Below are 55324 nucleotides of genomic sequence, written 5' to 3'. Positions count from 1 at the left end.
GACGTCACGATGCGCCACATCTCCAGCTTCGTCGGGTTGTCGAACTGGGCCGCGGCGAGGATGCCCTGGATGGTGTCCCGCGTACGGTCCGGGTTGAGCGGCGAGCCGAGCTTCACCTCGACCGTCGTGGCGGAGGAGGTGGCCGCCGCCCCGACCGTGACGCTGAACCGGCCCGGTCCGCCGGTGACGTCGCAGGGGTTGCCGTCGACGAGGGCCGGGCCCGTGGGCAGGTCCGCCAGGAACGTCACCGTCCAGGTGCGGGCGGCGGGGACGATGCCCTCGGGACCGTCCGTCGCGCCGATGCGCAGGGTGCCGGACCCGGCGTCCCACTCCAGACGCGTGGTGACGGTGCGCAGGTTCGTGCCGTCGCCCTGGCCTTCGTCCTCGATCAGGGTGAACGTGCCGCTCTCCGAAGGTGCGACGAGCAGTTCGAGGTGTTCGGGGTTGCGGGTGGCGTCCAGGTCGTCGGGCCCGGCCAACGGCAGGATGCCACCGCCGCGCAGCAGGGCCGGCATCCCGTCGAGGCCGCGGTGCAGCTCGATGTGGCGGTCGCCGTCGTACACCGTGCCGGTGAAGATGTCGGTCCAGGTCCCGGGCGGCAGCCACGCCGGTGTGGACGAAAGCAGTGTCACCTCGTCCCGGCGGGTGGTGAGGGGCGCCACGATCAGCTCGCTGCCGAAGGTGAACTGGTTGGGCACGTCGTACGCCTCGTGGCGCTCCGGCTCGACGTGGTACATCGGGCGCACCAGCGGTGTGCCGGTCGCCGCGACGTGGTTCATGGTGTGCAGGTACGGCACGAGCCGGTGCCTGAACCGGAGCGCGTCGCCCATCGCCTGCCGAGGCTCGGACGGGAACTGCCACGGCTCCTTGCGGATGAACGGGTTGTTCGCCGAGTGCAGGCGCAGGATGGGGGAGAAGACACCCAACTGCAGCCAACGCGTGGCCAGTTCGTCGTCGCGGACGCCGCGGGTGTGGCCGCCGATGTCGTGACTCCACCAGCCGTAGCCGATGTTGGCGGACGACGCGGTGAACTCAGGCTGGAAGGCGAGGGATTCCCAGGACACCACCGTGTCACCGGAGAAGCCGACACCGTAGCGCTGACTGCCGGGGCCGGCGTAGCGGGAGAACGCCATCGGCCGGCGGCCCTCGCGCCCCGAGTCGAGGAAGTGGAAGTGGTTCAGGAGCCACAGCGGGTCCACGTCGGGGATCCGAGACGTGCTGCCCTGCTGCCAGTCGACCCACCAGAAGTCGACACCCTGGTCCTCCAGCGGGTGGTGCAGGAGGCGGAAGTAGGCGTCGAGGAACGCCCGGTCGGTGAGGTCGAAGGGGATCGTCGCGTCGGAGGCGGGGTCCACACCGACCGCCCGCGCCACCTCCGGGTACGCGTCCTCGAACGGGCGGACCCCGTCGGCGGGGTGCAGGTTCAGGGTGGTCCGCAGGCCACGGCGGTGCAGCTCGCCGAGGAAGGCCTCCGGGTCGGGGATGAGCTTGCGCTCCCACGAATAGCCCGTCCAGCCGGTGCCGTACTGCGCCGGCACCGAGTCGACGCGGTGCCAGTCCATGTCGATGACGGCCACGGAGAACGGCAGCTTCTCCGCGTCGAAGCGGTCGAACAGTTCCAGGTACGAGTCGGTGGTGTACGCGTGGTAGCGGCTCCACCAGTTGCCCAGCGTCCAGCGCGGCAGCACGGGCGGCCGCCCCGACAGCGCGTACAGCGCCTGCACCGCCTCGCCGTAGTCGTGGCCGTACGCGAAGACGTACAGGTCGAGCCGTCCGGGCTCGCGCGATGCCACCCAGCCCTCGTCGTCGAAGAGGAACGACGTCGAGTCGTCGATGACGGCGATCCCGTCGCGGGCGGCGACACCGTCCTCCAGCGGGATGCGCCCGTCCGCGTCGTCTAGGGTGCGGGCCGTGCCGCCCAGGTTGTCCGGGCGCCGCTCCCCGAAGCGCCAGCGGCCACCGGCCGGGGACGTGACGACCAGACCGTTCGCGCTGAACTCCCGCCGGTCGTAGAGGAGATGGAGGCGGCTCGTGGACACCTCGAGGGCCTCGTCGCTCTCCCGGACCGTGAACTCGGGCGTGGTCCGGTCGCGGTGGAGCGCGAAGCTCGACGCGCGGTCCTCGAACCCGCCGTCCTCGGACCACTCCAGACGCAGCAGCCCCTCGGTGAGCACGGTGACACGCCAGTGGTCGCCGCGCAGGACCGACGCGTCCCGGGCGCGGGGGTGGGCCGGGATCCTGCTGAGTGCTGTCGTTGTCATTGCTTGACGGCCCCTTGGGTCAGTCCGCTGATCACCCAGCGCTGGGAGAACAGGTAGACGAGTACGGTCGGTGCCATCGCCATGAGGTACGAGGCGAAGGCGACGTTGTAGTTGGTGTCGAACTTGTTCTGGAAGATGTTCTGGAGGACCGGCAGCGTCTGCAGCGCCGGATCGGATGTGATCAGCGAGGGCAGCATGAAGTCGTTCCACGAGGCGAGGAACGCGAAGATGCCGACCGTCGCGTTCATCGGTCCGAGCAGCGGCAGGATGATGCGCCGGAAGATCTGCCACGTCGTGGCCCCGTCCATGCGTGCGCTCTCCTCCAGCTCCAGCGGGATCGACCGCAGATACGCGGTGTACAGCAGGACGCTGAACGACAGTTGGAAGACGATGTGCAGCAGGATGACGCCCACCGGGCTGTCGATGTCCAGCAGCGCGGTCAGCTTGATCTGTGGCAGCGCCACCACCGGGAACGGCAGGAACATCGCACCCAGCAGATAGAAGAACGACCAGCGGAAGATCCGCCGGTCCCAGTTGCGGGCGATGGCGTACGCGGCGAGCGAGCTGAGCGCCAGCGTGCCGAGGACCGAGGCCGCGGCCACCGCCACGGAGATCGAGAACGAGACGGGGAAGCGCGTGATGCGCCACGCCTCGGCGAAGTTGCCGAGGTCGATGGGCCAGGGCAGCGCGAAGGCATCGCCGTCGGCCGCCTGCGAGGAGGTCTTCAAGGACATCGCGACGGTGACGTACAGCGGTATCAGGACCGAGAGCGAGGCGACCACGAGCAGGAGGGTGGCCGGCCGGTTGGTGGCGTCCTTGCCGCGGCGGCGGGCGCGGGCGGCGGCCTGGCGCAGCGGTGGTGTGTGCCGTGTGGTGCGCTCGGACGGCGGGAGAGTGGTGGTCATGACAGCCGAAGCCCCCTTCCGCGGGTGGCCAGGAGTTGCAGCAGGGACACCGCGACCGTGAGCACGAAGAAGACGGTGGCGTTGGACATCTGGTAGGCGTAGTCGCCGCCCGAGTAGCCGCTGAAGATCTTCATGGCGACGCTGTTGGTCGCGGTGCCGGGCCCGCCGTCGGTGAGGCCCTTGATGATGTCGTAGGCGTTCAGATAGCCCTTGACGCCGAGGATGGTGTTGATGACCACGTACCCGGACACCAGGGGCAGCGTGATGGAGCGGAACCGGCGCCAGGCGGAGGCGCCGTCGATGGCGGCCGCCTCGTACAGCTCGCCGGGGATCGCCAGGAGGCCGGCGATGTAGATGAGCAGCGCGCCCGGCAAGGTCTGCCACGCTGAGACGAGCATGATGGAGACCCAGGCGAGGTCGGGATTGCCCAGGATGCTCTCCTCCAGCGGCCCGATCCCCAGCGAAGTGGCGATCGAGGGAAGGGTGTTGGCGAAGAGGTAGCCGAAGACGTACGCGGCGACGATCCCGGAGATCATCATCGGGATGACGAAGACGCCCCGCAACGCCGTCAGGAACCGGACCCGGCTCGTCAGCCCGATCGCCAGCGCCAGCGCGATGCTCTGCGCGAGCATCACGGTCACCAGGGCGAAGCCGAGGGTGAACTTGTACGACTCCCAGATGGCGGGGTCGGAGAAGAGCGCCACATAGTTCGTCAGGCCGGTGAACCGCCACTCGCCGAAGCCGACGTAGTCGGTGAAGCTGTAGAAGATGCCGACCAGGGCGGGCCCCAGGACAAGTCCCGTGAACAGTACGAGAGTCGGCAGCAGGAACCAGTAGTAGATGGGTTCGACCCGGCGCCGTCGTCGGACGGACGGCGTGACGGACGCTCCTCTTGGGAGGGGTGGAGGAACAGCCATGAGGTCTCCTACTTCGTGGAGGAGCGGATCGCCATCCGCCGCCAGTCGGCGTCGAGTTGCCGCAGCACCGCGTCGAAGTTCCCGGTCGCGATCGCGGTCTGGAGGTAGTTGCCCACGGGGATCGACGGCGGGATGAAGGTGCCCGCGCCGAGGTAGAAGGAGGCCGAGTCGACGTAGGGCTGCAGCCCGGACAGCCGCGGGTCCTTCGCCGCGGGCGCGTCCTTGGTGACTCCGTACGCGAGGTTGTCCCGGTTGTAGGCGTCGATGATCTCGGGCCGCATCAGGAAGTCGACCAACTCCTTCGCCTCGTCGGGGTGTTCGGCCCCGGTCGGGATCCAGAGCGCGAGGTCGATGTTCACGCGCGCCTTGCGGTCGGCGGCCCGCTCCGTGACGGGCAGCGGGAAGGTGCCGATGTCCAGGTGCGGATCGACCGCGGCGATCTGCGTCAGGGCCCAGGGGCCTTGCAGATACATGGCCGCGCGGCCCTTGCCGAAGGCGAGGTTCCCGTCCGGGTACGAGCGGGTGGCGGCGTCCCGGTTGTAGAACTTCGTGAGCGTACGGGCCCGGTCCATGGCCTCGGCGAAGTCCTTCTGGAACGAGACGGGCGAGGACGGGCCGATGTCCGTGCCCTGCTCCTGGAGCTTGTGGAAGAACGACGCGGTGTCGACGAGCCCGCCGGCGCAGTAGTCGAACAGGCCCTGCCAGACCGTCCACACCTCCTTGCTCGTCGCGTAGATCGGTGTGACCTTCGCGGCCTCCAACTCCTTGCACACGTCGACGAATTCGGACCACGTCGTCGGCACCGGAAGCCGGTACTTCGCGAAGATATCCTTGTTGTAGATGACTCCGGCGGCGGCCAGCGAGTACGGCAGCACGCTGGTCCGCCCCGGATACGTCGCGTACTGCTCGGCGAGCCGGGCGACACTGCCGGTGATGCGGCGGGCCGCGGGCCGGTCCGACACGTCGGAGAGCACGCCGCGCTCGATGTAGCGGGCCAGCTCCAGGTTGTTGTTGAAGCAGCCCACGTCGGCGGGCTGGGCGCGGACGAACTGCGGCGCGATGGCGTCCGTCGTGTCGTGCACCACGCGCACCCCGGGCCGGCTGCGCTCGAACTTCCCCAGCACCTTGTCGAAGTAGGTGAGGACCTCCCGCTTCTGCAGATAGAAGCGCATGGTGGTCCGCGACTGCCCGGCCGCGTCGCCCCCGCAGCCGGTGAGCCCGAGGGCGCCGAGCGCGGCTCCGGCCCCGGCCGCGGCGACGAAGCCGCGCCGGTTCGGACCGCGGGCACCCCGGATCGCGGCTCGCTCTGGTCCGATCGTCACCTCGTCGCCTCCTGGGAGTGGTGTCACGCGACCTCGGGGCGCGCGGGCCCCGAGGCGTGTGAGTTGAGTTACGAGCAGAGCGCGGCGAACTTACAGCGCTGTAAATTTGAGTGTCAACAGGTAGGGTTCGGCGCGCAGTCGGCGGAGCGTCCCACCAGGCGCGGAACCCGCGTCAGTCCACATCCACGCGGCGGACCCCGCGTCGGCCCACCAGGAGGCGAAGTGCCCAACGTCCGCCTGAGCGATGTCGCCCAGCACGCCGGCGTCTCGACGAAGACGGTCTCGAACGTCGTCCACGGTTATGTGCACGTACGCGAGAGCACGCGCGCCAAGGTCCAGCGCGCCATCGACGAGCTGGGCTACCGGCCCAACCTGCGCGGCCGCAACCTCGCCACCGGGCGCACCGGAATGATCGCGCTCGCCTTCCCCGACCTGCGCATCCCGTACTTCGCCGAGCTCGCCCACGTCCTGTCGCGGGCGGCGGGGGAGCGCGGATACCGGCTGCTGCTCGAGGAGTCGGGCGACGCCCCGGACGTCGAGCGCGCCATGCTGTCCGCGCAGGAGGCGGGCGTCGTCGACGGTGTGCTGCTTCAGCCGTCCTGGCTGAACTCCACGGAGATCGCCCAGCATCGCAGAGGGGTCCCGGTCGTGCTCCTGGGGGAGAGCGCCGCGCCGCTCACCCTCGACCATGTGCGGATCGACAACATTGGCGCGGCTGCGCAGGTCGTCGAGCATCTCGCCGCGCTCGGGCGCCGCCGCATCGCCTACCTGTGCGCCGAGGAGTCGGCGCCGAGCGAGACATCGCGCCAGCGCCTCATCGGCTACCAGCAGGGCCTGGAAGCCTGCGGACTCCCGGTCGACCCCGCCCTGATCGTCACCGGGCGGGTGGCCGACGCGCACTCCGCCGCGCAGACCCTCGGGGCCGCGCTCGACGACGGCATGGCGCCCGACGCCGTCTTCTGCCGCGACGACCTGGTCGCACTCGGCGCGCTGCGCGCACTCGGGGAGCGGGGGCTGCGGGTGCCGGAGGACGTCGCCGTCACCGGCTGGGACGACAGCACCCTCGCGTCGGCGGTGCGGCCGAGCCTGACCTGCGTACGGGCCGACGAGGCCGAACTGGCCCGGCGCGCGCTCGACTTGCTGATCGAGCGCATCGAGGGCTTCGACGGGCTCGGCAGGCACGAGTTCGTGCCGCACTCGCTGGTGGTCCGGGAGAGCGCGCCGGAGCCGACTGCCTGAACGGTGAGCGGGCCGGCGGCGGCCCGGCAGTTCTCCTGTTCTCATTTACAGCGATGTAAATCGATGCTGAGATGGCTGAGATGAGTGTCGAGGGCAGCCGGTTCGGCGGCGCGTGGACCGCGCCGCACCGTGCTCCTCGAACGCAGCCGTCACGAGGACCCAGGAGAGTGCATGGCCCAGGACCTTCCCCGCCCGGAGTACCCGCGCCCCGGCTTCGTCCGCACGGACTGGCTCAACCTCAACGGCCCGTGGCAGTTCGCCCGGGACCCCGGCGACAGCGGGCTCGAACGCGGCCTGGTCGAGGCCGAGTTGCCCGAGCGGATCACCGTCCCGTTCTGCCCGGAGTCGGAGCTGTCCGGCATCGGAGACACCGACTTCCACGCCGCCGTCTGGTACCGGCGCACCGTGCGGGTGCCCGCCGAGTGGGCCGGGCGCAGGGCCGTGCTGCACTTCGGAGCCGTGGACCACGACGCGACGGTCTGGGTGAACGGGCGGGAAGTGGCCCGGCACAGCGGCGGATTCACCTCGTTCAGCGCCGACCTGGGCGACGCGGTAAGGCCCGGCGAGGACGCCACGATCGTGGTCCGGGCCAGGGACGAGTCCAAGGGCCCGCAGGCACGCGGCAAGCAGTCCGACCGCTACGCCAACTACAGCTGTCTCTACACCCGTACGACGGGAATCTGGCAGACGGTGTGGATGGAACCGGTCGCCGACACCCACCTCGGCCGCCCCCGCATCACCCCCGACCTGGCCGCGGGCTGCTTCCACCTCGAACTCCCACTGTCCGGGAGCCGCGCGGGCCACCACGTCCGCGCCCGCCTCACCGACGCGCAGGGCACAGTGGCCGAGACCTCGGTCGCCGCACACCTCGACCTCGCGCCGCGCCTGGTGCTGGCCATCCCCGAGGAACGGCGCAGGAGTTGGTCGCCCGAGGACCCGCACCTGTACGAGATCCACCTCGACGTCGTCGACGCGTCCGGCGCGGTCGTCGACTCGGCGGTGTGCACGGCGGGCCTGCGCTCGGTCACCGTCGACGGCAAGCGGGTGCTGCTCAACGGCGAACCGGTCTTCCAGCGCCTCGTCCTCGACCAGGGCTACTACCCGGACGGCCTGATGACGGCCCCCGACGACGCGGCGCTCGTCCGTGACATCGAACTCTCCCTCGCCGCCGGCTTCAACGGGGCCCGCCTGCACCAGAAGGTGTTCGAGGAGCGCTTCCTGCACCACGCCGACCGCCTCGGCTACCTGGTGTGGGGCGAGTTCGGCGACTGGGGCGCGAGCACGGGCCCCGTGAGCGAGGACAACCAGCAGCCCACCAGCGGCTTCGTGGCGCAGTGGCTGGAGGCCGTCGAGCGCGACTACAACCACCCGTCGATCATCGGCTGGTGCCCGCTCAACGAGACACGCCAGCGGCTCTCCGACCGCCGCTCCGTCCTCGACGACGTCACCCGCGCCATGTTCCTCGCCACCAAGGCCGCCGACACCACCCGCCCCGTCCTCGACGCCTCCGGCTACGCGCACCGCGTTCCGGAGACGGACATCTACGACTCCCACTGCTACGAGCAGAACCCGGAGGTCTTCGGGAAGTTGATGAGCGGCCTCGCCAAGGACGAGCCGTTCATCAACCCGCAGGACGAGACACCGGACGCCACCTGGTCCGTCCCGTACCGCGGACAGCCGTACTTCTGCAGCGAGTTCGGCGGGATCTGGTGGAACTCGGACGAGGCGGAGGCCGCGGGCGAGGACCGCGACGTCTCGTGGGGATACGGCCAACGCCCGCGCGACGAGGAGGAGTTCCAGCACCGCTTCGCCGGCCTCACCGGCGTGCTCCTGGACGACCCGGACATGTTCGGCTACTGCTACACGCAGCTCACCGACGTCTTCCAGGAGCAGAACGGCATCTACCGCTTCGACCGCTCCGAGAAGCTGGACGTGGCGCGCGTCCGCGCGGCGCAGGTGCGGCCCGCCGCCATCGAGGGGGACGGGACGGGCTGAGCCGAAGGCGGGACCCGCACACCCGTGCGGGGCCCGCTCTGCTCACGGAGGGCTTCATCCGCCGCGCGACGGTGCCGGTGGCCTGGTCCGACGAGGCCGTCGCCCCGGCTGCCACCATGGCCCAGGACGGACACACTCTCCTGGAGGTCACCTCATGCCGGCAACACCCGTGCAGATCGCGGCCCTTGTCATCGACGCCGAGGATCCCGAGCGGCTGGCCGCCTTCTGGTCCGAGCTGCTCGGGCGGCCGATCGACCGCCGTACGGGACCGTACATCTGGCTGCGCCGGGAGGGCGGCCTGGTGTTCGGGTTCCAGCGGAACCCGAAGCCCACGCCCGGCAAGGACCGCATGCACGTCGACCTGACCTCGTCCGACCTCGCCGCCGAGCAGCAGCGGGTCGAGGCGCTCGGCGGGCGGCGGCTCGAGGAGTACGACGAGGGCGGGTTCCTGGTGATGGCGGACCCGGAGGGCAACGAGTTCTGCATCCTGCCCGAAGGGTCCGTGGACATGGACGACGACGGGCGCGCCCACTACCTGGAGTGATCCGGCTCGCTGGAGCGGTCGACCGGCTCGCGGGCGGCAGGGGCCGTTCCCTCCGGCGTCGTACTGTCCGGCAGCGCCCCCGCCGTCTCGTACCGCCGGGCCCCGAAGCGGTACACCACCACCAGCACCGCGAAGAACGGCAGGCCCGCCTTCCAGGAGTCCTCCAGGCCCTCGATGAACACGGTGGAGGCCAGGATCGCCGCGAGGGCGAGGGCCGCCGCGACGGTGGTGAAGGGGGCGCCGCGCAGCCGGGCCGGTGAGGCGGGCAGGCCGTGCCGGGTGCGGTGGCGGCGAAAGGCCAGGTGCGTGGCCAGGATGAGGATCCACACCACCAGCGCGCCGAACACCGAGATGCCGAAGAGCAGGATGTACGCCGTGTCCTCGGAGTGCACCGAGAGGAGCGCGGCCGCGCCCAGGCCGATGCCGGAGACGGCGAGCGCCCGGTGCGGGACGCCCCGCGTGCCGACCCGTGCGAAAAGCCGCGGCGCGTGCCGGTCCACCGCCAGGGAGTGGATCATGCGGGTGGCCAGATACGTGTTGGCGTTGGCGCTGGAGAGGGCCGCGGTGAGGACGACGAAGTTCATGATGCCGGCCGCCGCCGGGATGCCCGCGACGTCGAAGAGCTGCACGAAGGGGCTCGCCGTGACGTCGCCGCCCTTCGCGGTGCGCGTCCACGGCACGACGGTGACGACGATCGCCATGGCCAGGACGTAGAACAGCGCGAGGCGGACGACCATCCGCCGGGCGGCACGGGGGATGTCCCGCACCGGGTTCTCGGACTCGGCCGCGGTCACCGCGATGATCTCGGTGCCGATGTAGCTGAAGATCACGAAGACGAAGGCGGTGGCGAGGCCGCTCATGCCGTGCGGCAGCAGTCCGCCGTGACCGGAGAGGTTCGAGGTGCCGACCGCCGGGTGGCCCGGCAGCCCGAGGAATACGTACGCGCAGCCGAGCAGCACGAAGACACCGATAGCGGTGATCTTGATGGTGGAGAACCAGTACTCCAGGCGGCCGAACACCCCGACGCTCAGCGCGTTCGCCGCGAGGAGCAGCAGCGAGAACGCCACCACCGGGAGCCAGAGCGGGAGTTCGGGCCACCAGAAACGCACGTAGATGCCGGCCGCGATCACCTCGCCGCCGATCGCGATGACCTGGATCGTCCAGTACGTCCAGCGGATCACGAACCCCGCGAGCGGGCCCAGATAGTGCCGCGCGATGCTGCCGAAGGAACCGGCCGCCGGATGCACGGACGTCATCTCGGCGAGCGCCCAGCCGATCACCAGGGCGATCAGCGCGCAGACCACGTAGGCGATCACCGTGGCCGGGCCCGCGGCCGAGATGGCGAGACTCGAACCGAGGAACAGGCCGGTGCCGATGGCGCCGCCGAGCCCCATCATGCTGAGCTGACGACCGGTCAGGGACCGCTTCAGGCCGTGGTCTTGCGGTGGTACCGGGTCGGTGCGCGGGTCGTCGGGCATGTCACTCGCTCCGTGATGGGTGCGGTGTTCCTGGACGTGCTGCTACTTGGTGCGTATCTCGGCGGGCACAGCGATCAGCGCGTCTTGGCGCGTATCTCTCCGAGCGCGGCGATCAGAGCGTCGACGTCGGCGAGGGTGTTGTAGTAGTGGAACGAGACGCGGAGCAGGGTGCCGCGCGGACTGGTGACGATGCGGCGCTCGGCGAGCGCGCCGGCCAGCGCGTCCGGATCCGGGTCGGCGAACGCCACCTGAGGCCCGCGCAGTTCGGGGTCGGCGGGCGAGGCCAGTGTCTCGCCGGTCTCGGTGAGGCGCTGGTGGGCGTACGCGGTGAGTTCGCGGATGTGCGCCTCGACATCCTTGGCGTCGAGCTCCGCCAGAGTGCGCAGACCGGCCGCGGCGGCGTACGCGGAGGGGATCGATGGCGTGCCGGTCTCGAAGCGCCGCGCGGTGTCGGGGAAGTCGAGCGCACGGGGATCGAAACCGAAGGGATCGACCCGCCCGAACCACCCGGTGAGCTGCGGCGCCACCTCGTCCCGCACACCGCCCCGCACATACAGAAAGGCGATGCCGGGAACGCCCAGCAGATACTTCAGCGCGCCACACACCAAGTAGTCGCAGTCCAACTCCCGTACGTCGACGGGGAGTACGCCGAGCCCCTGATACGCGTCGATGAACACCCGCGCGCCCGCGGCCCTCGCCGCCCGGACGGTCTCGGCGACCGGCAGCCGGACGCCGTTGCGGTACGACACCAGGGGGATGGAGACGAGGTGGGTGGAGTCGTCGATGGCGTCCGCGTACCCGGCGGCGGGGACGATCCCGTCCTCGTCCGGTACGTGTCGCACCTGCGCGCCCCGCCCGGCCTGCGCCAGCCACACATGCGCGATGGACGGGAACTCCATGTCCGTCGTGACAAGCCCCGGACGGCGCGACCAGTCCAGAGTCGAAGCCACCTGGTACGCCCCTTCGGAGGCGCAGCTCACCACGGCGATCTCGTCCGTGGTGGCACCGATGTGCGCGGCGAACGCGGCGCGCGCGGCGTCGACCTGCACCATCCACTCGCCCCACGGCGCACCGTGGCTGCGCATGGACCACTGGAACTCCTGGAGCGCCGCCAGTACGTGCTCGGACGCCGCTCCCTGGCTGCAACTGGCCAGGTGGACCGTGTCCTTGAGGGAGGGGAACCGGGCGCGGAAGCGTTCGGGTGTGTCCAGGGTGTCGATCGGCACGGGGCGACTCGCATTCAATCCCGGTGAACGTGTTCAGTGCGGGTGATCGAATCAGCCCGGTGCGTGCCGCGTCAATGGGTGTGCGGGCACCGGCACTTGGGAGCCGGGGTCACCGGCTCGGCGGTGTCACGCTCACCAGGAACCGCGCGGTCTCGTCGCCCTCGTTGACGTAGCGGTGCGGGATGCGGGAGTCGAACGTGCAGCTGTCGCCGGGGCCCAACTCGTAGCGCCCGTCGCCCGCTTCGACGACCAGGCTGCCGCTCAGCAGCAGCACGCACTCCTCGGACGGATGGCTGTAGCGTGCGTCGGAGGACGCCCCGCCCGGCTCCAGCGTGCCCTCCAGGACCTCGAGCCGCGCCGACCCGGCCGACACCCGCGTGTACTCGATACCGCCCTGCGGCGAGCGCACCTGAATCCGCCGCTCGCGGCGCACCAGCGCGACCTCCTCCGCCTCGTCCTGCCGGAACAGGTCGAAGAGCGGGAGCCCGAGCGCGGCGGAGAGCCGGCGCAGCGTCTCCAGGCTGGGGTCGGTGAGCCCGCGCTCGACCTGGCTCACGAGCCCGGTCGACACCCCGGCCGCCGCCGCCAGCTCCCGCACGGTCATCTTGTGGGCCTTGCGCAGCTCGCGTATCCGATTGCCGATCACGGGGCGAGGTTAGACCACCATGGCCAGGGTGTGTCGTTCGGATCAGGCCGCAGTCCTCCGAGGGCGCCGGTCAATTGATGCGCCGCGCGGCCCCCGCCCACGCCTTGTCCCGCAGCACGTACTTCTGGATCTTCCCGGTCGACGTCTTGGGCAGATCGCCGAAGGTCACCGACTTCGGGGCCTTGAAGCGGGCGAGGCGGGTGCGGACGTGGTCGATGATCTCCGCGGCGGTCGCAGAGGCGCCGTCCCGGAGGGTGACGTACGCGGCCGGGACCTCGCCCCAGCGTTCGTCGGGGACCGCGATCACCGCCGCTTCCAGGACCGCGGAGTGGTCCATGATGGCCTGTTCGACCTCGACCGACGCGATGTTCTCGCCGCCCGAGACGATGACGTCCTTGGAGCGGTCCCGCAGCTCCACATAACCGTCGGCGTGCACGACGCCGAGGTCACCGGTGCGGAACCAGCCGTCCGGCGCGGCGGCCGCCGTCGCCTCCGGGTCGTCCAAGTAGCCGAGCATGACGTTGTTTCCGCGCAGCGCGATCTGGCCGGTGGTCGTGCCGTCGGCCGGGACGTCGGTGCCGTCGTCGGCGATGACACGGGCCGTGCACGAGATCATGTTGCCCACGCCCTGGCGGGCCTTGAGGCGGGCCTGCGCCGCGCCGTCCAGGGAGTCCCACTCGGGGCGCCAGTCGCACAACATCGCGGGTCCGTACGTCTCCGTGAGCCCGTACAGATGCGTGACGTCGAAGCCCAACTCGCCCATCCTGCGCAGGATCGCGGGCGACGGCGGGGCGCCGCCCGTCGCCATGCGGATGGTGCGGTTCTCGGGCAGCGGGGCCGCCTCCTGGGCGTAGGCGATCATCGAGAGGACCGTGGGTGCGCCGTTGAGGTGTGTCACACCCTCTTCGCGGATCAGCCGCCACACCTCGGCGGGATCGAGCTTCGGCAGACATACGTGTGTGGCTGCCGCCGCGGTCACCGCCCAGGGGAAGCACCAGCCGTTGCAGTGGAACATCGGCAGGGTCCACAGGTGCACGGCGGAGGGGGTGAGTCCCGTGTGGCCGACCATGGCCACGGCTTGCAGGTACGCGCCTCTGTGGTGGTACATCACGCCCTTGGGGCGGCCCGTCGTCCCCGATGTGTAGTTGACGGCGAGGAGGGAGCGCTCGTCGGCCGGGGTGCGGTGCAGCGGCTCGGCCCCGGCCAGCAGGGACTCGTACTCCGCGCCCGCTCTGATCCGGCGGGGCGGGGTGTCCAGGCGGGCCAGCGCGTCGTCCACCAGGACGTCGAACGACGGGTCGTGGATCAGCACGGCCGCCTTCGAATGGCTCAGGATGTACGCGACTTCGGCCGCCGCGAGCCGCGTGTTCACCGCCACGAGCGGCACACCTGCCCACGGCACGCCGTAGTGCGCCTCCAGGAGCACATGTGTGTTCGGCGCGAGCACCGCCACCGGGCGCCCGTCGGCGAGCGGCGCCAGGCCGCCCGCCAGGCGGGTGCACCGGTCGTGCAACTCCGCGTAGGTCCAACGCCGTTCACCGTCGACGACACCGATCCGGTCGCCGTGCGCCGCTGCGGCGCGGTCCAGGTACGCGGTGGGGGTGAGCGGCTCGTACGACAGCGCGTCGAGAGACGGGGCGGCGGCGGGATCCGGCATGGCGTCCTCCTTGACGGAGCATGGCGTCCTCCCCGGCGGGAGTCGCACCTTGCCCCGGCGGGAGTCGGGGCTTGCCTACCCCGTCCGATGCCCACCAAGTCGTGGCAACAGGGCCCGTCGCGCCTCGCCCGCGAGGTCAGGCGTCGGCGAGCTGTGTATCCAGCGCCGCGAGGAGCCAGTCGTGGGCCGTGCCCGGAGTCGGCTCCGGTGGGGCGCCGTCCGGGGTGGTCAGTTCCGACACCAGGTCCCAGTAGCGGTCGAGGCGCGGATCGGAGGCGAGCTGCCGGGAGAGGCCGCGGCGGAAGGCCAGTGTGTCGCGGGCCCCGGTCACACTCGCGTACGTCGTGACGAAGCAGTCGAGTGCCTCGCCCGGCGCGGGGGCCTCGCCCGCCCGCATCGGCTTCGCCGCCAGGTCGTAGGACTCGGCCAACCCGGCGTACAGCACGGCGGATTCGCGTGCGCCCGCGGTGCGGTGCGCGGCGGGCTGGGTGGGTTCCGTGTCCGGCGAGCACGGGCGTGACACCAGCGCGCACAGCCGGGCGAAGGCGAGCACCTGGCCCGGGGACGGGGAGTCGGGCGGTGCCGGAACGGTGGCCTCGAGAAAGGCCGTTCGCGAGGATGCCGGCATCCGTGGCGGCAGCCAGGCGCGCCAGAACCTGGCCAAGGGCGCCGTGCTCGGCGGCGTATCCAGGGAGCCGACGAGTCGCAGCCGGTCCGCCCGCTCCTGCGGCGGGCACTCCTGAACGAGGCGCAGCGCCGCCTCCTGCCAGCGCAACGCGCTGAGCCGGGAGCCGATCGTGCGCAACTGCCCCGCGACGGCGTCCTCCAGCGCCCCGTCCGCCCCCGCCCGCTCGTCGACGATGCGCCGCACTTCGGGGACGGGCAGGCCCAGTCCGCGCAGGGAGCGGATCGTCCGGAGCCGGTCCAGCGCGTCGGCGCCGTACCGGCGGTGCCCGCCCGTGCTGCGGGCGCGCTCCGGGAGCAGTCCGTTGTCGGAGTAGAAGCGGACGGTCTTGACGGTCGTGCCCGCGTGCTCGGCGAGCTCACCGATGCTCCACAGCCCGTCCCCGGATTCCGCGGGCGAGTCGGTCGACAGGTGCACTTGAACCTCCCTCAGGGGGAGTTCCTAACGTACCCGCCATCGCTGACAGCCACTGATGTAGGACGTGGAGGACGTGGAGATGACGGAGTTCGTGGTGGTACCGGGCCTGTTCACGGGCCCGGACGCGTGGCGGGACACGGCCGGGAAACTGGCGGCCGAGGGCGCGCAGGTCCAGGTGGTGGACCTCGGACCGGTCAGGGACCTTGAAGCGCACATCGCAAGGGTCGTCGCGGCCATCGACACCGTCGCGGAGGGGCAGGACATCGTCCTCGTCGGGCACGACTACGGCGCGTATCCGGCGGTGGGGGCGGCGGACCGGCGGGCCCATCGCGTCGCGCGGATCGTGTACCTGGACACGGGGCCGGTGCAGGACGGCTCCGTGTCCCTCGCGGCGGTCCCCGACCAGGAGTTGCGCGAGCGTCTCGCCGAGGACGGGGACAGCAAGGGGGAGCTGCCGGTTCCGACCCGGGAGGAGTGGCGGCGCTGGGGGAGCACCGCCGGGGTGTCCGACGAGGCCCTGGACCGGCTGACCGCGCACGCCTCGCCCCAGCCGCTCGGCACCCTGCTGCAACCGCTGCGTCTGTCCGGCGCGGCGAACGGCCTGCCGACCACGGGCGTGCTCTGTGCGGAGAGCGGCGCGACCATCGACACCGTCCGCATGCTGCTCCGCTTCGGCGACCCGACGATCAAGGCGCTCGTCCGCCCGGACGTGACCTTCTTCGAACTGCCAACCGGACACTGGCCGATGCTGTCCTGCCCGGACGAGCTCGCCGACGTGCTGCTGCGAGCTGCGGCCGACGAAGGCACCCGCCTCGAAGCCGTGGGCGAGGAGGAAGCGGGGGAGTCCGGATACCTCCGGCCGTTCCTCCTGGACGTACCGGAGATCCCGCGCGAACGGCGCGGCGCCAGCGACCTGTACGTCCTCGAAGGTGCGGACCCCGGGCAGCCGCGCCCCGCGATCGTGTTCGTGCACGGCGGACCCGTGCCGGAGGACGCACGACCGACACCGCGCGACTGGCCGACCCTGATCGGCTACGCCCGCTTCGCCGCATCACGAGGCGCGATCGGCGTCACGCTCGACCACCGGCTGCACGCGGTCACCGCGTACCCGACGGCGGCCGAGGACGTGGCCGCCGCGGTGGCCGAGGTGCGCGCGGATCCGCGGGTCGACGCCGACCGGATCGCGCTGTGGTTCTTCTCCGGCGGCGGCCCTCTCACGGCGCCGTGGCTGGCCGAGGCCCCGCCGTGGCTGCGCTGCCTGGCAGCGAACTATCCGATCATGGCGCCGCTGCCCAACTGGGGCGTCAACGACCCCCGGTTCCGGCCCGCGGACGTAGTGGCGCGCGGGGGAACGCCGCCCTTCGTCCTCATCCGGGTCGGCCGCGAGGCCCCCGCGGTCGCGACGACGGTGGCCGAGTTCGTCGGGGCGGCCGAGGCGGGCGGCGCCCCGGTCGAGGTCATCGACGTACCGGGGGCGCCGCACGCCTTCGAGGGCCTCGACCACAGCGACTGCGCGCGAGAGGCGGTGAGGGAGGCGATGGGCCGGGTGCTGGGACGGTTGGGCCTGAAGTGAGAGGTGGTACGAGCACGGCTCCGGCCCTCAGCCGCCGTACAACTCGCTCAGCAACGCGATGGCCGCGTGCGTACTGGGATGGGGATCCCGCTCGTCCCAGATCACCCGCACCGGCACCGGATCCGCGCCCGACACCGGGCGGAAGACGACACCCTCGCGCCGGTACTGGGCGACGGTGGCCTGCGGGGTGACGCCGACGCAGCGGCCGGTGGCGATGGCGGCGAGCCAGTCGTCGACGTCGGCCGTGTACTCGACGTCGCCGTGCGGGTCGCCGGGCCACAGGTCGGCGGTGGTCGTGCCGGTGCGCCGGTCCACGACGACGGTGCGCTCGCGGATGTCGGCGAGGGGGACGCGGCGGCGCCTGGCCCAGGGGTCGTCGGTGGCCATGACGACGTAGCGGGGCTCGTGGCCGACGACGGCGGACGCGTAGCGGCGGCGCAGATCGGTCTTGTGGCGTACGACGGCCAGGTCGCCGGCCTCCTCGGCGAGTCCGCCGGTGGGGCTGTTGTGCCGCACCAGGAGCAACTCGACGTCCGGGTACCGCTGGTGCCAGCGGCGCTGGAACTCGGTGGTGTGCCGCCCGAACGCTCCCCAGGCGTGCCCGATCCGCAGCCGCGTATGGCCCGTGGTGGCCTCCCGAACGAGGTTCTCGGCCTCGCTGAGCAGCTGCCGGGCGCGGTGGACGACCCGGACGCCGGTGGTGGTGGGGGTGACGGCGCGGCTCGTGCGGTGCAGGAGGCGCACGCCGAGCACGGTCTCCAGTGCGTGGAGGGTGCGGGACACGGAGGCCTGGGAGACGCCGAGTTGGATCGCGGCGTCGGTGAAGCTGCCCGTGTCGACGATCGCGAGCAGACAGCGCAGATGCCGCAGCTCGAGCCCGGCGAGCCCGCTTCCTTCATCCATACGCTCAGCGTATCCGAGCGCCACGCCATGCATTTTGCGTATGCCCCGCACGGGTCGAACCTCACACCATGGCGACCACAACCCACCCCTCCACTGCAGCTGCCGAACCCTCCCCGCACGCCGGCGGCGTCGCACTGATGCTCGGCAGCGGCCTGTCGAACCAGGTCGGAGCGTCCCTGGGAGCGCTGGCCTTCCCCGTGCTCGGCCCCGCGGGAGTCGTGGCCGTACGTCAATGGGTCGCCGCCGTGGTGCTGTTGACGGCGGGCCGCCCGCGCATACGGAGCTTCACCGCCGCCCAATGGCGCCTCGTCCTCGCCCTGGCCGCGGTCTTCGCCACGATGAACCTGACGCTGTACCTGGCCATCGACCGGATCGGCCTCGGCCTCGCGGTCACCCTCGAATTCCTCGGCCCGCTCACCGTCGCCCTCGCGGGAACGCGCCGCCGCCTGGACCTGCTCTGCGCCCTGGCGGCCGCATCGGCGGTCGTCGTGCTCACCCGCCCGCGGCCGAGCACGGACTACCTCGGCATCGGGCTCGCCCTCGTCGCCGCGGTGTGCTGGGGCTGCTACATCCTGCTCAACCGGGCCGTCGGCCACCGCCTGCCCGGCCTCCAGGGCTCAGCCGTGGCGGCCGGTGTCTCCGGCCTGCTCTACCTCCCGATCGGCCTCACGGTCCTGTACCTGCACCCGCCGACGGTCACGGCCCTCCTCTGCGCCCTGGCGGCGGGCATCCTGTCCTCAGCGGTGCCGTTCCTGTCCGACCTCCTGGCACTGCGCCGCGTCCCCGCCCGCTTCTTCGGCGTCTTCATGAGCGTCAACCCGGTCTTCGCAGCCCTCGTCGGCCTCCTCGTCCTCGACCAACACCTCGACCACCTGGCGTGGTTGGCGATCGCCGTCATCGTGGGGGCGAACGCGGTGGCGGTGGGCACTTCCACCACCCGTACGTAGGTTCCTCAGAGGTCGTCAGGTGGCAGGAGGAGGCCGCGCGCCGGATCACTCCTCCCACCCGGCCGTCGCGGCAGCCCGCTCCCGCCACTGCCGCGCGCCCCGGCCGCCCGCCTCCCACCGCTCGCAGAACCGGCGCAGTTCCTCGCACCTGGCCAGCATGGCCGCACGGCGCACCGGCCAGGGAGGTACCTCGTCGCCGTAGGAGCGGAAGAAGTGGCCGAGCGCGTCGCAGTGCGCGGGGTGGTGCGTCCGCACGATCCACTCGCACCAGGCGAGGTCCTCCACCGGAGCCCCGAAGTGGGCGAACTCCCAGTCGACGACGGCTGTGACCTCGAAGGTGCCGAGGTCGAGGAGCAGGTTGTTGGGGCCGAAGTCGCCGTGTACGAGGACCTCGGCTGCTCTGCGTACGCCCAATGCGGCTACGGGCGGCGTGAGTTGGTGGATCCGGTGGAGTAGCTTCCCGCAGCTTGTCAGGACCTCCGCGGCGTGGCCGGCGTCCAACAACTCCTGACCCGGCACACCGGCCAGGAACCCGAGTTTCAGGGTGGTCGCGGTCGCGTCGAGTACCGGCGGTACGGGCAACTGGTCCCGGAGGTGGGGGAGAAGCGTGCGTTCGCGGTGCAGTCTCGGTGTGGCGTCGGGGCCGTCGTAGGTCTTCTCCACGGTCGTGTCGTTGGTGAGGGTGCGGTTGGTGTAGCCGTGCTTCAGCGGGCGCATGTGGCGATCATCGGCCACGGCGTGGTGAACGTCAGGTGGCGTGCCGCAGCTCGTGCTCGAGCAGGGCGCGGAAGCTGCCCGGGGGACGGCCGGTGACGCGTTCGACGGTGTCCGTGGTGCGGTCTTCCGCCCCTTCGGCGATCGCACGGTCCATGGCGGCCAGCATCGCGGCGAAGTCTCCCGGGATCTGCGCCGCGAGGAGGTCGCGCATTTGCTCGTAGGGGAGTTGATGGTGTGTCACGGAGCGCCCGGTGATCTCGGTGAGGAGCGTCGCGATGTCGTCGTAGGTGAGGGACTCGGGGCCCGTGAGTACGAGATCGGTGTTGGGGGCGACGTCGTCGGTCAGGGCGCGGACGGCGACGGCCGCGATGTCCTCGGCGTCGATGAAGCCGACCCGGCCGCTCCCCGTCGCGGTCCGGATGACACCCTCCTCGCGGATGCTCACGGCGTGTGCGTGCGCGCCGGTGAAGTTCCGCATGAACCAGGAGGGGCGAAGCACCGCCCAGTCGTCGAAGAGCCTGGGGAGCTCCTGGTGGACCGCCCCTACCGCCGGTCCGCCCTCGGGGACGGCCGAGGAACTCAGCAGCACCGCGCGGTGGACGCCGGCGGCGCGGGCCCGTCGGAGGAACGGCAGCATGACGGCCGCTGGGTCGACGTCGCCCACGGGCGGTACGAGGTGGACACGGTCGACTCCGTCGAGGGCGGCGTCGTGGGTGGTGGGCTCGTACCAGTCGAAGGCGACCGGCTCCGTGCCGGGGACCGGGGTCGCGCGACGGCTGGCGGCCTTGACGCGGTGGCCGGCCGCCGTGAGCTGCGCGGCGACGCGGCTGCCCGTGGTGCCGGTGGCGCCGATGACCAGTGTGGTGCCGGTGAGCCGTGCGCTGTCGGTGGTGGTCATCGGGTGCTCCCGGCGAAGTCGGCGCCGTCCTGCTGGACGGCCAGGGGGTTCCAGTAGTCGCGGTAGGACGTGATGTGTCCGTCCTCGACCGTGACGACCGCGACGTAGGTCATGTCGAAGGGCCCGTCCGGCTCCACCAGGCGGCCGACGGCGCGCATTTCGACCACGATCGTCCGCGGGTCGGTGGTCTGGTGGATCCGCAGTTCCGGGAATTCGTGCAGGTCGATGTGGTCGGGATAGTGGCGCATGTACGACGCGACGGCCTCCCTGCCGTCCAGTCGCCGCGGCCAGCCCGGGGGTGCGAAGGGGAACTCCATCACGCCCTCCTCGGCCCACAGGCCGACCCAGTCGGCGATGTTCTTGTCCAGGAGCAGCTTCAGGCTGTGGCGGTACAGCTCCGCCGGAGCGGTGGGAGCGGACATGGGTGTCCTCCAGCGCGTAGGATCGGAATCCGGACCCGAGGTCCGGATTGAAAAGATAGCGGACCGTAGGTCCGTTTTGCAATGACGGTGGCGACGGTGACCACAGGACGAGAGGAATCGGATGCCCGAGCGCAAGCCCCGCAAGGACGCCGCCCGTAACCGGGAGGCCGTTCTCGCGGCCGCCGACGCGCTGTTCGCCCGTGGCACGAGTCCCGAGGACGTGACCATGGCCGACATCGCGGCCGAGGCCGGCGTCGGCAAGGGCACGCTCTTTCGGGCCTACGGCGACCGCTCCGGGCTGCTCCGCGCGCTGTACGAGGCACGGTTCGAACCGGTCACCGAGGCGGTCGAATCCGGCCCGTCACCCCTCGGCCCCGACACACCACCACGGGAGCGTGTCCCCGCCCTGCTCGACGCCGTGCTGTGCTTCAAGCTGGACAACCGGCGCCTCGCGATGGCCCTGGAGGCGAGCGGGAACGGCAGTCCGTACCAGGGGGCGCACTACGAGCGGTGGCACGGCCTGCTCCGATCCGTACTGGAGCAGATCCCCGGTCTGACCGACGGCGACTTCACCGCCCACGCCCTGCTGGCCGCCACCCGGGCCGACCTCGTCGAGCACCTGGCCGGACAGGAGGGCCTGCCGCGTGAACGGATGCGGGCCCAACTGGCGGACTTCGCGGCGCGTGTCATGGCCGGTGCCGCAAACGGATCCTGAGGCCGCGCCGCTGTCTCAGTGCAGCGCCTGCGCTCCTATGACGGACAGCAGTTGAAGCTTCTCGTGGCTCTCGCTGCCGGGGACGGCCGTGAAGACGAGGAGCAGATGTGACTGGGCAGGGTCGACGAGCGTCTGGCACGTCAGTTCCAGCGCGCCGACCTCGGGGTGGACGAAGTGCTTCACCTCGTGGGGGCGGATGCCGACCTCGTGGTCGTCCCACACCCGGCGGAACTCCTCGCTCTGCGCGAGCAGCAGGTCGGCGTAGTGGGCCGCGCGGGAACCGGGCCCCCGCAGCGTCGCCACGCCCCGCAGTCCCGAGACGAACATGCGGGTGAGGAAGGCGTGGTCCTCGGGGGCGTAGAGCCGGCGCGTGGCGGGATCGGTGAACCAGCGGTAGCCGATGCTGCGGGCGGGACCGGTGTGGACGGTCTGGTCGCCGGTCAGGGCGATGCCGAGCGGGGTCTGGCGCAGTGTCTCGCCGAGTTCGGTGACGATCTCCGCGGGGGTGTCGTGGAGGCGGTCGAGGATGCGCAGCAGGCCGGGGCCGATGTGCGCGCTGTCCGCACCGCGCGGGGGCGGGGTGTGTCCGGCGAGCCGGAACAGGTGGTCGCGTTCGTCGAGGGAGAGGTGGAGCCCCTGCGCGATGGAGGCGATCATCTGCTCGGACGGGTGGGGTCCGCGTTCACGCTCGAGCCGCGCGTAGTAGTCGGTCGACATGTGGCACAGCGCGGCCACTTCCTCCCGGCGCAGACCGGCCGTCCTGCGGCGTCGCCCGCGCGGGAGGCCCACGTCCTCGGGCTGCAGCGACTCCCGGCGGCGCCGGAGGAACTCCGCGAGGCCGGCCCTGTCGATCACCCGTGCCTCCATCGCCGTACGCATCGCCGTCCGCGCCTGTCCTGACGTCCCTTTCTACCGCCCGCGCGGCGCGGTAACCACGGATTGTCGATCCCCCCTTCACCGGTTGCCGTCGCCTCGGCGCCGGTCGAAGCTCTGGGCATGCCACGCAAACCCATCGACATCACCGTCCCCGACCTGTCCGGCAAGCGCGCCGTTGTCACCGGAGCGAGCGACGGCATCGGGCTCGGCCTCGCCACGAGGCTCGCCGCGGCCGGGGCCGAAGTGCTGCTGCCCGTACGCAATCCGCGCAAGGGCGAGGCCGCGCTCGCCAGGATCCGCGAGAAGGCGCCGCACGCGAACGTGTCGCTCGACGAACTCGACCTGTCCTCGCTCGACTCCGTCGCGGCCCTCGGCGAAACCCTGCGGGCACAGGACCGGCCGATCCACCTGCTCATCAACAACGCCGGCGTCATGACCCCACCCGACCGACAGACGACCGCCGACGGTTTCGAGCTGCAATTCGGCACCAACCACCTCGGCCACTTCGCCCTGGTCGCCCACCTGCTGCCGCTGCTGCGCGCCGGCCGCGCACGAGTGACGTCGCAGGTCAGCGTCGCGGCCAACCAAGGCGCCATCAACTGGGACGACCTCAACTGGGAACGCTCCTATGACGGCATGAAGGCCTACAGCCAGTCGAAGATCGCGTTCGGTCTCTTCGGCCTCGAACTCGACCGGCGCAGCCGCGCCCATGGCTGGGGCATCACCAGCAACCTCTCCCACCCCGGCGTCGCCCCGACGAACCTGCTCGCCGCGCGTCCCGAGGTCGGCCGCGCCAAGGACACCATGGGCGTACGCCTGATCCGGGCGCTGTCCGCCCGCGGCATCGTCGTCGGGACGGTCCACAGTGCGCAGCTCCCGGCCCTGTACGCCGCCACGTCCCCCGACGCCGAACGCGGCCGGTTCTACGGGCCGCGCGGAATCGGGCACATGGGCGGCCCGCCCGCGGAGCAGAAGCTCTACTCGCGCCTTCGTGGAACGGAGGAGGCGGAGCGTGTGTGGCAGGTCTCCCAAGACCTCACGAAGGTGACCTTTCCCCGCGGGGAGTAGACCTTTCCGTGCGGGGCCCGCTCAAGCCCGCAGCCGCCGACCGCGCGAGCCACAGGCGGGAAGGGGCAGCACGCCGGCGGGCGCGTACGTAAGCTGGCTCGCATGCGTACCCGACCGACTCTGACCTGGGAACCGTCCGGCGACCTGCCGCCCGCCACCACCGACCTGGCACCCGTCGTCGACGCCGTGCGCGCGGGTGGGGTCGTCGTGCTGAGCGGAGCCGGGCTCTCCACCGAGTCGGGCATCCCGGACTACCGCGGGGAGCACGGTTCGCTGCGGCAGCACACCCCCATGACGTACCAGGAATTCATCGGCGGCGAGCAGGCCCGGCAGCGGTACTGGGCGCGCAGTCAGCTGGGCTGGCGGGCCATGATCCGGGCCCGGCCCAACGCCGGACACCTCGCCGTGGCCGAGCTCGCCGAGGCGGGCCTGGTCACCGGCGTGATCACGCAGAACGTCGACGGACTGCAGCAGGCCGCAGGCGCCCCCGACGTCATCGAACTGCACGGCAGCCTGAGCCGGGTGCTCTGCCTGCACTGCCGCGCCTTCACCACCCGCGCGGAAGTCGACCGGCGACTGCGCGAGGCCAACCCGCGCTTCGAGGCCGAGGCTGAACGGCACCGCTCCGCGCGGGTCAATCCGGACGGCGACGTGGACCTGCCCGACGAGGCCGTGCGCGACTTCCGGGTCGTGCCGTGCGCGGCGTGCGGCGTCGGGGTGCTCAAGCCGGACGTCGTCTTCTTCGGCGAGAACGTGCCGCCCGAGCGGGTCACCGCCTGCCGGGAACTCGTCGCCGGAGCCACCTCGCTCCTCGTCCTTGGCTCCTCGCTGACCGTCATGTCCGGCCTCCGCTTCGTACGCCAGGCCGCGGACGCCGGAACCCCGGTCCTGATCGTCAACAACCAGCCCACCCGCGGCGACCGCTGGGGTGTGCGAGTGGAGCTGCCGTTGGGGGAGGCGTTGCGGGACGTGGTGGCCGGGGTGTGAGCCCGGAGGTCGCACCGCCGTCGGATGCCGGTCATGTCGGCTCCTTCACCAGCAGGGGGCGGACGAACCGTGCGACGACGTCGAGTGCCTGCGCCGACGCCGGCAGATCCGGGAAGACGCTCGGCCATGCGTGCGGCACGCCGGGAACGTACGAGGCGGACGTCGCCACCCCGGCCCGGGCGAGCGCCGCGGCGAACGCCACGGAGTCGTCGAGCAGCACCTCGTCCGTGCTCGCGCACAGCAACGTCGGAGGGAACGCGCGGAGGTCGCCGAGCAGCGGGGAGGCCAGCGGATCGTCCGCCGGATGCCCCTGAAGGTACTGGTCCGCGGCCTGCCTGGCCGCTTCGTGGGAGAACAGCTGGTCCGTGGTGGCCCGCGAGCGGTAACTCCCCGCCGTACAGCGCAGATCGAGCCACGCCGACAGCAGCACGAGCCCGCTCGGGACGGCCACGCCGGAGCGCGCGCACGCCACCACGAGCGCAGCCCCAAGACCACCGCCCGCCGAGTCGCCCAGCACCACGGGCGGGACGTCGCACTCGGACAGCAGCCGCTCGTACACCCGCGCCGCGTCGTGTGGCGCCGCGGGGAAGGGGTGTTCGGGCGCGAGCCGGTAGTCCGCGGCCACCACCCGGGCGCCCGTCGCTGCGGCGAGCCGCGCCGCGAACGCCGTGAACAGCGCAGCGGATCCCAGCCGGTAGCCGCCGCCGTGCAGGTACAGCACGGTGCCGCGCGGTCGGGGCGGCGCACACACCACGCAGGGCACGTCCCCGTACCGCACGTCGTCGATGCCCACACCGGGATGTGTCGGACGGGGCGGAGAGCCCATCGACGCGCGGCGCTCGGCGAGTTCGGACGGCGTCGCCAGGGTGGATCTCCTGATCGGCGGCAACTCCCAGGTGTACGAGGCGGGCGCGCCCGGCGGCGTACCGTCGCGCCTCACGAGCGCGGCCTCGGCCGCCCGGAGAGGGTCGGGCCGGCGAGGGACGGGAGTGGGGTCGGTGGACGTCACGGGCGGGGTCCCTTCATGGTGTGTATCGATGTCGTGGTGTGCGTCGATCGGCTCCGTGAAAAATTCTTCGTCGGGACGAAATCCCTTACAGGTGAGGTACGTTGACGGCTGCCCGCACCGATCTCCGGAGGAGGACGTGATGGCGCGACCGGCGCCCGCCGCCGCGAAGGCGCTGAAGATCATCGACCTGCTGGTGTCGCACCGCGGTGAACAGTTCACGATCTCCGACATCGCCCGGCGCACCGGGAGCAGCCTCGGCTCCGCCCACGCGGTCCTCGCCGTCCTGGAGGAGAGTGGCTATCTGACCCGGCACCCGGCCCGGCGGACCTACGGACTCGGCCCCGCCCTGGTGAGCGCGGGCATGGCCGCCCTTGAGCAGCATCCCGCGATCCGGGCCGCCACCGAGCGCATCGGACCGCTCGCCGCCGAGCTCGAGGCCGACGTGGTGGTGAGCGCGGGCACGCCCACCGAGATCGTGTCGGTCGCCGTGGGCGGGACGGGGTCGCGGTACGGGCCCGGATTCCGGGAGGGGGAGCGGGTGCCGCTCGTGCCGCCGCTCGGCCTCGTGTTCATGGCGTGGGCGCCTCCTGCGGAGGTGGAGTCGTGGCTGGCGCGCGCCCCGGAAGCGGTGGACCGCGACCGGGTCGAGCTCGCGCTCTCGGCGGTGCGGGGCCGAGGGTACGCGCTCGGCCTCGCGCCGTCGGTGGCCGGTGTGCCGGTGCCCGATGCGTCAGCGCCCGGCGAGGGGCGGGCCGATCGGGGGCGGCAGCGGGACCGCGACACCTGGACGTGGACGGCGTCGTTCGACAACGACTACGACCTGCCGGTGGTCGATCCCGAGCGGGAGTACGACCTCGGCATGGCGTCGGCGCCGGTGTTCGACGCCGACGGGCGGGTGCTCGTCGCGATCACGGCGTCCGGGTTCTCGCCAGGTCTCGGCGGTACGGAGGTCGTCCGCGTCGCCGAGGCCGTCAAGGCGTGCGCCACCGTCGTCACCAAGCAGACGCGTGGCCGGTTCCCCGCCTGATACGGCACGTTTCCCGCTTGTGGCAGCAGGCGGTCACGCGCCGCCGAAGAGGGCCTCGTAGTCGACCCGATGGCCCCGCCGCTCCAGCTCCGGGATGACCCGGGTGCCGAGCAGTTCGAGGCTGCGCATCACCTTCTCGTGCGGCAGCGTGCCGAACTGCGTGTAGCACAACAGCTGGTCGACACCGGCCTGTTCGTACCGCAGGATCTTCTCGAGGCACTCCTCGGGCGTCCCTACGATGATCATGTCCTGCTCGGTGTACTTCGCGAGGTCGATCTCGCCCCGCATGGTGGGCCGCAGCAGTGGGAACGCCTTCTCCTTCTCCTCCTCGGGCAGATGCGCCAGCTCCCATTCGAGGGTGAACTCGGCGAGGTTCTGGTACCACCACTTCACCGACTCCCACAGCCCGTAGCGTGCGGCCTCCTCGGGGTCGTCCGTGCAGTGCACGAGGGTGTAGGCGCCGACCCGGTCGTTGGTGGCCCGGGGCAGCGGCTCGACGCACTCGGCCTGGCCCGCGCGGTACACGGCGATCTGCTCGGCCATCTTCTCCACCGGCTGCATCAGCGCGAACGACAGTAGGCCGAGGCCCAACTTCCCGGCGTTGTGGGCGGATTGGGAGCTGGCGGCGGCGAGCCAGGCCGGCGGGTGCGGGTCCTGGAAGGGGCGCGGGGTGATGAAGCGCTCGGGGAAGTCGATCGTCTCGGACTTCCACTTCAGCTTCTCGTGCGTCCAGGCGGCGATGACGAACTCGAAGGCCTCCCGCCACATGTCCCGGGAGCGGTCGTCGGCCGGGACGTTGAACGCGAGCTGTTCGTTGGGAGTCGAGCGGCCGGAGCCCCACTCCACGCGGCCGCCGCTGAGCACGTCGACGGTGGCGACCTTCTCGGCGACGCGCACCGGATGCTGGAACCCGGAGGGGAGCAGGACCACGCCGAAGCCGAGCCGGATGTTCTCGGTGACCTGGGACAGCGCCCCGAGGATGGTCTCGTTGGACGGGGACGCGGACCGGCCCTTGCGGAAGTGGTGCTCGACCACCCACGCGGTCTGGAAGCCGAGCCGGTCGGCGAACTTGATCTCTTCGATCGCCTCGGCGTACGTCTGCTGCTCGGCCCGCTTCTGCCCGAGCGGGAACGGCTCGGCCGAGGGGCCGATCTTCGGCTGGAACTCGTAGAGCAGATCGAGCTTCATCGAATCACTCCCGGTGCCACCTGCGGATTTTCGCTATAGCGAAACTGTCTTCGCGGTCGCCACGAGTGTCAGACCGTACGCATCAACTGTCAATAAGCGACGCCCTGTTGGCACCGACAGCCGGCGAACGCATCACCCCAACACCCGCTCCAACTCACCCCGCCGCTCACACACCCACTCGCACGCCCCACGCACCTCGCCGACCACCCCGCTGTCACGCAGACGCATCATGACGGCATCACCGCTATCGGCCCCTGCCTGAATGCCGCGCCAACAGCGGTCCTGCCACCACAACACCGTCGCCACAAGTTCGCTCCGGTCGGCCAGCCCGTAGGCGTCGGCGATCAACCGCATGCGCCGGGCCGCGTCCTCGGTGTCGGTCACCGAAGGACCGAGGCCGAGGTACTGCCAGCAGACGTGGGCGACGTCGTGGATCCGCCTGCCCGGCGCCGCGAGATCCCAGTCGATGAACGCCACCGGCCTCAGCACGCCGTCGACCGGGCGGTAGACCGTGTTCTTGGGCGCCAGGTCGTTATGGCACACGACCTCCTCGGCGCCGGCCAACTCCGTACCGGCCGTGAGGTCGTGGAACGCGCGCACCAGCCGGGCCAGCGCGACCAGGCTCTCGTCCGAGGTGACGGCCGCCGGCTGTCGTGGCTCCCATGCGACGTGGCCGTCCAAGAAGTCGAGGACATCGCGGCCCTCGTCGTCGGAGCCGTGATGCCGGGGAGCGCCGTCCCAGCCCCGTACCTCGAACCATCGCAACAGGTCACGTGTGAACTCCGGGGACGCGGGGCGGCGCACCGTGTCGCCGACGCGTACGACGGCGTTGATGGAGCCTCCGGGCAAGGGGGAGTCGGTCATCGCCCCAGCATGCGTGAGGTGGAGAGGGAACGGGGCGGCGCTCCACGCCCGTGATCAGCCGAGCGTCGCGCGGATCCGGCCGAGCCACTCCAGACCCATGTCGCGTCCGCCCGGATACTGGTCGTACCGATCCCAACGCCAGGTGGTGACGACGGCCAGCACGAGCAACCGGCACACCCTCAGCAACTCCTCATCGACCCCCGGATAATGCGCGGCGACGTCCTCGGGCGCATGGGCGAGGTCGAGTTCGACGGGCCCCCGGCAACAGGTTTCCAGGTCGATGAAGATTGGCCCGTTCCGGGTGGCGAGCACGTTCCCGGGATGCGGCTCCCCGTGCAACAGCTGCTCGCCACCACCGCGCTCGTCGATCGCCCGCACCGCGCCACGCAACGCATCGCGCAGCAACTCCCGGTCCGAGGCGGCGAGTTCCGGCGTACGTTCCCGGTCCGCCAACAACCGCTGCGCGTGCGCGACGCGATCCGTGAAGTGCGGAGTCCTGGCCTCGACCTTGCGCATGCCGGCATGCAGCCGCGCGAGCGCGTGGGCGTAATCGACGGGTGGGACATCGTGCGGTGCCACGGATTCGTAGTAGGTCCACAACGTGACGACGAACCCGTCCCGCTCGTACGTACGTGGCTCCACCCGAGGGTCGAGCGCGGCCACCGGACACCCGGCTTCGGCCAGCTTCTGCGCCAGCCCGACCTCGAACTCCGCGATCTGATCGTCGACCGGCGCGACCCGGGCGAGCACGTCACACGGCAGCAGCCGCAGGGTGAGCTTGTTCGAGTCGTGCAGCACCGTCACGTCGGTGACGCCCAGTGCCAGTGACGCCGCGACGGCCCTGGCCGCGCCCACCGCGCGGGAGGGCTCGGAAGATCGCATGCGGAGAGTATGCGGTTCGCGCGTGGGGTGACGCATCCCGGTTTCAGACCGTGTAGCCGCCGTCCACCGACAGGTGCTGGCCCGTGATGAAGCCGGCGCGGTCCGATGCCAGGAAGGTCACCGCCTCCGCGATGTCCTGGGCGGTGCCGAAGCGGCGCAGGGGGATGTTGCGGCGGGTCACCTGGAGGGCGGCGTCGTCGAGTTCGCCGGTCTCGATGAGGCGGGCGGCGATGCCGTCCGTGAGCATGCCGGGGCCCACGCAGTTGAAGCGGACCCCGTAGCGGCCTTCCTCGGCCGCGAGGGCGCGGACGACTGCCTCCACCGCGCCCTTCGTGCCGGAGGACAGGCCGTCGCGGACCGGGTAGCGGTGGGTGGCCGCGGTGGTGACCGCGACGACGCTGCCGGCGGTCGCGCGGAGGGCGTCGAGTGCCGGGTGGATCAGGTTGTAGAAGGCCAGGGTGTCGGCGTGCAGCTGGTGGCGGTACTGGGACGGCGGGACCTTGCTCAGGTGCACCATCGGGACGTGCGGGCCCGCCGCGTACACGAGCGTGTGCAGCGCGCCGAACCGGTCCAGCGTCGAGCGGATCGCCGAGGCGGCCTCGTCCTCGTCCGTCAGGTCCGCCCGTACAGACTCCACCTGGGTGCCCTCCGCGCGGAGTTCGGCGGTGAGGGCATCGGCGGACTCCGCGTTCGAGCGGTACGTGAACAGCACCGCGCTGCCGCGCCGGGCCAGCGTGCGGACGGTCGCCGCGCCGATGCCGCCGGTGCCGCCCGCGACGAGTGCGGCGCCCTTGCGGCCACCGAAGTCCTGGTTGTCGTCGTCCGTCAACTCGTCAACTCCCTCACACGTTCAGCGACTTCGCGATGATGGTCTTCATGACCTCGCTGGTACTCGCGTATATAGCTGTAACCGCCGAAGAGTTGAAGGCATCGGTCCACGCGGCGCGCCTGCGCCTCCGTGCAGAACAGCTTCACCCGCGGCGGAACTCCACCACCAGCAAAGGTGCCGTCACCGTGACCCGTGGCACCTGCGCGACCAGATCGAGGAGCACCTTCCGCTCCGTCCCGGACGGCAGCCCGAAAGCGCCCAGCCACTCCTCGTCACGCCGGGCCTCGGTGGAGAGCGTCAGCGCATAGCCGTAGCGGCCAGGGGTCTCGGGCGCGAAATTCGCGAACGTGAGCAGGGGCAGACAGCCCGCTCCGGCCGTGGGGTCGAAGGACGAACCCGGTGCCAGTCGCCGTAGGTCTTGCGACCGCAGCGGCCCGACGAGCGGATCTTCGGCGGGGCCCGGTCCGGCTACGGTCCGCCCGCTGTCGAGGAGGGTGACGGACGGCAGGTAGTGCGGATGGCGCAGACCGGCTTCGGACCCGTCGAGCACCCCCGCGATCCACACCTCCCGCGCACCCGTGTTCCGCACCTCGACCCGGATCGGGGCCGGACGGCCGACGGGCTGCGGGCCCTCGGGCCCGTACAGCACGAGATCAAGCACGACGGGCTCCTTCCGTACTGTCCCCGCACCCGTGCGCGGGCCGCTCACGGGTGGACGACAACCGTGAGCGGCCCGCGCCGATGGCTCAGGCAGGACCGAAGTCGGACATGAGCTTGGCCTTGGTGGAGTCCGCCTGTGCGCGCACGGCCTCCACGACGTGCGGGTTGAACGCCGAGGTGTCGAAGTGCCGCACCAGGCGGTCGAGGATCGTGCCGGCCTCCTCCAGATCGCCCTGGCGGGCGTACGCGCGCGCCAGCCTGCGGGTGGCCAGGTTCAGGGTGAGGTTGTCCACGCCCTTGCCCTGCTGGGAGGCCTTCACGACCGGAGCGAGCTGGTCGATCGCGGCCTTGGTGTCCGGAGCACGTACCGCAAGGCCGGTCTTGTCGGCCTTCAGGCTCTTGAACTCGTGCTCGGCGTTGAGCCCCTTCGCGAGGCGCGCGTACACCGAGAAGGGGTGGTTGGCGTGCCGCTCGATGACCTCTTGGAGCGCGTCGTTGCCGGAGCGCAGCGACGGCGAGTCGGAACCACGCAGCACGAGCAGTTTGCCCTGCTCCTCGCCCATCATCAGCTCGGCGAGCTCGGAGTCGGCGGCGGTGACGGGGTGCCGTACGGCGATGCGCAGCACCGGCGAGACGATCCGGGAGCCGTCTGAGGCCTGGTAGGAGGCGCGCAGCTGGTAGGTGCCCGGCTGCTGGAAGTAGTGCCCGTCGCGGCCGTAGCCGATGTAGGCGCTGGCGTAGACCGCCGGGCGGTCGGTGTCCAGGCGCACGGTCTCGTCGTGGTCGACGCACCGCACCCGCAGCGGTCGGTACAGGACGGTGCGGCCGGAGGGCTGCCGGATGGCGATGTTGACGAGCTCGTCGTCCGGGTGGAGGTGGCCGTGGGTGGAGCGGCCGCGCAGGTCCGTGGTCTCCAACTTCAGTTCCACGACGACCGGTTCACCGAACGCGAAGCCGCTCTTGGCGCCCCGCAGGCCGAGGCGGAGGCCCGATTCGTCGGCGAGCGGTTCGTCGAAGAGTTCGGGCTCGATGTCGGCGGCGCCGGTCGCGAACGCGTTGGCGCCCATGATGACGTTGCGGTAGTAGCCGTGCCGCAGATGGATCAGCTCGTTGTCGGTGAACTGGAACGGGAAGTCGCTCCAGTACGCGGCGGTCCCGGTGGGTCCTGACGCCGACTGGTAGTTCTGCGGATAGTTCATCCACGACAGATCACCGAAGCCGCCCTTCGGGCCGAGCGGGGCCGGCGGCCGGGCCAGGTTCTTCTGCCAGGAGTGCAGCAGGTTGAAGGAGTGTCCGAGCTCGTGCACGTACGTGCGGAGCTGGGCGCGCTGCGTTTCCGGGTCGGCGCCCTTGATCATGTCGTAGAAGACCGCGCAGCCCTGCCGCTGGAAGGAGTCGGCGGCGTCGAACATGATGCCGCGCACTCCCGCCAGGCCCTCGTAGGCGCCGGCCACGAAGAGCCACACCTTCCACTGCGGGACGTTCCGCCACTGGCTGAAGTTGGTCTGCATGGCGCTGTGCAGCTCGGAGTCGGTCCAGCCATTGGGGCTGTCGGCGACGACGTTCGCGGCGCCCGACACCAGCAGCTGGATACCGGCCTCGGCGTACGCCCCGGGAACACTCAGCGAGCGGGCGGGACTGCCCGGTGGCCGCGGCAGCGAACCGGTGTTGTAGGCGAGGAACGGTATCTTGCCGGCCACCGAGTCCTGTTCCCACGTGAGAGCGCGGAAGTACGGGGAGATGTACGGGCACAGGTAGCTCGCGCCCGCTTGGCCGGCCACCGTGAGGAACTGCACGGTGGCGGCGGCGGGCGGCTGCCCGACCAGGCGCCGCGGGATGGTGACCCGCACGACCGGGGCCCCGGCCTGCCACGTGTAGCTGCCGAGCCCCTTGATCACGACCTGTGTCGCCGACCATGTGACGGTCGGACCGTGCACGGTGAACGACCCGAAGTACGCGGTCGTGCCGCCGGTGACGGTGAAGAAGTCGCCGCTGACCTTGCGCAGGACCTTGGATCCGCTGCGCGTGCTGTCGACGTCGACGCGCAGTTCGAGCTGGAAGCTGCCGCCACTGCTGCGGTACCGGCCACTTGCCGGGCGGTACCGGGCGACGGCCGCCGCCGCGCCCTCCTGCGTTTCGGAGGTCTCGTGCTCTGCGGACACCGGCAGTTCCTCGGCGCCGCTGGTCATGGTGGGCTCCGTGGCGGCCTGTTCCGCGCCTTCCTCCTGCTCCTGGCCGCTCGAGACGAAGAATTCGGCCGATCCGGTTGTCGGGTCCCCGCTCTGTGATGACATGACGTCAAGTCCTTCGTTCAGCCTGGGAAATGCCGGGAAATGCAGAAATGCAGTGGACCCGGAGGGCGTGGTCCGGGTGGTGTGGTCCTGGCGCCGCCGCGCCGGTCAGCCGTTCAACCCGCGGCGCAGCAGCGCCATGTCGGCGGGAGGGACCCGGGTGGCGGCGAGGTCGGCCAGCGAGCGTTCCACCGAGCGCCCCTCGTCGTGGAGCAGCCGCTGTGTGCCGCTGCGGTCCCGGACGACGACCACTCCACCGGACACCACGATCTCGGTGAAGTCGGCCGCCGGGTCGCCGGTGATGCGCAGTCCCCGGTAGCCGAGGCCCTCGAGCGGCGCGGCACCGGGAGGCGCCGGTGGCAGGGCGGCGATCCGGGCCACCAGCGCGTCCCCGGCTTCCGGGGCGAGACCGAACACCGGATTACGCCGCCCGCTGTAGAGATCGATCTCGACGTCCACCCGCTACCTGATCCTCTGGCGTTGCGAATTGCAGCCGTAGAAGTAGCCGCAGAATACCGTGTACGGGCCACGGTTGGCGGTCTCCGGGTTGTAGATGACGTTGTTGCTGTTGTCCGTGTTCTTGGCGGCGGTGCCTCCGGGCTTGTGTCCCCAGAACCCTTCCTTCTGCTTGCGGTACCAGTGGAAGTCGACGCCGGGAGCGATGACCAACGCGACCAGGTAGCGCGGCTTTTCGGAGTCCGGGAAGCAGTTGAACCGGTGGTGCATTCCGTCGCACAGGGACGCACGGATCATTTCGGCAGTGGTGATGGCTTTGTACATGCTGCCGCAACCACGGCCCGGCTGGGCGAACGTATTGGTACGCCAGTTGCTCGCGTAGTTGTAGCAATTGTTGCTGAGTCGGACGGTGGAGTCGTTGTTCCAGAATCCCGGGTTGAACGCTCCGAGCTCGATGGTGCAGGTGGCTGCCGGAGTTGTCTCTTCCGGCGTGGGCTCCGCCTCCGTGGTCGAGGCGCCGTCCATGACGCTGAGCCGGGTGGCGGACGACAGCTGCGGGATCAGGTAGTCGCGCAGGGTCTGGTCCAGCGGCTGTGCGGGTTCGCGGGAGGCGGCGGCCTGGCCACGCTCCATCAACGTCACGAGTCGCTCGCCGATCTCGGCCGCACGGCCACCGCGAGCCTGCGGGCCGACGGGCAGATACAGCCTCGGTTCGGCGCCGAAGTCGCTTCCGATCTCGTCGTTGAGCGGTTCGATCGAGAATCCCCGGACTCCGAGGTCGCCCGTGGCGGGCGGTTCACTGGTGAACAGGTTCCTGTTGCCGTCCACCTCGCGGAGCAGCGCCTGCACTTCGTTCTCGTCGGTGACGTCGGCCACCGGATTGGGTCGGCCCGAGAATATGTCGGCGGTGATGCGCAGCATGTATCCGTCCCCCGTTGCTTTTTTCGCGGCACTGGTTGCAGGGCAATTACACCTGCCTGTGTCGGTTTCCCGTCGGCTCCAAGGCTCGGCGGGAAGCCGATCATTGTGCTGTTCTGGTGCGAATTACTAGGGGTATATCTCGCGCCACATCAAGCGTCAACGCCGACCAAAGAACTGCCGGGGTCATTCGGCCAACAGCTACGGCACTTGCAGCGGATCAATACGCCATGTTCCCTATCGCGGCCGGATATCCAGAAGAAGAGCATTCCACTGGACCGGGTGGCGAGGCGTCGGCATGTGCCTGCGGACCCGCTGGACCGTGATCGGAGCCCGTCCTCTGGTTCGGGATCGCCGGCGCGATCCCGGTCCGGGGGACCGCATCCGATCGGCTTGGCGCCGTAGCGTGGAACCGGCCCCGAAAACGCACCATGGAGGACACCATGGGGAGCAGGCCGTGCCCACCGGCGGGTGGGCGACCGTAAGCACCCCCACGGAGGACTCGACATGCTGCTCGCCGCGGAAAAGGGCGACATCACCACGATCATCGGGGGCATCGCCCCTGACTGGGGCCCGTTCGGTGCCCTGGGCACCGAGGCGAAGACGATGATCCAGGTCGTCATGGCCGTCGCGATCCTGCTCTGCCTCGGCGTCGCGATCTGGGGCGCCGCGAAGCAGCGCATCGGTGCGACCGCGCTGCGCGACACGTTCAGCGCCGAACAGGGCAAGGGCCTGATCATCGCCGGGCTCACCGGGGTGTTCATCATCGGCTCGCTCGGCACCGTCTTCACCATCGTGTACGGCATGGCGGTCTGACGGCCGTCGGGGGAGTGGCGGCGGCTCATTCGTACTCGACGACGACGTACTCCACGCCCTCCTACGTCCAGGGGCGGCAGTATCTTGTTGCCCCGGACGAAGGAGCGGATGTGGAGTCGCCGACGAGCAGCACGGCCGAACCGGTCGTCCGTGCGCCCAGGGGCGGCCGCCCGCGTGCCACGACCCGGCCCGACCTCGAACGGATCGGCTTCGAACTCTTCGCCCGGCAGGGCTTCGACGCGACGACCGTCGATGACATCGCGGGCGCGGCGGGCATCGCGCGGCGGACCTTCTTCCGCTACTTCGCGTCGAAGAACGACCTGGTGTGGGGCGACTTCGAGCAGCAACTGGCCGGGTTCCGCGAGCTGTTGAATGCCACCGGCCCGAATGTCCCGATCATGACGGCGCTGCGCGCGGCCGTCGTCGACTTCAACCGGTTCGACGCCACCGTCGTGCCCTGGCACCGGCAGCGCATGCAGCTGATCCTGACCGTGCCCACCCTCCAGGCCGACGCCACCCTGCGGTACAGGTCGTGGCGCGCCATCGTGACGGACTTCGCGGCCCGGCGCCTCGGCCTCGCCGCTTCCGACGCGATCCCTCGGCTCTTCGGTCACACGCTCCTGGCCGCGGCGGTCACGGCCTACGAGCACTGGCTCGCGGTGCCGGAGGCGGAGTTGAGCGAGCTGCTCGACACGGCGATCCGACGCCTGGAGGACGGGCTCGGCGGGGCTTGAACCGTGTGCTCGGCGCCTCAGGGCAGCTCGCGCCGCATCGCGTCGGCGATCACCTCGCCGATCAGTACGGCGGTCGCGGCCGGGCCACGGTGCGGTGTGTCCGGCAGCATGGACGTGTCCGCGACCCGCAGCCCGCGTATCCCGTGCACACGCCCGAACTGGTCGACGGCGGGGCCCATCGGGACGGTGCCGCAGGTGTGTTGGGCCGTGCCGAGGTGGTCGCGGATCCATGCGTTCAGCGCGCGGTCGTCGGCGAGGACGTCGGGCCCGGGAGCGAGCAGACCGCCGATGGAGGCCTTGGTGAAGGCCGCGGTGTCCAGCAGCTCGGCCGTGACGCGGACGGCCGTGCGCAGGCGGCGCAGGACCTCGCCGTCGCGCAGATAGTCGTAGTCGACGGCGGGCGGTACCTCCGGATCGGCGGAGAGCAGCCGGAGTCGGCCGGTGGGGCGCGGCGTTTGGACGGAGGTGAGGAACGAGTGCGGAGCGCCCGGCACCCGGGCGGTCCCGCCGACGAGCCCGGCCATCGGGACCAGTGACTGGAGGATCTCGATGTCTCCGGGGCAACCCAGTGACCCGCCGGGGTAGTTGAGGTGCAGACAGCCCCCGAGCCAGCTGGTGGTAGGCGGGTCGAGGTCGTCCCGTGGCTGCCAGTCCAGGACCAGTTGCGGATGGTCGGAGAGGCGGGCACCGACCGCGGGCACGTCGCGGACGACGGGTACCCCGGCCCGTTCGAGATCCGTGCGCGGGCCGATCCCGGAGAGCAGGAGCAGGTGGGGCGTGACGAGCGCACCCGCGCACAGCACCACGCACCCGGCGTCGAGCGTTTCCCGCGCCCCGTCACGCTCGATCACGACCCCCGTGGCGCGCCCGCGCTGGACCACCACCCGCCGTACCGAACAGTCGCCCACCACAGTGAGGTTGGGTCGCGCCAGGACCGGCGCCGGCAGGTAGGCGAGCCCGGTGTTCCACCGCGCGCCGTCGACGGAGTTCGACGGTACGGGGCCGAAGCCGGGTGGGCCCTGGTCGTTCTTGTCGGGCTCGGCGGCGAATCCCAGTACCCGGGCGGCCTCGCGGAAGGCCACGGCGGCGGGGTGGGTCAGCTGTCCGCGCGTGACGGGCATCGGCCCACTGTCCCCGTGCACCTCACTGCGGCCGAAGTCGAGATCGTCCTCCAGGGCGCGCAGCAACGGCAGCACCCGTTCGTACGCCCAGGCGGGGTTCCCGGCCCCGGCCCACCGGTCGAAGTCCGCGCGCCGGGCCCGGACGAAGTACCCGCCGTTGATCGTCGTGGAGCCGCCCAGCACCCGCCCGCGCGGCACGGACCACGGCTGCTGCGGAGCGAGCCGTACGGCATGGGAGCGGGTGGCGGGGTGGTCCGGCAGGGCGCCGGGTACGAGGCGTGCGTCGAGCAGAGCCGGATCGAAGGCCGCGGACACCGAACCGGCCTCCACCAGCAGCACGTTCCGGTCGGCGTCCTCGCTGAGCCGCGCCGCCAGCACGGCACCCGAACCACCGGCACCGACGACCAGCACGTCGGGGCGGGCAGGCGATATCGGAACCATGGGGCCGGATCCAATCCCGCCGGGACACCGGCGCGCAAGACCCTCGGCGGCGCCCGCACCCTTTCTTTTGGCATCGCATGCCAATACTCTCGAACCCGTTCGCGCACACCCTCAACCACCCACCGGTATCAGGGAGTTCCGCATGAACGAGCAGCTCGAAGCCACTGCTGCCCCCGAGGCGTCCGCCGCCTCCACCGCCTCCGCCGCTGCGACCGACGAACCCCTCATCGAGGCCGACGACCTGGTCGAAGAGGTCTCGATCGACGGCATGTGCGGCGTGTACTGATCGTGCCCGCCGCCCCCGACTCGGCTCCCGCCCCGGCCTCCGCCTCCGCGATCGCCCCCTCCACGTTCGACCTGGACCGCGCCTGGGACCTGCACCCCCAGGTGTCGGTCAGGCCCGAACCCTTCGGCGCGCTGCTGTACCACTTCGGCACACGCAAACTGTCCTTCCTCAAGGACCGGGGCCTCCTCGCTGTCGTCCAGGCGCTCGCGACCTCGCCCACCGCACGCGCCGCCTGCGTGAGCGCCGGCGCCGGCGACGCGGACAGCGTCCGGTACGCGCGTGCCCTCGCCGTCCTGGCCCGCTCGTCGATGCTGGTCGAAAGGAGCCCGACCCCGTGACCTCAACTCCCGTGGCGGCCAAGCCCGGTGAACGACTGGTGGACCTGTTCGAGTACGGCCTCGACGCGCCGATCTGCCTCACCTGGGAACTCACCTACGCCTGCAATCTGTCCTGCGCCCACTGCCTGTCCAGCTCGGGCCGCCGCGACCCGCGCGAGCTGTCCACCGCCGAGGCCAAGGCCGTCATCGACGAGCTGGAGGCCATGCAGGTCTTCTACGTCAACATCGGCGGCGGCGAGCCGACCGTGCGCCCGGACTTCTTCGAGCTGCTCGACTACGCCACCGCCCACCACGTCGGCGTCAAGTTCTCCACCAACGGCGTGCGCATCACCCCGGAGGTCGCCCGGCGCCTCGCCGCCAACGACTACATCGACGTACAGATCTCCCTCGACGGAGCCACGGCCGACGTCAACGACGCGGTACGCGGGGCGGGTTCGTACGACACGGCCCTGCGCGCGATGCGCAATCTGTCCGACGCGGGCATGAAGAACTTCAAGCTCTCCGTCGTCTGCACCCGCCACAACATCCCGCAGATGGACGACTTCAAGGCGCTCGCCGACCAGTACGGCGCCCAACTCCGCCTCACCCGCCTTCGCCCCTCCGGACGCGGCGCCGACGTATGGGACGAACTGCACCCGCTCCCCGCCCAGCAACGCCAGCTGTACGACTGGCTGGTGGCGCACGACGGCGAGGTCCTCACCGGCGACTCTTTCTTCCATCTGTCCGCCTACGGTGAGGCACTGCCGGGCCTGAACCTGTGCGGAGCGGGCCGCGTCGTCTGTCTCATCGACCCCATCGGGGACGTGTACGCCTGCCCGTTCGCCATCCACGACGAGTTCCTCGCGGGAAGTGTGCGCGAGGCGGGCGGCTTCGCCGGTGTGTGGCGGGAGTCGGACCTGTTCCTCCGGCTGCGCGAGCCCCAACAGGGCGGGGCCTGCGCCTCCTGCACGTTCTACGACACCTGCAAGGGCGGCTGCATGGCCGCGAAGTTCTTCACCGGCCTGCCGCTGGACGGCCCCGACCCGGAGTGCGTCCAGGGGTACGGGGAGCAACTCCTCGCGGAGCGCGAGCGGGGTGGTGCCGCCATCCCGAAGCCGTCCGGAGACCACTCCCACCGCACCGGCCCCGTCGTCGTGCCGCTCATGCGCAGGCCGCCCGTGTCGGACTGCGACGAGAACCCCGTAGCAGGACTCAGCCCGTCCGCCACCTGACGACGCGATCACCCGACGAGGAGCAATCCGCCCCATGGCAAGAAACCCATGGTTCGAAACGGTCGCCGAGGCCCAGCGGCGCGCGAAGAAGTACCTGCCGAGCAGCGTCTACGGAGCCCTGGTCGCCGGCTCGGAACGCGGCCGCACCATCAACGACAACATCGGCGCGTTCGCCGAACTCGGCTTCGCCCCAAGGGTAGTGGGCCATCACGCCGATCGGAACCTGACGACGACCGTCCTCGGCGTCGAGTCCGCGTTCCCCGTGCTGATCTCGCCGACCGGTGTGCAGGCCGTCCACCCCGACGGCGAGGTGGCCGTGGCCCGGGCCGCCGCCAACCGGGGCGTGATCATGGGTCTCAGCTCGTTCGCGAGTCGGTCCGTGGAGGAGGTCGCCGAGGCCAATCCGAACACCTTCTACCAGATGTACTGGATGGGCAGCCGCGACTCCATGACGCAGCGTATGGAGCGCGCCCGGGCGGCCGGCGCGAAGGCGCTCATCGCCACCCTGGACTGGTCGTTCTCCAACGGCCGGGACTGGGGCAGCCCGCCGATCCCGGAACGCATCGACCTGCGCACGGCCGTGAAGTTCGCCCCCGACGTGCTGCCGCACCCGCGCTGGCTCCTCGCCTTCGCCAGGTCCCGCCGGATCCCCGACCTGACCACCCCCAACCTCCAGGCTCCCGGCGGGCAGGCCCCGACCTTCTTCGGCGCCTACGGCGAGTGGATGCAGACGGCCCCGCCCACCTGGGACGACGTGGAGTGGATGCGCAAGGAGTGGGGAGGCCCGTTCCTGCTCAAGGGTGTCAGCAGGGTCGACGACGCCAAGCGGGCCGTCGACGCCGGCGTCACCGCCATCTCGGTCTCCAACCACGGCGGCAACAACCTCGACACCACGCCCGCCACCATCCGCCTCCTGCCGTCCATCGCCGAAGCGGTCGGCGCCGACATCGAGGTACTCCTCGACGGTGGTGTGCGGCGCGGCGGCGATGTCGCCAAGGCCCTCGCGCTCGGCGCCCGAGCCGTCCTCATCGGTCGCGCCTACCTGTGGGGCCTGGCGGCGAACGGGCAGGCGGGCGTGGAGAACGTCCTGGACATCCTGCGCGGCGGCCTCGACTCCGCGGTCCTCGGCCTCGGGCACGCCTCCGTCGACGAACTGGGCCCGGACGACCTGGTGATCCCGGACGGCTTCACCCGCACCATCGGGGTCCCGCGTGCCTGAACCGGTGGAGCTGGCGCGCGCGACCTGGCTCACGTTGCCGAAGGGCGCCCTGGTCCTGGTCCCCGTCGGCTCCACCGAACAGCACGGCCCGCACCTGCCGTTCCACACGGACAGCACGATCGCCGAAGCCGTGGCGCGGAGTGTGGCACACCAACTCCCGTACGAAGACGTCGTCTTGGCGCCCACCCTTGCGTACGGTGCGAGCGGTGAGCACGCCGGATTTCCCGGCACCCTCTCCATCGGTCACGAGGCGCTGCACACGGTCCTCGTCGAGACGGTACGGTCCCTGTCCCTGTGGGCGGGCCGAGTCGTCCTCGTCAACGGCCACGGCGGCAACGTCGCCGCCCTCGACGGCGCATGCACCCAACTCCGGTACGAAGGCCACGACGTCGCATGGCTCGGCTGCGTCCCACCCGGCGGCGACGCCCACGCGGGCCGCACCGAGACCTCCGTCATGCTGCACCTCGCCCCGGCCGACGTACGGCTCTCGGAGGCGACCCCCGGCGACACCCGCCCGCTGCCCGAACTCCTGCCCCACCTCATGGCCCACGGCGTACGCGGCGTCTCCCCGAACGGCGTCCTCGGCGACCCGACCGGCGCCACCGCCGAGGAAGGGCGCGCGCTGGTCGAGGCGATGGTGTCCCACGCCGTCCGCCTCGTCACCTCGGGCCGCGCCGACCCACGAGGCCGGCTCGTGACCGCCGTACCGCAAGGAGCCGCATGAGCCGCATGAGCCGCATGCCCCTCCCGCACGGCTACGTCATCGGGCTCGACCGGCACACCCGCGTCCTCGACGGCGGGCGCGCGCTGCTGGGCGGCCACCCGACACGGCTGCTGCGGCTGACACCACGCGCCCGTGAACTGCTGACCGGGCGCACCCTGCGTGTACGCGACCGGGCGGGCGCGCTCCTCGCCGACCGGCTGCTCGCCACCGGCCTCGCCCACCCGCTGGTCACCGAACTGCCACCGAACACCCCGAACGACCCGAACGGCACGGTCACGTACGTCATCCCGGTACGCGACCGCCCCGACCAGCTGGACCGCGCGCTCGCGAGCATCCGTGCCACCACGCCCGACGCCCCGGTCATCGTCGTCGACGACGCCTCCCACGAACCGGCCCCCGTCGCCGCAGCAGCCGGGCGCCACCACGCGCGCGTGCTCACACTCGCCGACAACCTCGGCCCGGCCGGCGCCCGGAACGCGGGACTGCGCGAAGTCACCACGCCCTACGTGGTCTTCATCGACTCGGACATCGTCCTCGCCACAGACACGGTGGACGTCCTGCTGCGCCACTTCGCCGACCCGGCCGTCGTACTCGCCGTGCCCCGGATCACCGCACTGCCGGGCCCCGACGCCGAACGCTGGCTGGGCCGCTACGAGAGCACCCGCTCCTCCCTCGACCTGGGCCGCCACCCGGCCGCCGTGCGCACCGGCACCCCCGTCTCCTGGGTGCCCAGCGCCTGCATGCTCGCCCGCACCGACGCGCTCACCAAGGCCGACGGCTTCGACGCCGGGATGCGCGTGGGGGAGGACGTCGACCTGTGCTGGCGGCTGACCGCGGGCGGCGGACGCATCCGCTACGAGCCCGCCGTGCAGGCCGCCCACGAGCACCGGGTGGAACTCGCCGACTGGTTCCACCGCAAGGCCGTCTACGGCACCGGCGCGCACCCTCTGGCCCGCCGCCACCCGGACAACATCGCCCCCGCGATCCTCGCGCCGTGGAGCGCCGCCCTGCTCGTCGCCCTGCTCGCGCAGCGCCGCTGGTCGCTGCCGGTGGCGGGCGGACTCGCGGCCGTCGCCACCGTCCGCAACGCCCAGAAGCTGACGGGCATCGCGCACCCGCTGCCGCACGCGGCCCGCCTCACGGCCCTCGGCTCGCTCGCGTCGCTCACCCAGGGCACGGCGCTGCTCACCCGCCACTGGTGGCCGCTGACCGCCGTGGGCTGCCTCGTCTCGCGCCGCCTACGCCGGGCGACGGCCCTCGCGGCGGTCACGGACGTCGCCCTGGAAACCCTTGGACGCGGTGGCCCGGAGCGCACCCGGCTCGACCCCGTCCGCTACACCGTGGCCCGCCGCCTCGACGATCTCGCGTACGGCTCCGGCGTATGGCTGTCGGCGCTCAAGGGCCGCTCTACGGCAGCGTTGCGCCCTCGGATCGTGCGGGCCGCCGCACGTCCCCGTTCCCCGCTTCCTCTTCCTCACGAGCGCGCATGTCCCCGTGGAGACGCGCGACCCCGTCGCACACCAGCGGCATGACCAGCGGCGGCAGCAGGAGCAGGGCCACCGCCGTGGGGAAGATGATCATCAGTACGCCGGTCATCCACACGTTGTCGTCGTTGAGCCACAGCATGCCGAGCCCGGCGTAGTGGTTCAGGGGACCGGCCGCGTACAGGACCACGACGAAGGCGAGCACGGCCGCCGCACAGCACACCAGGCCCAGGCCGAACGTGCGCCGACGGGCGCGACGGGTCAGCACCCAGGAGCGGTACACCGCCACGAACGGGTTGCGGCGCTCCAGCACCGTCTCGGCCGTGGCACCGGACAGCCGGAACCAGAGCAGCGGGCCGAGGGACCAGATCACGATCGGCAGCACCCAACCCACCAGCGAGTACTGCCAGGACGCGGTCTCACCTATGGGCGTGGGTTCGACGCCGGGCACCTCGTGCGAGTCGACCAGGATGAACAGGAACAAGCCCGCCCACACCACGACGGCCACGAAGATGCCGGTCAAGAAGTTGGTCACGACGGCGGCGAACAGGCGTGGACGGGTGCGCCGCCACAACTCGCCGACGGACAGCGGCCCGCCGTCGCGTCGGGCATGGGAACCGCCGACCGCGTACGCGCTGTGGAGCACGGAGACGACGAGCAGCGCCAGCAGGAGGAACACCGGCGCAGCCACGGCGCCGACGGCCCGCATGGGGTCCATGTTCTCGTCCGCGTACGCGTAGTAGGAGTCCTCGTTGGCTATGTTGCGGTCCGCGTACTCCCGGACGTGTTCGAAACCGTCCCAGGTCGCGGCGAAGGCGCCGGCGAGGATCGCGAACCCGAGCACGGCGGTGGCCAGCGACACCCAGAGGGTGAAGCGGTACAGCGTGCCCCGGTAGGGCCTGACGTCGTTTTCCATGGTCGGGCCCTGCCTCCGTGCGGTATCGCGGTCGCGTGCTTGTGGCGATCAAGACGTCACAGGTGACGCGTGGGGTTCCCGATGCCCGGTCATCAACCCGCGTACGTCCTCCCGAACGCCTCCAGGAACTCCAGCGTCGCCGCTGCCGACTGGTTGGGACATGAAACGGCCGTCCATGTCACCCCGGCCTTCTCCAGCGCGGCGAACGACTCCCGGTGCCGGTCCGCGTCCAGGGTTGGATCCGCGAGGGCGTCATCGCGGTACGAGTGCAGTACGTCGACGTCGTCCCCGCGCCCGGCCGCGGCCCTCGCGTCGCGCACCTCCGCTATCGCGCCCGCCAGTTCGGGCAGCGGGCCCAGCGTCGGGGTGCGGGCGGTGGTGCTCAGTTCGGCGCCGCCGGACATCGGCATCCAGCCCTGCGCCCGCTCCGCGACCCGGCGCCGGCTCAACCGTGAATTGCCGCCGATCCACAGGGGGATGGGCCGCTGCGCCGGCCGGGGCAGGGCCTGCACGTCACGGACATCGAAGTGCCGGCCCGCGTAGCTGAACGGCTCGCCGCTCCAGTGCAGCGGCAGCACGTCGAGCACCTCGTCGAACAGTGCGTTGCGCTCCTCGAAGTCGACGCCCAGAGCGTGGAACTCGCCCTTCAGGTAGCCGGCGCCGAGGCCCAGGATCAGCCGCCCGCCGGAGAGCCGGTCGAGCGTGGCCGCCTGCTTGGCCAGCAGCAGTGGATTGCGGTACGGGGCGACCGCCAGATAGGTGAGGAGGCGCAGGCGGCTGGTGACCGCTGCCGCGTGGGAGAGCGCCACAAAGGGGTCGAGCGTCTGGTGCCCGCCGTGGTTCAGCCACCGCGCCCCGGGGGCGGGGTGCTCGCTGAAGGAGAGCCCGGAGAAGCCGAACTGTTCGGCAGCGCGGGCCACTTCCGTCAGCGGACCGGCGTCCAGCATGTCGGCGTCCGGCCCGTGCGCCTCCGGGTAGTGAAACAGGAATCGCATGTCACGCATCCTCCGGTCCTGTGCGGAACTGCCGTCCGTACGAACCCCGTTGGCGGGGCCTGTGCAGGGGCGTACCGATGCGCGCCGAAGAACGCAAGAGCCACGACGACTCTCCTGCGGTGGTTCAGGAGCGCGGCCAGGGCTGACCGCTGAGCCGTTCGATGCTGGTGTTGAAGCGCTGCAGGTAGTGGGCGAAGGTCTCCACGTCGTCGGCCGACCAGTCCTCGAAGACCTTGTCCAGTTCCTGGATGTGGGTCGCGCGCTCGTGGTCGAGCCGCCGCTCGCCCTCTTCGGTGAGCCGGAACTTGCGTGCCATGCCGCCGTCGGGATCGGGGATCCGCTCCAGGAGGCCGGCCCGCATCGCGCTTGCCGTCTGCCGGTTGAGCGTGGACGCGTCGAGCAGCAGCGCCTCGCTGAGCTGCCCGATCGACATCGGGCCCTGGACCCGGATCCGGCTCAGCAGGATGTAGGCGCTGCGCTCCATGCGTTCGGCCTCGCGGCGCCGCTTCTCGCTGCCGAGCTGATGCCGGCCGAGCACCATGTGCTCGAACTCGACCAGGTGCGATGGCTTGTCCATGTACGTGCTTCCTCCCAGGTCGACCGTATCGCAGGGCGTCGTCGGCCATGCGCGCCGTCCGCAGTCCTTCCCCGCTCGTGCGCCGCGCCGTTACGTATGTGTGTCATGCATGGAGTATGTGCGATGCATATCGTGTGTACGATGCACATCGTTGCACATGCTGAAGAGTTTGAAGAGATTGAGGAGTCCTTCATGGATGCGCCCCAGTCGAGCAGCCGGGCGGGCGCCGTCGTCGCCACCCTCGCGCTCGCCGGAACCGTCGCCGCGATCATGCAGACGTTGGTGACCCCGCTCATCGCCGAACTGCCCCGGATCCTGGACACGTCCGCCTCGAACGCGGCCTGGGTGATCACGGTCACCCTGCTCGTCTCGGGCGTGTGCGTGCCCGTCTCCGGCCGCCTCGGTGACCTGATCGGCAAGCGCCGCATGATGCTCGTCTGCGCCGTGCCGCTGGTCATCGGCTCGGTGGTGTGCGCCCTCTCGTCGTCCGTCGTGCCGATGATCGTCGGGCGCGGGCTGCAGGGGATGGGGATGGGCATGGTGCCGCTCGGCATCGCCCTGCTGCGGGATGTCGTGCCCACCGAGAAGCTCAGCGGTTCCATCGCCCTGGTCAGCGCCTCGATGGGGATCGGCGGCGCGATAGGACTGCCGATCGCCGCCGCGGTCGCGCAGTACGCGAACTGGCGCGTGCTGTTCTGGGGCGCCGCCGTGCTCGCCGCGATCATCGGCGCCATGATCTTTCTGATCGTGCCGGACGTCCCGGCGGCCGCCAAGGGGCAGCGCTTCGACGCTCCTGGGGCGATCGGCCTGGCCATCGGTCTTGTCTCGCTGCTGCTCGCGATTTCCAAGGGCGCCGACTGGGGCTGGTCCTCGGGCACCACGTTGGGGCTCTTCGGTGTCGCCGCCGTGGCACTTCTCGTATGGGGCTTCTACGAGTTGCGTACGCGTGACCCGCTGGTCGACCTGCGGACCACCGCCCGCCCGCGCGTGCTGTTCACCAACGCCGCCTCGATCCTCATCGGTGTCGGCATGTACTCGTTCATGCTGATCGCGCCGCAGGTCCTGCAGTTCCCCGAGGCCACCGGGTTCGGCCTGGGCCAGTCGATGCTGGCGGCCGGTCTGTGGATGGCGCCCGGCGGCGTCATGATGATGCTCATCTCGCCGCTCGGCGGAAAGCTGATCAACGCGCGCGGCCCGAAGTCCGCGCTCATCAGCGGCGCGCTCGTGATCGCCGTCGGGTACGGGGTCGCACTGCCGCTCATGGGGACGGCCTGGGGCATCATGATCGCCGGCGTCGTGATCAACAGTGGTGTCGCCCTCGCCTACGGCGCGATGCCCGCGCTCATCATGGGCTCGGTGCCGCTCTCCGAGACGGCCGCGGCCAACGGCTTCAACACCCTGATGCGCTCGCTCGGTACGACCATCGGCTCGGCCGTGATCGGTGTGGTCCTCGCGCAGATGACCATCTCCATGGGTGGCTACACGTTCGCCTCCGAGGACGGATTCCGCACCGGACTGATGATCGGCTGTGGGGTCGCCCTGGTCTCCGCCGCCGTCGCGACGCTCATCCCGGCGCTGCGCAAGGCAGGTGCGGACGAGTCCGCCGAAGCGCAGCCGACCGAGGGGGACCAGGCCCCGGCACGCACCTGAGGCAGTCCGTGAGTCAGGGGGGGCGGCCCGTACAGAGGCCCGTCCCGGGCATCTGCCCCACGCATACGCGACGGGACGGTTGCGGTGCGAGGGGCCGGGCAGGAGTGGTACAACGACACTCGGATTCCCTTGCCAGGCAAGGCACTTGGAGGTGCACCGTGATGCTCCCGGCTCGCCGACGCGCAGCGAACGCTGCCAGCGAGAGGGCAGAGCGGTCCGCGTCCGCCGAACTCGAGGAGCAGGTCGAGCAGTTGAAGGAGGCCGTGACCTCGCACGCCGAGGTCGACCAGGCCATCGGGGTGGTGATCGCGGTGGGCGGGATCGGGCCCGCGGAGGCGTGGGACGTGCTGCGCGAGATCTCCATGCGCACCAACACCGGGCTCCGGCTGGTCGCCCGCCGGCTGATCGCCTGGCCGCGCACCCAAGAACTCGACCCGGTCACCCGCGCCGAGCTGGAGCGGCAGCTCGCCGGGCGCCGGGAGACGGCGGATCCGGTGGCGACGGAACCGGGCTGAAAGCCCCACTCCCCGGCCCGCGCCGGAAGGCTCCGGCCGAGAAGCGGGTGCGGGCTCACTGCCGAACCCGCCACGGCCACGAATGACCGCTCTGCCCCTCGGAGTAACACGCAGACCCGCTCACTAACGCAAATGTGCCCGGAATCTTCACGCGGGACGGACCGGTCGGTCACCGGATTCCGTCACGCGGGTGACAGCGCCGCCTCGATGAGGCGTCGGGCCGCCGCGTCCGTACGGGCCGCATCGCCCGTCACCAGCCGGTCCTGGCACAGTCCGCGCAGCCCGGACACGAGCAGCGTCGCGCGCTCGCGCGCCGCCGGCTCCGGGTGGCCGAGGCGGGCGTACGCGTCCGCGATCGGGTCGACCATGAACGCCACGGTCTCGCGGGCGAGCTCGTTGTACTGCTCGGGATCGGTCGCCGCCAGGCTCAGCAGCTGGAGCAGCATCCGGATCGGCCCGGCCTGCTCGCCCACCGTGATCGCCTGCCACAGGGCGCGGGCCGAGCCGCGCAGCGCCTCGACGTCCTCGACCGGGTCGAACAGCGCGTGGGCGTCGGGCCGGCTCGCGGCGAGGGTGCGCGCGATGAGCTGCTCACGGCTGCCGAAGTAGTAGAGCAGCATCCGCTTCGTGGTGCCGATCTCCACGGCGAGCGGGGCGAGCGACAGGTGCGCGAGGCCGTGCCGCTGCACGTACTCCACCACCTGGCCGAGCAGCTCGGCTCGTTTCTCGGTGTTCACGGTTCGGGCCACCCTTTGAACGTACCGGAAGGTACATGTATCGTCCATCCATCATGGATTCCTGTTCCGATCGGTACAAGTACGAGCGACCGCGGGCCGTCGCGCTCAAGGCCTTCGCCGAGGCGGCCTGGTTCCCCGCCGTCCTCTTCCTCGGCATCCTCTGCTTCTTCGCCCCGGCCCTGCACGCGCCGAAGCCGCACCACGTCGAGGTGGTGGTGGCGGGCTCGGCGGACCGGGTCGAGGGCGAGCTGCGCGCGCGGTACCCCGACGGCTTCGACGTGACCCCCGTCGACACCGCACGCGAGGCACGCCAGGCGGTCCTCGACCGCGACGCCTACGCCGGATACGTCACCGGGGACCGTCCCGTCCTCTACGTCGCCAAGGGCAACGGCGCCTCCCTGGAACAGACGCTCACCGGCGCGTTCAGCGGACTCACGGGCGGCGCCCCGACGGTCCGCGACGTCGCGCCCACCGCGCAGAAGGACCTGCTCGGCTCGACGGTGCTGTACTTCGCCATCGCCTGGAACATCCCCGCGTACATCCTCGCCACGACCCTGCTGCGCGCCGTCGCCCTCGACCGGCGCCGCAAGCTCCTGGCCATCGCCGCCGTCGCCGCCGTGTTCAGCCTCGTCGGATACGGGGCGGGCGTCGGGCTCGGCTACTTCGACGCCCACCCGGCCGTCCTCGGCGTCGCCTTCCTCCTCAGTACGGCGGTCGCCACGGTCGCCTCCGGGCTCGCGCCGTTCACCCGGCAGTTCCTGCCCGCGGTCGGCATGACGCTGTTCATCGTGATGTCGATCCCGACCAGCGGGGGAGCGGTGCCCGCCCCGCTGCTGCCGGGGTTCTTCCAGGGCGTGCACGCCGTGATGCCGCTCGCCAACGCCGTCGACGCGCTGCGCGGAGTGCTCTACTTCGACGGGGCCGGGGTCCTCAAACCGCTGCTCGTCCTGTGCGGCTGGATCGTGGCGGGCCTGGCCCTGCTCGCCCTCGACCACGCGCGACACCGACGCGCGGCAGGGGACGAGGCCGCCCCGGTCGACGATCCCGCCGCCGAAACCCCCGTGCCCACCGCACTCCCCGCCCAGCGCCACCACTTCGGCGAACCGGTCCCCACGCTGACCGGCGTGGTCGGCGACGCCGCTCACGAGCCGCTGCGGGGCGCCGCCGTCGTCGTACTCGACGGCCGCGGACGCCAGTTGGTCTCCACGTTCACCGACGACCGGGGCCGCTACGCGGTGGCGGGCCTGCCCGAGGACCACCTCAGCCTGGTGGCGTCGGCCCCCGGCAGACACCCCGAGGCGCAGCGCATCCTCGTACGCCAAGGGGCCCCGGCCACGGCGGACTTCACGCTGCGGGCACGGGAGGGTGCACTGGTCAGTCGGTGAGGCCGGCCGCTCCGGCTCCTCCCGCTTCTCCGGTCTCTCCGGTTCCTCCGGCAACGATCTCGGTGAGAGTGCTCAGCACCACGTCGACCTCCTCGTCCGACAGCGGTACGAGTTCCAGGGTCAGCTCGCCCTCGTCCTGGCGGTCCGTGTAGAGCCAGATCTGCGGGTCCCCGGCCTTGAGCGCGTCCGCGAGGGCCGGCGCGTCGAGCCCGGCCGTGTCGCGTCGACCCGCAGCGCCGCGCGCGGGAACGGCAGGCCGGTCGGGTCGGGGACGGGGTGGGCGGTGAGGCCCGGCAGCGTGCCCGCGCGGGCGGCGAAGCGTGCGACCTTGTCCTCCTGGCGCCGCTCCCACGCGGACACGTCCAGCTCCTGCCGTGCCTCCAGCGCGGCGAGCGTGCCCACGATCGACTCCTTGCTCGCCTTCATCGCCCGGCCGATTCCCCTGCCCTGCGCCCGCACCGCCCGGACGGCCCCGGCGCGGCCGAGCACCAGACCGGCGGTCGGGCCGCCCAGGTACTTCTGACCGCTGACGAGGACGAGATCGGCCCCGGTGCCCAGGAGTTCACCGATCCGGAAGTCCTGCGCGGCCCCGTCGATGATCGCGGGGACCCCGCGCCGGTGCGCCGCCGCGACGGCGTCGGCGAGAGGAATGCGCGCCCCGCGCGTGAGCCGCGACGACACCAGTACGAGACATGCCGTGCCGGGATGGGCGAGGTCCTTCTCCAACTCCTCCGGCGTGCACGCGGAATCGGATCCCGACAGGACGGGTGTCCCGCCCGCGAGACGGATGTCCTGAACCAGCGGGTGCCCGTAGTCGACCGCGTGCCCCGCGGGCAGCACCACGCGCGCGGGCAGCCCGCCGGTGTCCGGCAGCGCGGCGATCCGGTCCGCCGATTCACCCGTCATCGCGGCCGCGACCGACAGCGTGATCGCCGACGACGTGCAGTGCACGACCGTTCCGGCCTCCGCGCCCGTGGCGCGCGCGAGGGTGCGGTCGGCGAGTTCGTGCAGCTCCTCCATGACGAAGAAGCCGGACAGCGCGTCCGCGACCGCGCGCCCGACCCGTTCGTCACTGCGCGAGACACCGGCCGGCGTGAACGGCCCCCGGGCGTTGATCAACCGCGTCAGCCCGTAACGCTCGTGAATCCCTTGCTGCTCATGAAGCTCCCGCTGTTCGTGAATCCCCGGCTGCTCGTGAAGTCCCATGAGCAGCATGGTGCCTGGTCCGTGTCGCGCGCCCGGCGACCGGCTCGGCGCCGTACTGCTGCCGCCTCGCCGACGGGCACCTGCGGCGCCTGGTGGCGGAGGTGCTCAGCCACGCGGACCACCGGGTGACCGGAGAGGCGCCGCACGACCAGCGGGCGCTACTGCGTGAGCAGGTCACTGCGTCACGTACGGTCGCGGACCGAGGTGAGCAGGCCGTAGAGGACGACGTTCCCCGCGTACCCGGTGCTCTTGCTGTACGTGCCGCCGCAGGTGATGACGCGGAGTTCGGGCAGGCCCGTCCCGCCGTAGACCCGGCGGGACGGGAAGTGCTTCTTGTCGACGACGTCGATGCCGTGGATCTCGAAGACAGCCGTCTTCCCGTCGGCGCGGTCGATCTCGATGTGCTCGCCCTTCTTGAGCGCGCCGAGCCCGTAGAAGACGGCGCGGCCCTCGGCGTTGTCGACGTGCCCGTCGATCACCGCCGTGCCACGCTCGCCGGGCGTGACCGCCCCCGGGAACCAGCCCGCCAGATTCGCCTTGTCCGGCGGCGGCGCGTCCAGCCAGCCCTCCGCGTCCCGGCCGACGCGCGTCAGCGGCGCGTTCACACCGATCTCGGGGATGCGGATGCGCTGCGGAGCGGCGGCGGGCAGCGGGTCGGCGGGCGGCGTGTGGGTGCCGAGCTTCGCGGCGCCCGGTTCGGGCTGCGGCGGCCCGTCACCGGAGATCCCGTGGTGCACGAGCAGGACTCCGGCAAGCAGCGTGGCCGCGAGGAAGGACCACGTGGGGCGGCGACGCCGCCCCACGGGCGGGGCCTCGGCTATCGCCGGCATCAGCGGCTCCCGACCGCGTGCCGTCGACGGCGCAGCCGCCTGCCGATGAGCACGGGCACGAACGCCAGGGCGAGCAACCCGGCCGCCGTGCCGAGGTGCCGGCCGAGCCCGCCCGAGGTGTCGTCGGGCTGCTCGGCCCCCGTGGCGGGCGCGGGCGCCGGGGCGGCCACGGCCAACTGCCGCGGAGCCGAGAGGGGCCGGGAAGCCGCCGCTTGCCGTGCGTGCAGGGGCGCCGCCTGCGCGCCCCAGTCGAGCAGCGCGCGGCTCTCCTCGTAGACCGCGTTGAAGTCCCCGTCCTGCGGGTTCATGACGGTCACCAGGACCGTGCGCCCGTTGTGGGTCGCGGCGGTGACCAGGGTGCAGCCGGCCTTGGACGTGTAGCCGTTCTTGACGCCGATCAGGCCCGGATACGGCGCCACTCCGTGCGAGCCCACGAGGAGCCGGTTGGTGTTCTCGATGCCGAACGCCTTCGGGCCGCCGGCCGCAGGGAAGCGTGCCCACTTCGTGGCCATGTAGCGCCGGAAGTCATGGTTCTTGAGGCCCTCCCTGGCGATCAGCGCGAGATCGTGCGCCGAGGAGAACTGGCCGCGGGTGTCGTAGCCGTCGGGGGAGCGGACCTGGGTGTCGCGGGCGCCGATCCGGCGGGCGGTCGCCTGCATCTGCGCGACGGTGCGGGAGACGCCGCCGTTCATGTGGGCGAGCGTGTGCACGGCGTCGTTGCCGGAGCTGAGGAACACGCCGCGCCACAGGTCGGCGACCGTGTACCGGTGGCCTTCGTCGACCCCGACGAGGCTGCTGCCCTCGGACACGTCGGACAGATCCCCGTACGTGGCCCGGTGCACCTCGTCCTGGCGCAGCTTCGGCAGCACGGTCAGGGCGAAGAGGGTCTTGAGCGTGCTCGCGGGCGGCAGCCTGCGGTGCGGCGCCTTCGAGGCGAGAACATCCCCGGTGCGGGCGTCCATGACCTCCCACGACAGCGCGGAGACGGACGGCGGCGCGGGCGGGTCCGGCACCAGCGGATCGGCACCGGCGGGGCCGGCCGTGCCCGCGGACACCGCCGCGCACACGCCACACGAAACAACGGCCCTGCCGAAGGCAGGGCGAAAGCGGAGGAAGGACGCCATGCCGGAAACGTAGAACCGGCGTCCCGCGCCCGCGCTCCACGTACGCCATACGGCCTCCGCACAAGGGGGACGCCCGCTCGAGGTGCGCTCGATATCACCCGGAAATAGGCTGTTCGAGTGACGGCCGCTCCGCTCGGGGCGGCCGTGATCCTCCCCGCCGAGCCGGGCGGGCCACGAACGTGACGTACGTACGCTGGAATGACACGACGGTGGAGGTGGCCGCCATGACGGCCCAGACACGACTCCTGAACCGGCTCTCGCACGCGGACCGGGACCGGTTGATGCCCCTGGCCAAAGAGGTCTCGTTCGCCCAGGACACGCGGATCTTCGAAGAGGGGGACCGGGCGGACCGGTTCTGGATCATCCGGACCGGGATGGTCACCCTCGACGTCCGCGTCTCCGACCGCGCCCTGCTGCCCATCGACCCGCTCGGCCCCGGTGACCTGCTGGGCTGGTCCTGGCTCTTCGAGCCCTACGAGTGGGACTTCGGCGCGGAGGCGTTCAGTCCGGTGCGGGCCTACGAGTTCGACGGCGCGTCCGTACGCACGCTGTGCGAGCAGGAACCGAGGCTCGGCGTGGCGGTGCTCCATGGGGTGGCCGAGGTGATGGCGCACCGGCTGGAGTCGGCGCGGGTCAAGCTGGTCGAGGCGCATCGGATACACGGGCACATCTAGGGCCTGTCGTTTGGATCAGGCCGGGCTCGCGGGGCCCGGCCCGCACGCTCGCGGCGTTGTCGTCGGTCGACGACGCTCCGCGTCGACTCCCGCTCCGCCTTGCGATCGCACGCACCAGACCCCGCTCCCTGATCCGGCCTGATCCAAACGACAGGCCCTAGGCGTATCGAGGTGCGTCCAGGTGCGTCCCGTGGGTTCGAAAGAGGCGTCCGCGTCACCCGACTCGACGTCTCGACAGGCGGTGGGCGCGTCCACGCGGTGGGATCGGGTGCGGAGTACCCGCACATCCGTGGTCCGGCCGCCGGGCCCGCCGAGAGGATCCGCATGGGCCGCACCGCGTCCTGGCCGACCGCCGCCGTCGCCGCGGCCACACTCTCCTTCGGGGCCCTGATGTGCCCCGCGGCCTGGGCCGATGACAGCGATCCGGCGTGGGACACCGACACGTCATGGACCGAGAGCCCACCGGTGGCCGACACGGCGGGCACGCTGGAGCTCGTGCCCGCCGACCCGGGGCCGGGAGCGAGCGTCACGGCGAGCACGAGCGCTTGCGGCGAGGACCTGACCGCGACGGGGGACGCCGACAGTCTCGGGGCGGGTGAGTTCCCCTTGCAGACGGCGACCCAGGAGGGCTCGGTCACGGGCCAGTTCAAGGTGCCGACGGGCGCCAGGTCCGGCACCTTCCCCATCACCGTGATCTGTGAGAGCGGCACCGAGGTGCGGCAGACGCTCACCGTGTCGGGGCGGGGCGGCACCGAACTGGGCGGGGTCAATGCCGGGGACGGCGGCTCGCTGGGCACGCTGAGCGTCGCGCAACTCGCCCTGGGCGGGGTCCTCATCACCGGCGCGCTGGTCGCGGCCGGGCACTACGCACGCCGCCGCGCCCAGGAGGCCTGAAGCTCCCGGGCGCGGCGGCGGTCTCGAACTCCCTTAACCCTTGCGGGTCTTGACCTCTTCGGTCAGGGCCGGGACGACGTCGAAGAGATCGCCGACGACGCCGTAGTCGACGAGGTCGAAGATCGGCGCCTCGGCGTCCTTGTTGATCGCGACGATCGTCTTCGAGGTCTGCATGCCCGCGCGGTGCTGGATCGCACCGGAGATGCCGGAGGCGATGTACAGCTGCGGGGAGACACTCTTGCCGGTCTGGCCGACCTGGTTGGAGTGCGGGTACCAGCCCGCGTCCACCGCGGCGCGGGAGGCGCCGACGGCCGCGCCGAGGGAGTCGGCGAGCGCCTCGATGACCGAGAAGTTCTCGGCACCGTTGACACCACGGCCACCGGAGACCACGATCGCGGCCTCCGTCAGGTCCGGACGCCCGGTCGACTCACGCGGGGTGCGCGAGGTCACCTTCGTGCCGGTCGCGGCGTCGGAGAACGACACCGTCAGGGCCTCGACGGCGCCGGCGGCCGGGGCCGCCTCCACGGCGGCCGAGTTGGGCTTGACGGTGATGACCGGCGTGCCCTTCGAGACCGTGGACTTGGTGGTGTAGGAGGCGGCGAACACCGACTGGGTGGCGATGGGGGCGCCGTCGCCGGCCTCCAGGTCGACGGCGTCGGTGATGATGCCGGACCCGATCCGCAGCGCGAGACGGGCGGCGATCTCCTTGCCCTCCGCGGAGGACGGCACCAGCACCGCGGCCGGGGACACCTGCTCGTAGGCGGCCTGCAGCGCGTCCACCTTCGGCACCACCAGGTAGTCGGCGTACTCGGCGGCCTCGTGGGTGAGGACCTTGACGGCGCCGTGCTCGGCGAGCGCGGCCTGCGTGTCGGCAGCGCCGTTGCCGAGGGCGACGGCGACCGGGTCGCCGATGCGGCGGGCCAGG

54 protein-coding genes and 1 pseudogene (1 of these 55 cut by a window edge) are annotated in these 55324 nt (G+C 71.3%); 23 read left to right on the top strand and 32 right to left on the bottom strand.

What is annotated here, in order from left to right; all coding sequences use genetic code 11:
• The 4 genes in view from ACYSUO_RS28820 to ACYSUO_RS28805 are tightly spaced (at most 8 nt apart) and all read right to left on the bottom strand, a layout consistent with a single transcriptional unit that may run on beyond the window.
• On the bottom strand, window positions 1-2261 hold the 5' portion of the coding sequence (locus ACYSUO_RS28820) for a glycoside hydrolase family 31 protein (RefSeq protein WP_461779161.1). It extends 103 nt beyond the left edge of the window; only the first 2261 of its 2364 coding nucleotides appear in the window; it begins with the start codon at window positions 2259-2261; the stop codon falls past the left edge of the window.
• Window positions 2258-3166, bottom strand: a complete 909-nt coding sequence (locus ACYSUO_RS28815) for a carbohydrate ABC transporter permease (protein WP_461779160.1) — start codon at window positions 3164-3166, stop codon at window positions 2258-2260. Before ACYSUO_RS28815 ends, ACYSUO_RS28820 begins: the two co-directional genes overlap by 4 nt.
• Window positions 3163-4083 (bottom strand): carbohydrate ABC transporter permease, encoded by a 921-nt coding sequence (locus ACYSUO_RS28810; protein WP_461779159.1) that lies wholly within the window; start codon window positions 4081-4083, stop codon window positions 3163-3165. The genes ACYSUO_RS28815 and ACYSUO_RS28810 overlap by 4 nt, the downstream gene beginning before the upstream one ends.
• An 8-nt stretch (window positions 4084-4091) precedes the next feature.
• The gene (locus tag ACYSUO_RS28805) at window positions 4092-5405 is read right to left on the bottom strand and encodes an ABC transporter substrate-binding protein (RefSeq protein ID WP_461779158.1); all 1314 of its coding nucleotides are present in this window, start codon (window positions 5403-5405) and stop codon (window positions 4092-4094) included.
• Between the two features lie 222 nt (window positions 5406-5627).
• Here ACYSUO_RS28805 and ACYSUO_RS28800 point away from each other — a divergent pair, with 222 nt between their 5' ends.
• From ACYSUO_RS28800 to ACYSUO_RS28790, 3 genes are all read left to right on the top strand, one after another.
• A complete protein-coding gene (locus ACYSUO_RS28800; protein WP_461779157.1) occupies window positions 5628-6644 on the top strand; it encodes a LacI family DNA-binding transcriptional regulator in 1017 nt (338 codons plus the stop codon).
• A gap of 171 nt (window positions 6645-6815) precedes the next feature.
• Window positions 6816-8639, top strand: a complete 1824-nt coding sequence (locus ACYSUO_RS28795) for a glycoside hydrolase family 2 protein (RefSeq protein WP_461779156.1) — start codon at window positions 6816-6818, stop codon at window positions 8637-8639.
• Window positions 8640-8793: 154 nt separating this feature from the next.
• Window positions 8794-9183 (top strand): VOC family protein, encoded by a 390-nt coding sequence (locus tag ACYSUO_RS28790; RefSeq protein ID WP_461779155.1) that lies wholly within the window; start codon window positions 8794-8796, stop codon window positions 9181-9183.
• Here ACYSUO_RS28790 and ACYSUO_RS28785 read toward each other — a convergent pair.
• The 5 genes from ACYSUO_RS28785 to ACYSUO_RS28765 form a co-directional block, all read right to left on the bottom strand.
• Window positions 9171-10661 carry an amino acid permease gene (locus tag ACYSUO_RS28785; protein ID WP_461779154.1) on the bottom strand — a complete coding sequence of 497 codons (1491 nt, stop codon included), beginning with the start codon at window positions 10659-10661 and terminating at the stop codon, window positions 9171-9173. The two genes, ACYSUO_RS28790 and ACYSUO_RS28785, sit on opposite strands and share 13 nt — an antisense overlap.
• A 74-nt stretch (window positions 10662-10735) precedes the next feature.
• The gene (locus tag ACYSUO_RS28780; protein ID WP_461779153.1) at window positions 10736-11887 is read right to left on the bottom strand and encodes an aminotransferase class V-fold PLP-dependent enzyme; all 1152 of its coding nucleotides are present in this window, start codon (window positions 11885-11887) and stop codon (window positions 10736-10738) included.
• A 109-nt stretch (window positions 11888-11996) separates the two neighbouring features.
• The gene (locus ACYSUO_RS28775; protein WP_461779152.1) at window positions 11997-12533 is read right to left on the bottom strand and encodes a helix-turn-helix domain-containing protein; all 537 of its coding nucleotides are present in this window, start codon (window positions 12531-12533) and stop codon (window positions 11997-11999) included.
• 70 nt (window positions 12534-12603) lie between these two features.
• Window positions 12604-14190 (bottom strand): AMP-binding protein, encoded by a 1587-nt coding sequence (locus tag ACYSUO_RS28770; protein WP_461779151.1) that lies wholly within the window; start codon window positions 14188-14190, stop codon window positions 12604-12606.
• A 136-nt stretch (window positions 14191-14326) separates the two neighbouring features.
• Complete coding sequence (locus ACYSUO_RS28765) at window positions 14327-15292, bottom strand: helix-turn-helix domain-containing protein (protein WP_461779150.1); 966 nt, start codon at window positions 15290-15292, stop codon at window positions 14327-14329.
• Window positions 15293-15371: 79 nt separating this feature from the next.
• Between ACYSUO_RS28765 and ACYSUO_RS28760 the strand changes: the two genes are divergently transcribed.
• Window positions 15372-16865: an alpha/beta fold hydrolase gene (locus tag ACYSUO_RS28760; RefSeq protein ID WP_461779149.1), complete on the top strand. Its 1494-nt coding sequence runs from the start codon at window positions 15372-15374 to the stop codon at window positions 16863-16865.
• 27 nt (window positions 16866-16892) lie between these two features.
• Here ACYSUO_RS28760 and ACYSUO_RS28755 read toward each other — a convergent pair whose 3' ends face one another.
• Window positions 16893-17768, bottom strand: a complete 876-nt coding sequence (locus tag ACYSUO_RS28755; RefSeq protein WP_461779148.1) for a LysR family transcriptional regulator — start codon at window positions 17766-17768, stop codon at window positions 16893-16895.
• Between the two features lie 68 nt (window positions 17769-17836).
• Between ACYSUO_RS28755 and ACYSUO_RS28750 the strand changes: the two genes are divergently transcribed.
• Window positions 17837-18715: an EamA family transporter gene (locus ACYSUO_RS28750; protein WP_461779147.1), complete on the top strand. Its 879-nt coding sequence runs from the start codon at window positions 17837-17839 to the stop codon at window positions 18713-18715.
• Between the two features lie 45 nt (window positions 18716-18760).
• On the opposite strand, the gene ACYSUO_RS28745 is transcribed toward ACYSUO_RS28750, so the two are convergent.
• Genes ACYSUO_RS28745 through ACYSUO_RS28735 form a run of 3 tightly spaced genes read right to left on the bottom strand, consistent with a single transcriptional unit; the run spans window position 18761 to window position 20752 of the window.
• Window positions 18761-19432: a phosphotransferase family protein gene (locus tag ACYSUO_RS28745; RefSeq protein WP_461779146.1), complete on the bottom strand. Its 672-nt coding sequence runs from the start codon at window positions 19430-19432 to the stop codon at window positions 18761-18763.
• A 31-nt stretch (window positions 19433-19463) separates the two neighbouring features.
• Complete coding sequence (locus ACYSUO_RS28740; protein ID WP_461779145.1) at window positions 19464-20330, bottom strand: NmrA family NAD(P)-binding protein; 867 nt, start codon at window positions 20328-20330, stop codon at window positions 19464-19466.
• On the bottom strand, window positions 20327-20752 hold the full coding sequence (locus ACYSUO_RS28735) for a nuclear transport factor 2 family protein (RefSeq protein WP_461779144.1): 426 nt from the start codon (window positions 20750-20752) through the stop codon (window positions 20327-20329). The genes ACYSUO_RS28740 and ACYSUO_RS28735 overlap by 4 nt, the downstream gene beginning before the upstream one ends.
• Before the next feature lie 121 nt (window positions 20753-20873).
• Between ACYSUO_RS28735 and ACYSUO_RS28730 the strand changes: the two genes are divergently transcribed.
• A complete protein-coding gene (locus ACYSUO_RS28730; RefSeq protein ID WP_461779143.1) occupies window positions 20874-21467 on the top strand; it encodes a TetR/AcrR family transcriptional regulator in 594 nt (197 codons plus the stop codon).
• Between the two features lie 15 nt (window positions 21468-21482).
• On the opposite strand, the gene ACYSUO_RS28725 is transcribed toward ACYSUO_RS28730, so the two are convergent.
• The gene (locus tag ACYSUO_RS28725; protein WP_461779142.1) at window positions 21483-22322 is read right to left on the bottom strand and encodes a helix-turn-helix transcriptional regulator; all 840 of its coding nucleotides are present in this window, start codon (window positions 22320-22322) and stop codon (window positions 21483-21485) included.
• A 141-nt stretch (window positions 22323-22463) separates the two neighbouring features.
• On the opposite strand from ACYSUO_RS28725, the gene ACYSUO_RS28720 reads away from it, so the two are divergent.
• Together ACYSUO_RS28720 and ACYSUO_RS28715 are read left to right on the top strand one after the other, a co-directional pair.
• Window positions 22464-23411 (top strand): SDR family oxidoreductase, encoded by a 948-nt coding sequence (locus ACYSUO_RS28720; RefSeq protein WP_461779141.1) that lies wholly within the window; start codon window positions 22464-22466, stop codon window positions 23409-23411.
• A 102-nt stretch (window positions 23412-23513) separates the two neighbouring features.
• Entirely contained in the window at window positions 23514-24398 is an 885-nt protein-coding gene (locus tag ACYSUO_RS28715; protein WP_461779140.1) for an NAD-dependent protein deacetylase, read from the top strand.
• 31 nt (window positions 24399-24429) lie between these two features.
• Here the strand turns inward: ACYSUO_RS28715 and ACYSUO_RS28710 are convergent, their stop codons facing one another.
• On the bottom strand, window positions 24430-25407 hold the full coding sequence (locus ACYSUO_RS28710; protein ID WP_461779139.1) for an alpha/beta hydrolase fold domain-containing protein: 978 nt from the start codon (window positions 25405-25407) through the stop codon (window positions 24430-24432).
• Between the two features lie 139 nt (window positions 25408-25546).
• Here ACYSUO_RS28710 and ACYSUO_RS28705 point away from each other — a divergent pair, with 139 nt between their 5' ends.
• Window positions 25547-26434, top strand: coding sequence for an IclR family transcriptional regulator (locus ACYSUO_RS28705; RefSeq protein ID WP_461779138.1), 888 nt, complete (start codon window positions 25547-25549; stop codon window positions 26432-26434).
• A gap of 33 nt (window positions 26435-26467) precedes the next feature.
• Here ACYSUO_RS28705 and ACYSUO_RS28700 read toward each other — a convergent pair whose 3' ends face one another.
• From ACYSUO_RS28700 to ACYSUO_RS28660, 9 genes are all read right to left on the bottom strand, one after another.
• Window positions 26468-27622 carry an LLM class flavin-dependent oxidoreductase gene (locus tag ACYSUO_RS28700; RefSeq protein ID WP_461779137.1) on the bottom strand — a complete coding sequence of 385 codons (1155 nt, stop codon included), beginning with the start codon at window positions 27620-27622 and terminating at the stop codon, window positions 26468-26470.
• A 132-nt stretch (window positions 27623-27754) separates the two neighbouring features.
• The gene (locus ACYSUO_RS28695; protein ID WP_461779136.1) at window positions 27755-28486 is read right to left on the bottom strand and encodes a phosphotransferase family protein; all 732 of its coding nucleotides are present in this window, start codon (window positions 28484-28486) and stop codon (window positions 27755-27757) included.
• A gap of 54 nt (window positions 28487-28540) precedes the next feature.
• Complete coding sequence (locus ACYSUO_RS28690) at window positions 28541-29368, bottom strand: phosphotransferase enzyme family protein (protein ID WP_461779135.1); 828 nt, start codon at window positions 29366-29368, stop codon at window positions 28541-28543.
• 43 nt (window positions 29369-29411) lie between these two features.
• Complete coding sequence (locus ACYSUO_RS28685) at window positions 29412-30197, bottom strand: SDR family NAD(P)-dependent oxidoreductase (protein WP_461779134.1); 786 nt, start codon at window positions 30195-30197, stop codon at window positions 29412-29414.
• Window positions 30194-30307: a hypothetical protein gene (locus tag ACYSUO_RS28680; RefSeq protein WP_461779219.1), complete on the bottom strand. Its 114-nt coding sequence runs from the start codon at window positions 30305-30307 to the stop codon at window positions 30194-30196. Before ACYSUO_RS28680 ends, ACYSUO_RS28685 begins: the two co-directional genes overlap by 4 nt.
• A gap of 32 nt (window positions 30308-30339) precedes the next feature.
• A complete protein-coding gene (locus ACYSUO_RS28675; protein WP_461779133.1) occupies window positions 30340-30858 on the bottom strand; it encodes a hypothetical protein in 519 nt (172 codons plus the stop codon).
• Window positions 30859-30943: 85 nt separating this feature from the next.
• Complete coding sequence (locus tag ACYSUO_RS28670; protein ID WP_461779132.1) at window positions 30944-33151, bottom strand: YfgM family protein; 2208 nt, start codon at window positions 33149-33151, stop codon at window positions 30944-30946.
• A 105-nt stretch (window positions 33152-33256) separates the two neighbouring features.
• Window positions 33257-33607 carry a hypothetical protein gene (locus ACYSUO_RS28665; RefSeq protein WP_461779131.1) on the bottom strand — a complete coding sequence of 117 codons (351 nt, stop codon included), beginning with the start codon at window positions 33605-33607 and terminating at the stop codon, window positions 33257-33259.
• Between the two features lie 3 nt (window positions 33608-33610).
• Entirely contained in the window at window positions 33611-34525 is a 915-nt protein-coding gene (locus ACYSUO_RS28660; protein ID WP_461779130.1) for a hypothetical protein, read from the bottom strand.
• A gap of 504 nt (window positions 34526-35029) precedes the next feature.
• Between ACYSUO_RS28660 and ACYSUO_RS28655 the strand changes: the two genes are divergently transcribed.
• Together ACYSUO_RS28655 and mftR are read left to right on the top strand one after the other, a co-directional pair.
• The gene (locus tag ACYSUO_RS28655) at window positions 35030-35338 is read left to right on the top strand and encodes a hypothetical protein (RefSeq protein WP_426906325.1); all 309 of its coding nucleotides are present in this window, start codon (window positions 35030-35032) and stop codon (window positions 35336-35338) included.
• A gap of 110 nt (window positions 35339-35448) precedes the next feature.
• On the top strand, window positions 35449-36072 hold the full coding sequence (gene mftR, locus ACYSUO_RS28650) for a mycofactocin system transcriptional regulator (RefSeq protein WP_461779129.1): 624 nt from the start codon (window positions 35449-35451) through the stop codon (window positions 36070-36072).
• 17 nt (window positions 36073-36089) lie between these two features.
• Here mftR and mftG read toward each other — a convergent pair whose 3' ends face one another.
• Window positions 36090-37634: a mycofactocin dehydrogenase MftG gene (mftG, locus tag ACYSUO_RS28645; protein WP_461779128.1), complete on the bottom strand. Its 1545-nt coding sequence runs from the start codon at window positions 37632-37634 to the stop codon at window positions 36090-36092.
• Window positions 37635-37776: 142 nt separating this feature from the next.
• Here mftG and mftA point away from each other — a divergent pair, with 142 nt between their 5' ends.
• From mftA to mftF, 6 genes are read left to right on the top strand one after another with little or no spacing between them, the layout of a single operon-like run.
• Window positions 37777-37920, top strand: coding sequence for a mycofactocin precursor MftA (gene mftA, locus ACYSUO_RS28640; RefSeq protein ID WP_461779127.1), 144 nt, complete (start codon window positions 37777-37779; stop codon window positions 37918-37920).
• Window positions 37905-38258 carry a mycofactocin biosynthesis chaperone MftB gene (gene mftB / locus ACYSUO_RS28635; RefSeq protein ID WP_461779126.1) on the top strand — a complete coding sequence of 118 codons (354 nt, stop codon included), beginning with the start codon at window positions 37905-37907 and terminating at the stop codon, window positions 38256-38258. The genes mftA and mftB overlap by 16 nt, the downstream gene beginning before the upstream one ends.
• Complete coding sequence (gene mftC / locus ACYSUO_RS28630) at window positions 38255-39469, top strand: mycofactocin radical SAM maturase (protein WP_461779125.1); 1215 nt, start codon at window positions 38255-38257, stop codon at window positions 39467-39469. Before mftB ends, mftC begins: the two co-directional genes overlap by 4 nt.
• A 34-nt stretch (window positions 39470-39503) precedes the next feature.
• On the top strand, window positions 39504-40688 hold the full coding sequence (gene mftD, locus ACYSUO_RS28625) for a pre-mycofactocin synthase MftD (protein WP_461779124.1): 1185 nt from the start codon (window positions 39504-39506) through the stop codon (window positions 40686-40688).
• Window positions 40681-41412 carry a mycofactocin biosynthesis peptidyl-dipeptidase MftE gene (gene mftE, locus ACYSUO_RS28620; RefSeq protein WP_461779123.1) on the top strand — a complete coding sequence of 244 codons (732 nt, stop codon included), beginning with the start codon at window positions 40681-40683 and terminating at the stop codon, window positions 41410-41412. Before mftD ends, mftE begins: the two co-directional genes overlap by 8 nt.
• Window positions 41413-41417: 5 nt before the next feature.
• Window positions 41418-42944, top strand: coding sequence for a mycofactocin biosynthesis glycosyltransferase MftF (gene mftF / locus ACYSUO_RS28615; RefSeq protein WP_461779122.1), 1527 nt, complete (start codon window positions 41418-41420; stop codon window positions 42942-42944).
• Window positions 42945-43904: 960 nt separating this feature from the next.
• On the opposite strand, the gene ACYSUO_RS28610 is transcribed toward mftF, so the two are convergent.
• Window positions 43905-44807: an LLM class F420-dependent oxidoreductase gene (locus tag ACYSUO_RS28610; protein WP_461779121.1), complete on the bottom strand. Its 903-nt coding sequence runs from the start codon at window positions 44805-44807 to the stop codon at window positions 43905-43907.
• 124 nt (window positions 44808-44931) lie between these two features.
• On the bottom strand, window positions 44932-45384 hold the full coding sequence (locus tag ACYSUO_RS28605) for a MarR family winged helix-turn-helix transcriptional regulator (protein ID WP_461779120.1): 453 nt from the start codon (window positions 45382-45384) through the stop codon (window positions 44932-44934).
• A 192-nt stretch (window positions 45385-45576) separates the two neighbouring features.
• Here ACYSUO_RS28605 and ACYSUO_RS28600 point away from each other — a divergent pair, with 192 nt between their 5' ends.
• Together ACYSUO_RS28600 and ACYSUO_RS28595 are read left to right on the top strand one after the other, a co-directional pair.
• Entirely contained in the window at window positions 45577-47034 is a 1458-nt protein-coding gene (locus ACYSUO_RS28600) for an MFS transporter (RefSeq protein ID WP_461779119.1), read from the top strand.
• A 161-nt stretch (window positions 47035-47195) separates the two neighbouring features.
• Window positions 47196-47549: an ANTAR domain-containing protein gene (locus ACYSUO_RS28595; RefSeq protein WP_461779118.1), complete on the top strand. Its 354-nt coding sequence runs from the start codon at window positions 47196-47198 to the stop codon at window positions 47547-47549.
• Between the two features lie 182 nt (window positions 47550-47731).
• Here ACYSUO_RS28595 and ACYSUO_RS28590 read toward each other — a convergent pair whose 3' ends face one another.
• Window positions 47732-48286 (bottom strand): TetR/AcrR family transcriptional regulator, encoded by a 555-nt coding sequence (locus tag ACYSUO_RS28590; RefSeq protein ID WP_461779117.1) that lies wholly within the window; start codon window positions 48284-48286, stop codon window positions 47732-47734.
• A gap of 53 nt (window positions 48287-48339) precedes the next feature.
• Between ACYSUO_RS28590 and ACYSUO_RS28585 the strand changes: the two genes are divergently transcribed.
• A complete protein-coding gene (locus ACYSUO_RS28585; RefSeq protein WP_461779116.1) occupies window positions 48340-49671 on the top strand; it encodes a carboxypeptidase regulatory-like domain-containing protein in 1332 nt (443 codons plus the stop codon).
• A gap of 120 nt (window positions 49672-49791) precedes the next feature.
• Here ACYSUO_RS28585 and ACYSUO_RS28580 read toward each other — a convergent pair whose 3' ends face one another.
• Entirely contained in the window at window positions 49792-50877 is a 1086-nt protein-coding gene (locus tag ACYSUO_RS28580; RefSeq protein WP_461779115.1) for a PLP-dependent aminotransferase family protein, read from the bottom strand.
• A gap of 65 nt (window positions 50878-50942) precedes the next feature.
• Here ACYSUO_RS28580 and ACYSUO_RS28575 point away from each other — a divergent pair.
• Window positions 50943-51026, top strand: a pseudogene (locus tag ACYSUO_RS28575) (transcriptional regulator); the annotation flags it as partial.
• A gap of 33 nt (window positions 51027-51059) precedes the next feature.
• Here the strand turns inward: ACYSUO_RS28575 and ACYSUO_RS28570 are convergent.
• Window positions 51060-51707, bottom strand: coding sequence for a class F sortase (locus ACYSUO_RS28570; protein ID WP_461779114.1), 648 nt, complete (start codon window positions 51705-51707; stop codon window positions 51060-51062).
• Window positions 51707-52831: a D-alanyl-D-alanine carboxypeptidase family protein gene (locus tag ACYSUO_RS28565; RefSeq protein ID WP_461779113.1), complete on the bottom strand. Its 1125-nt coding sequence runs from the start codon at window positions 52829-52831 to the stop codon at window positions 51707-51709. The genes ACYSUO_RS28570 and ACYSUO_RS28565 overlap by 1 nt, the downstream gene beginning before the upstream one ends.
• 224 nt (window positions 52832-53055) lie before the next feature.
• On the opposite strand from ACYSUO_RS28565, the gene ACYSUO_RS28560 reads away from it, so the two are divergent.
• Entirely contained in the window at window positions 53056-53505 is a 450-nt protein-coding gene (locus tag ACYSUO_RS28560) for a cyclic nucleotide-binding domain-containing protein (RefSeq protein ID WP_461779112.1), read from the top strand.
• Between the two features lie 324 nt (window positions 53506-53829).
• Window positions 53830-54399 carry a hypothetical protein gene (locus ACYSUO_RS28555; protein WP_461779111.1) on the top strand — a complete coding sequence of 190 codons (570 nt, stop codon included), beginning with the start codon at window positions 53830-53832 and terminating at the stop codon, window positions 54397-54399.
• 33 nt (window positions 54400-54432) lie between these two features.
• Here ACYSUO_RS28555 and ACYSUO_RS28550 read toward each other — a convergent pair whose 3' ends face one another.
• Complete coding sequence (locus tag ACYSUO_RS28550) at window positions 54433-55323, bottom strand: electron transfer flavoprotein subunit alpha/FixB family protein (protein ID WP_461779110.1); 891 nt, start codon at window positions 55321-55323, stop codon at window positions 54433-54435.
• Between the last annotated feature and the right edge of the window lies 1 nt (window position 55324).

It is taken from the genome of Streptomyces sp. UC4497, from assembly GCF_054871485.1.
The sequence above is the reverse complement of the archived record's forward strand: the minus strand, read 5'-3'. Positions and strand labels throughout refer to the sequence as shown.

Excerpts from the sequence above, each read along its gene's own strand:
- ACYSUO_RS28815 (WP_461779160.1), bottom strand. The coding sequence starts at position 3,166 with ATGACCACCACTCTCCCGCCGTCCGAGCGCACCACACGGCACACACCA.
- ACYSUO_RS28810 (WP_461779159.1), bottom strand. The coding sequence starts at position 4,083 with ATGGCTGTTCCTCCACCCCTCCCAAGAGGAGCGTCCGTCACGCCGTCC.
- ACYSUO_RS28795 (WP_461779156.1), top strand. The coding sequence starts at position 6,816 with ATGGCCCAGGACCTTCCCCGCCCGGAGTACCCGCGCCCCGGCTTCGTC.
- ACYSUO_RS28790 (WP_461779155.1), top strand. The coding sequence starts at position 8,794 with ATGCCGGCAACACCCGTGCAGATCGCGGCCCTTGTCATCGACGCCGAG.
- ACYSUO_RS28785 (WP_461779154.1), bottom strand. The coding sequence starts at position 10,661 with ATGCCCGACGACCCGCGCACCGACCCGGTACCACCGCAAGACCACGGC.
- ACYSUO_RS28770 (WP_461779151.1), bottom strand. The coding sequence starts at position 14,190 with ATGCCGGATCCCGCCGCCGCCCCGTCTCTCGACGCGCTGTCGTACGAG.
- ACYSUO_RS28760 (WP_461779149.1), top strand. The coding sequence starts at position 15,372 with ATGACGGAGTTCGTGGTGGTACCGGGCCTGTTCACGGGCCCGGACGCG.
- ACYSUO_RS28755 (WP_461779148.1), bottom strand. The coding sequence starts at position 17,768 with ATGGATGAAGGAAGCGGGCTCGCCGGGCTCGAGCTGCGGCATCTGCGC.
- ACYSUO_RS28750 (WP_461779147.1), top strand. The coding sequence starts at position 17,837 with ATGGCGACCACAACCCACCCCTCCACTGCAGCTGCCGAACCCTCCCCG.
- ACYSUO_RS28745 (WP_461779146.1), bottom strand. The coding sequence starts at position 19,432 with ATGCGCCCGCTGAAGCACGGCTACACCAACCGCACCCTCACCAACGAC.
- ACYSUO_RS28740 (WP_461779145.1), bottom strand. The coding sequence starts at position 20,330 with ATGACCACCACCGACAGCGCACGGCTCACCGGCACCACACTGGTCATC.
- ACYSUO_RS28735 (WP_461779144.1), bottom strand. The coding sequence starts at position 20,752 with ATGTCCGCTCCCACCGCTCCGGCGGAGCTGTACCGCCACAGCCTGAAG.
- ACYSUO_RS28730 (WP_461779143.1), top strand. The coding sequence starts at position 20,874 with ATGCCCGAGCGCAAGCCCCGCAAGGACGCCGCCCGTAACCGGGAGGCC.
- ACYSUO_RS28720 (WP_461779141.1), top strand. The coding sequence starts at position 22,464 with ATGCCACGCAAACCCATCGACATCACCGTCCCCGACCTGTCCGGCAAG.
- ACYSUO_RS28715 (WP_461779140.1), top strand. The coding sequence starts at position 23,514 with ATGCGTACCCGACCGACTCTGACCTGGGAACCGTCCGGCGACCTGCCG.
- ACYSUO_RS28705 (WP_461779138.1), top strand. The coding sequence starts at position 25,547 with ATGGCGCGACCGGCGCCCGCCGCCGCGAAGGCGCTGAAGATCATCGAC.
- ACYSUO_RS28700 (WP_461779137.1), bottom strand. The coding sequence starts at position 27,622 with ATGAAGCTCGATCTGCTCTACGAGTTCCAGCCGAAGATCGGCCCCTCG.
- ACYSUO_RS28695 (WP_461779136.1), bottom strand. The coding sequence starts at position 28,486 with ATGACCGACTCCCCCTTGCCCGGAGGCTCCATCAACGCCGTCGTACGC.
- ACYSUO_RS28690 (WP_461779135.1), bottom strand. The coding sequence starts at position 29,368 with ATGCGATCTTCCGAGCCCTCCCGCGCGGTGGGCGCGGCCAGGGCCGTC.
- ACYSUO_RS28670 (WP_461779132.1), bottom strand. The coding sequence starts at position 33,151 with ATGTCATCACAGAGCGGGGACCCGACAACCGGATCGGCCGAATTCTTC.
- ACYSUO_RS28660 (WP_461779130.1), bottom strand. The coding sequence starts at position 34,525 with ATGCTGCGCATCACCGCCGACATATTCTCGGGCCGACCCAATCCGGTG.
- ACYSUO_RS28655 (WP_426906325.1), top strand. The coding sequence starts at position 35,030 with ATGCTGCTCGCCGCGGAAAAGGGCGACATCACCACGATCATCGGGGGC.
- mftG (WP_461779128.1), bottom strand. The coding sequence starts at position 37,634 with ATGGTTCCGATATCGCCTGCCCGCCCCGACGTGCTGGTCGTCGGTGCC.
- mftA (WP_461779127.1), top strand. The coding sequence starts at position 37,777 with ATGAACGAGCAGCTCGAAGCCACTGCTGCCCCCGAGGCGTCCGCCGCC.
- mftD (WP_461779124.1), top strand. The coding sequence starts at position 39,504 with ATGGCAAGAAACCCATGGTTCGAAACGGTCGCCGAGGCCCAGCGGCGC.
- mftF (WP_461779122.1), top strand. The coding sequence starts at position 41,418 with ATGAGCCGCATGCCCCTCCCGCACGGCTACGTCATCGGGCTCGACCGG.
- ACYSUO_RS28610 (WP_461779121.1), bottom strand. The coding sequence starts at position 44,807 with ATGCGATTCCTGTTTCACTACCCGGAGGCGCACGGGCCGGACGCCGAC.
- ACYSUO_RS28605 (WP_461779120.1), bottom strand. The coding sequence starts at position 45,384 with ATGGACAAGCCATCGCACCTGGTCGAGTTCGAGCACATGGTGCTCGGC.
- ACYSUO_RS28600 (WP_461779119.1), top strand. The coding sequence starts at position 45,577 with ATGGATGCGCCCCAGTCGAGCAGCCGGGCGGGCGCCGTCGTCGCCACC.
- ACYSUO_RS28595 (WP_461779118.1), top strand. The coding sequence starts at position 47,196 with ATGCTCCCGGCTCGCCGACGCGCAGCGAACGCTGCCAGCGAGAGGGCA.
- ACYSUO_RS28585 (WP_461779116.1), top strand. The coding sequence starts at position 48,340 with ATGGATTCCTGTTCCGATCGGTACAAGTACGAGCGACCGCGGGCCGTC.
- ACYSUO_RS28580 (WP_461779115.1), bottom strand. The coding sequence starts at position 50,877 with ATGGGACTTCACGAGCAGCCGGGGATTCACGAACAGCGGGAGCTTCAT.
- ACYSUO_RS28570 (WP_461779114.1), bottom strand. The coding sequence starts at position 51,707 with ATGCCGGCGATAGCCGAGGCCCCGCCCGTGGGGCGGCGTCGCCGCCCC.
- ACYSUO_RS28565 (WP_461779113.1), bottom strand. The coding sequence starts at position 52,831 with ATGGCGTCCTTCCTCCGCTTTCGCCCTGCCTTCGGCAGGGCCGTTGTT.
- ACYSUO_RS28560 (WP_461779112.1), top strand. The coding sequence starts at position 53,056 with ATGACGGCCCAGACACGACTCCTGAACCGGCTCTCGCACGCGGACCGG.
- ACYSUO_RS28555 (WP_461779111.1), top strand. The coding sequence starts at position 53,830 with ATGGGCCGCACCGCGTCCTGGCCGACCGCCGCCGTCGCCGCGGCCACA.